This is a genomic window from Janthinobacterium foliorum (assembly GCF_978021625.1).
Window position 1 is genome coordinate 1 of sequence record NZ_CDXDQE010000010.1, and the last position, 55626, is coordinate 55626.

At 62.8% G+C, this 55626-nt stretch carries 57 protein-coding genes and 1 other RNA gene (1 of these 58 only partly in view); 25 read left to right on the plus strand and 33 right to left on the minus strand.

Annotation, left to right across the window (positions count from 1 at the left end):
• From ACZ92H_RS19345 to ACZ92H_RS19395, 11 genes are all read right to left on the minus strand, one after another.
• A partial coding sequence (locus ACZ92H_RS19345; RefSeq protein ID WP_465052365.1) for a phage tail protein occupies positions 1 to 359 on the minus strand: 359 nt, incomplete at its 3' end.
• Entirely contained in the window at positions 356 to 976 is a 621-nt protein-coding gene (locus ACZ92H_RS19350; RefSeq protein WP_465050669.1) for a phage tail protein I, read from the minus strand. The genes ACZ92H_RS19350 and ACZ92H_RS19345, both read right to left, overlap by 4 nt.
• The gene (locus ACZ92H_RS19355) at positions 969 to 1880 is read right to left on the minus strand and encodes a baseplate assembly protein (RefSeq protein WP_465050670.1); all 912 of its coding nucleotides are present in this window, start codon (positions 1878 to 1880) and stop codon (positions 969 to 971) included. The genes ACZ92H_RS19350 and ACZ92H_RS19355 overlap by 8 nt, the downstream gene beginning before the upstream one ends.
• Positions 1877 to 2212 carry a GPW/gp25 family protein gene (locus ACZ92H_RS19360; protein ID WP_465050672.1) on the minus strand — a complete coding sequence of 112 codons (336 nt, stop codon included), beginning with the start codon at positions 2210 to 2212 and terminating at the stop codon, positions 1877 to 1879. Before ACZ92H_RS19360 ends, ACZ92H_RS19355 begins: the two co-directional genes overlap by 4 nt.
• A gap of 5 nt (positions 2213 to 2217) precedes the next feature.
• Positions 2218 to 2880, minus strand: coding sequence for a phage baseplate assembly protein V (locus ACZ92H_RS19365; protein ID WP_465052366.1), 663 nt, complete (start codon positions 2878 to 2880; stop codon positions 2218 to 2220).
• A gap of 204 nt (positions 2881 to 3084) precedes the next feature.
• Complete coding sequence (locus ACZ92H_RS19370) at positions 3085 to 4164, minus strand: DUF4062 domain-containing protein (protein WP_465050674.1); 1080 nt, start codon at positions 4162 to 4164, stop codon at positions 3085 to 3087.
• A gap of 94 nt (positions 4165 to 4258) precedes the next feature.
• Complete coding sequence (locus tag ACZ92H_RS19375; protein WP_465050675.1) at positions 4259 to 4726, minus strand: phage virion morphogenesis protein; 468 nt, start codon at positions 4724 to 4726, stop codon at positions 4259 to 4261.
• Positions 4723 to 5211: a phage tail protein gene (locus ACZ92H_RS19380; RefSeq protein WP_465050676.1), complete on the minus strand. Its 489-nt coding sequence runs from the start codon at positions 5209 to 5211 to the stop codon at positions 4723 to 4725. Before ACZ92H_RS19380 ends, ACZ92H_RS19375 begins: the two co-directional genes overlap by 4 nt.
• A complete protein-coding gene (locus tag ACZ92H_RS19385) occupies positions 5195 to 5707 on the minus strand; it encodes a lysis system i-spanin subunit Rz (protein ID WP_465050677.1) in 513 nt (170 codons plus the stop codon). The genes ACZ92H_RS19380 and ACZ92H_RS19385 overlap by 17 nt, the downstream gene beginning before the upstream one ends.
• Positions 5704 to 6264: a glycoside hydrolase family 108 protein gene (locus tag ACZ92H_RS19390; RefSeq protein WP_465050678.1), complete on the minus strand. Its 561-nt coding sequence runs from the start codon at positions 6262 to 6264 to the stop codon at positions 5704 to 5706. The genes ACZ92H_RS19385 and ACZ92H_RS19390 overlap by 4 nt, the downstream gene beginning before the upstream one ends.
• Positions 6264 to 6398: a hypothetical protein gene (locus ACZ92H_RS19395; RefSeq protein ID WP_465050679.1), complete on the minus strand. Its 135-nt coding sequence runs from the start codon at positions 6396 to 6398 to the stop codon at positions 6264 to 6266. Before ACZ92H_RS19395 ends, ACZ92H_RS19390 begins: the two co-directional genes overlap by 1 nt.
• On the opposite strand from ACZ92H_RS19395, the gene ACZ92H_RS19400 reads away from it, so the two are divergent.
• Positions 6397 to 6666 (plus strand): hypothetical protein, encoded by a 270-nt coding sequence (locus ACZ92H_RS19400; RefSeq protein ID WP_465050680.1) that lies wholly within the window; start codon positions 6397 to 6399, stop codon positions 6664 to 6666. The two genes, ACZ92H_RS19395 and ACZ92H_RS19400, sit on opposite strands and share 2 nt — an antisense overlap.
• A 16-nt stretch (positions 6667 to 6682) precedes the next feature.
• On the opposite strand, the gene ACZ92H_RS19405 is transcribed toward ACZ92H_RS19400, so the two are convergent.
• From ACZ92H_RS19405 to ACZ92H_RS19425, 5 genes are all read right to left on the minus strand, one after another.
• Positions 6683 to 6892, minus strand: a complete 210-nt coding sequence (locus tag ACZ92H_RS19405) for a tail protein X (RefSeq protein WP_465050681.1) — start codon at positions 6890 to 6892, stop codon at positions 6683 to 6685.
• Complete coding sequence (locus ACZ92H_RS19410) at positions 6892 to 7395, minus strand: head completion/stabilization protein (RefSeq protein WP_465050682.1); 504 nt, start codon at positions 7393 to 7395, stop codon at positions 6892 to 6894. Before ACZ92H_RS19410 ends, ACZ92H_RS19405 begins: the two co-directional genes overlap by 1 nt.
• Positions 7396 to 7488: 93 nt before the next feature.
• On the minus strand, positions 7489 to 8205 hold the full coding sequence (gene gpM / locus ACZ92H_RS19415) for a phage terminase small subunit (protein ID WP_465050683.1): 717 nt from the start codon (positions 8203 to 8205) through the stop codon (positions 7489 to 7491).
• Positions 8205 to 9224, minus strand: coding sequence for a phage major capsid protein, P2 family (locus ACZ92H_RS19420; RefSeq protein ID WP_465050684.1), 1020 nt, complete (start codon positions 9222 to 9224; stop codon positions 8205 to 8207). The genes gpM and ACZ92H_RS19420 overlap by 1 nt, the downstream gene beginning before the upstream one ends.
• A gap of 48 nt (positions 9225 to 9272) precedes the next feature.
• On the minus strand, positions 9273 to 10061 hold the full coding sequence (locus ACZ92H_RS19425; protein ID WP_465050685.1) for a GPO family capsid scaffolding protein: 789 nt from the start codon (positions 10059 to 10061) through the stop codon (positions 9273 to 9275).
• Positions 10062 to 10197: 136 nt separating this feature from the next.
• On the opposite strand from ACZ92H_RS19425, the gene ACZ92H_RS19430 reads away from it, so the two are divergent.
• From ACZ92H_RS19430 to ACZ92H_RS19450, 5 genes are all read left to right on the plus strand, one after another.
• Complete coding sequence (locus ACZ92H_RS19430) at positions 10198 to 12009, plus strand: terminase ATPase subunit family protein (RefSeq protein WP_465050686.1); 1812 nt, start codon at positions 10198 to 10200, stop codon at positions 12007 to 12009.
• Positions 12010 to 12021: 12 nt separating this feature from the next.
• The gene (locus tag ACZ92H_RS19435; protein WP_465050846.1) at positions 12022 to 13068 is read left to right on the plus strand and encodes a phage portal protein; all 1047 of its coding nucleotides are present in this window, start codon (positions 12022 to 12024) and stop codon (positions 13066 to 13068) included.
• Positions 13065 to 13280, plus strand: coding sequence for a hypothetical protein (locus ACZ92H_RS19440; RefSeq protein WP_131377910.1), 216 nt, complete (start codon positions 13065 to 13067; stop codon positions 13278 to 13280). Before ACZ92H_RS19435 ends, ACZ92H_RS19440 begins: the two co-directional genes overlap by 4 nt.
• Positions 13281 to 13681: 401 nt before the next feature.
• Complete coding sequence (locus ACZ92H_RS19445) at positions 13682 to 14125, plus strand: hypothetical protein (RefSeq protein WP_465050687.1); 444 nt, start codon at positions 13682 to 13684, stop codon at positions 14123 to 14125.
• A gap of 10 nt (positions 14126 to 14135) precedes the next feature.
• Positions 14136 to 14807: an SOS response-associated peptidase gene (locus ACZ92H_RS19450; protein ID WP_465050688.1), complete on the plus strand. Its 672-nt coding sequence runs from the start codon at positions 14136 to 14138 to the stop codon at positions 14805 to 14807.
• Between the two features lie 167 nt (positions 14808 to 14974).
• Here the strand turns inward: ACZ92H_RS19450 and tmk are convergent, their stop codons facing one another.
• From tmk to ompA, 5 genes are all read right to left on the minus strand, one after another.
• Positions 14975 to 15697, minus strand: a complete 723-nt coding sequence (gene tmk, locus ACZ92H_RS19455; RefSeq protein WP_465050689.1) for a dTMP kinase — start codon at positions 15695 to 15697, stop codon at positions 14975 to 14977.
• A 389-nt stretch (positions 15698 to 16086) separates the two neighbouring features.
• Positions 16087 to 16447: a transfer-messenger RNA gene (gene ssrA, locus ACZ92H_RS19460) on the minus strand.
• Positions 16448 to 16541: 94 nt separating this feature from the next.
• Entirely contained in the window at positions 16542 to 17246 is a 705-nt protein-coding gene (locus tag ACZ92H_RS19465; RefSeq protein ID WP_465050690.1) for an HAD family hydrolase, read from the minus strand.
• A gap of 68 nt (positions 17247 to 17314) precedes the next feature.
• Positions 17315 to 18010, minus strand: coding sequence for a bifunctional 2-polyprenyl-6-hydroxyphenol methylase/3-demethylubiquinol 3-O-methyltransferase UbiG (gene ubiG, locus ACZ92H_RS19470; RefSeq protein ID WP_465050691.1), 696 nt, complete (start codon positions 18008 to 18010; stop codon positions 17315 to 17317).
• 134 nt (positions 18011 to 18144) lie between these two features.
• A complete protein-coding gene (gene ompA / locus ACZ92H_RS19475; RefSeq protein ID WP_131373877.1) occupies positions 18145 to 18858 on the minus strand; it encodes an outer membrane protein OmpA in 714 nt (237 codons plus the stop codon).
• A gap of 611 nt (positions 18859 to 19469) precedes the next feature.
• Here ompA and gyrA point away from each other — a divergent pair.
• The 15 genes from gyrA to ACZ92H_RS19550 all read left to right on the plus strand — a co-directional run bounded on the left by gyrA (position 19470) and on the right by ACZ92H_RS19550 (position 36754).
• On the plus strand, positions 19470 to 22163 hold the full coding sequence (gene gyrA, locus ACZ92H_RS19480) for a DNA gyrase subunit A (protein ID WP_465050692.1): 2694 nt from the start codon (positions 19470 to 19472) through the stop codon (positions 22161 to 22163).
• A 157-nt stretch (positions 22164 to 22320) separates the two neighbouring features.
• Positions 22321 to 22905 (plus strand): DUF2059 domain-containing protein, encoded by a 585-nt coding sequence (locus ACZ92H_RS19485; RefSeq protein ID WP_465050693.1) that lies wholly within the window; start codon positions 22321 to 22323, stop codon positions 22903 to 22905.
• Positions 22906 to 22931: 26 nt separating this feature from the next.
• Entirely contained in the window at positions 22932 to 24023 is a 1092-nt protein-coding gene (gene serC, locus ACZ92H_RS19490; protein WP_131373874.1) for a 3-phosphoserine/phosphohydroxythreonine transaminase, read from the plus strand.
• 180 nt (positions 24024 to 24203) lie between these two features.
• Entirely contained in the window at positions 24204 to 25274 is a 1071-nt protein-coding gene (gene pheA / locus ACZ92H_RS19495) for a prephenate dehydratase (RefSeq protein ID WP_131373873.1), read from the plus strand.
• 128 nt (positions 25275 to 25402) lie between these two features.
• Positions 25403 to 26509, plus strand: coding sequence for a histidinol-phosphate transaminase (gene hisC, locus ACZ92H_RS19500; protein WP_131373872.1), 1107 nt, complete (start codon positions 25403 to 25405; stop codon positions 26507 to 26509).
• Positions 26510 to 26513: 4 nt separating this feature from the next.
• Positions 26514 to 27419, plus strand: coding sequence for a prephenate dehydrogenase (locus tag ACZ92H_RS19505; RefSeq protein ID WP_465050694.1), 906 nt, complete (start codon positions 26514 to 26516; stop codon positions 27417 to 27419).
• 15 nt (positions 27420 to 27434) lie between these two features.
• Positions 27435 to 28790: a 3-phosphoshikimate 1-carboxyvinyltransferase gene (gene aroA, locus ACZ92H_RS19510; protein ID WP_131373871.1), complete on the plus strand. Its 1356-nt coding sequence runs from the start codon at positions 27435 to 27437 to the stop codon at positions 28788 to 28790.
• A gap of 116 nt (positions 28791 to 28906) precedes the next feature.
• Positions 28907 to 29575, plus strand: coding sequence for a (d)CMP kinase (cmk, locus tag ACZ92H_RS19515; protein WP_131373870.1), 669 nt, complete (start codon positions 28907 to 28909; stop codon positions 29573 to 29575).
• A gap of 141 nt (positions 29576 to 29716) precedes the next feature.
• Entirely contained in the window at positions 29717 to 31429 is a 1713-nt protein-coding gene (gene rpsA / locus ACZ92H_RS19520; RefSeq protein WP_071650172.1) for a 30S ribosomal protein S1, read from the plus strand.
• 17 nt (positions 31430 to 31446) lie between these two features.
• Entirely contained in the window at positions 31447 to 31752 is a 306-nt protein-coding gene (locus ACZ92H_RS19525; RefSeq protein ID WP_008446215.1) for an integration host factor subunit beta, read from the plus strand.
• A 235-nt stretch (positions 31753 to 31987) separates the two neighbouring features.
• Entirely contained in the window at positions 31988 to 32290 is a 303-nt protein-coding gene (locus tag ACZ92H_RS19530; protein ID WP_034751796.1) for a LapA family protein, read from the plus strand.
• Positions 32291 to 32335: 45 nt separating this feature from the next.
• Complete coding sequence (lapB, locus tag ACZ92H_RS19535; RefSeq protein ID WP_131373869.1) at positions 32336 to 33511, plus strand: lipopolysaccharide assembly protein LapB; 1176 nt, start codon at positions 32336 to 32338, stop codon at positions 33509 to 33511.
• A gap of 85 nt (positions 33512 to 33596) precedes the next feature.
• Complete coding sequence (locus ACZ92H_RS19540; protein ID WP_465050695.1) at positions 33597 to 34964, plus strand: UDP-glucose dehydrogenase family protein; 1368 nt, start codon at positions 33597 to 33599, stop codon at positions 34962 to 34964.
• Positions 34961 to 35905, plus strand: coding sequence for a D-glycero-beta-D-manno-heptose-7-phosphate kinase (rfaE1, locus tag ACZ92H_RS19545; RefSeq protein ID WP_131373867.1), 945 nt, complete (start codon positions 34961 to 34963; stop codon positions 35903 to 35905). Before ACZ92H_RS19540 ends, rfaE1 begins: the two co-directional genes overlap by 4 nt.
• Positions 35906 to 36070: 165 nt before the next feature.
• Positions 36071 to 36754, plus strand: a complete 684-nt coding sequence (locus tag ACZ92H_RS19550; RefSeq protein ID WP_465050696.1) for a ComEA family DNA-binding protein — start codon at positions 36071 to 36073, stop codon at positions 36752 to 36754.
• A gap of 156 nt (positions 36755 to 36910) precedes the next feature.
• Here the strand turns inward: ACZ92H_RS19550 and ACZ92H_RS19555 are convergent, their stop codons facing one another.
• The 3 genes from ACZ92H_RS19555 to ACZ92H_RS19565 form a co-directional block, all read right to left on the minus strand.
• A complete protein-coding gene (locus tag ACZ92H_RS19555; protein WP_465050697.1) occupies positions 36911 to 37771 on the minus strand; it encodes a sterol desaturase family protein in 861 nt (286 codons plus the stop codon).
• Between the two features lie 175 nt (positions 37772 to 37946).
• Positions 37947 to 38696, minus strand: a complete 750-nt coding sequence (locus tag ACZ92H_RS19560; RefSeq protein WP_131373864.1) for an FxDxF family PEP-CTERM protein — start codon at positions 38694 to 38696, stop codon at positions 37947 to 37949.
• A gap of 240 nt (positions 38697 to 38936) precedes the next feature.
• Positions 38937 to 40502: a phospholipase D family protein gene (locus tag ACZ92H_RS19565; RefSeq protein WP_465050698.1), complete on the minus strand. Its 1566-nt coding sequence runs from the start codon at positions 40500 to 40502 to the stop codon at positions 38937 to 38939.
• A gap of 203 nt (positions 40503 to 40705) precedes the next feature.
• On the opposite strand from ACZ92H_RS19565, the gene ACZ92H_RS19570 reads away from it, so the two are divergent.
• Entirely contained in the window at positions 40706 to 42061 is a 1356-nt protein-coding gene (locus ACZ92H_RS19570) for a M20/M25/M40 family metallo-hydrolase (protein WP_465050699.1), read from the plus strand.
• Between the two features lie 38 nt (positions 42062 to 42099).
• Here ACZ92H_RS19570 and ACZ92H_RS19575 read toward each other — a convergent pair whose 3' ends face one another.
• Positions 42100 to 43869 (minus strand): FAD-dependent oxidoreductase, encoded by a 1770-nt coding sequence (locus ACZ92H_RS19575; protein WP_465050700.1) that lies wholly within the window; start codon positions 43867 to 43869, stop codon positions 42100 to 42102.
• Positions 43870 to 44116: 247 nt separating this feature from the next.
• Between ACZ92H_RS19575 and cysM the strand changes: the two genes are divergently transcribed.
• Positions 44117 to 45019, plus strand: coding sequence for a cysteine synthase CysM (gene cysM / locus ACZ92H_RS19580; RefSeq protein ID WP_131373860.1), 903 nt, complete (start codon positions 44117 to 44119; stop codon positions 45017 to 45019).
• A gap of 253 nt (positions 45020 to 45272) precedes the next feature.
• Here cysM and ACZ92H_RS19585 read toward each other — a convergent pair whose 3' ends face one another.
• The 5 genes from ACZ92H_RS19585 to ACZ92H_RS19605 form a co-directional block, all read right to left on the minus strand.
• Positions 45273 to 45605 (minus strand): hypothetical protein, encoded by a 333-nt coding sequence (locus ACZ92H_RS19585; protein ID WP_034751784.1) that lies wholly within the window; start codon positions 45603 to 45605, stop codon positions 45273 to 45275.
• A gap of 440 nt (positions 45606 to 46045) precedes the next feature.
• Positions 46046 to 47206 carry a lytic murein transglycosylase B gene (gene mltB, locus ACZ92H_RS19590; RefSeq protein ID WP_465050701.1) on the minus strand — a complete coding sequence of 387 codons (1161 nt, stop codon included), beginning with the start codon at positions 47204 to 47206 and terminating at the stop codon, positions 46046 to 46048.
• 8 nt (positions 47207 to 47214) lie between these two features.
• The gene (locus ACZ92H_RS19595) at positions 47215 to 49260 is read right to left on the minus strand and encodes a transglutaminase TgpA family protein (RefSeq protein WP_465050702.1); all 2046 of its coding nucleotides are present in this window, start codon (positions 49258 to 49260) and stop codon (positions 47215 to 47217) included.
• Complete coding sequence (locus ACZ92H_RS19600) at positions 49257 to 50363, minus strand: DUF58 domain-containing protein (protein WP_465050703.1); 1107 nt, start codon at positions 50361 to 50363, stop codon at positions 49257 to 49259. The genes ACZ92H_RS19595 and ACZ92H_RS19600 overlap by 4 nt, the downstream gene beginning before the upstream one ends.
• 5 nt (positions 50364 to 50368) lie before the next feature.
• Positions 50369 to 51277, minus strand: a complete 909-nt coding sequence (locus ACZ92H_RS19605; protein WP_465050704.1) for an AAA family ATPase — start codon at positions 51275 to 51277, stop codon at positions 50369 to 50371.
• Positions 51278 to 51502: 225 nt separating this feature from the next.
• Between ACZ92H_RS19605 and ACZ92H_RS19610 the strand changes: the two genes are divergently transcribed.
• Entirely contained in the window at positions 51503 to 52429 is a 927-nt protein-coding gene (locus ACZ92H_RS19610; protein ID WP_131373856.1) for a histone deacetylase family protein, read from the plus strand.
• 14 nt (positions 52430 to 52443) lie between these two features.
• Here ACZ92H_RS19610 and ACZ92H_RS19615 read toward each other — a convergent pair whose 3' ends face one another.
• The gene (locus ACZ92H_RS19615) at positions 52444 to 52833 is read right to left on the minus strand and encodes a hypothetical protein (RefSeq protein ID WP_131373855.1); all 390 of its coding nucleotides are present in this window, start codon (positions 52831 to 52833) and stop codon (positions 52444 to 52446) included.
• A gap of 175 nt (positions 52834 to 53008) precedes the next feature.
• Positions 53009 to 53872, minus strand: coding sequence for a hypothetical protein (locus tag ACZ92H_RS19620; RefSeq protein WP_131373854.1), 864 nt, complete (start codon positions 53870 to 53872; stop codon positions 53009 to 53011).
• A 159-nt stretch (positions 53873 to 54031) separates the two neighbouring features.
• Between ACZ92H_RS19620 and ylqF the strand changes: the two genes are divergently transcribed.
• Positions 54032 to 54952 (plus strand): ribosome biogenesis GTPase YlqF, encoded by a 921-nt coding sequence (gene ylqF, locus ACZ92H_RS19625; protein WP_465050847.1) that lies wholly within the window; start codon positions 54032 to 54034, stop codon positions 54950 to 54952.
• A gap of 184 nt (positions 54953 to 55136) precedes the next feature.
• Here ylqF and ACZ92H_RS19630 read toward each other — a convergent pair whose 3' ends face one another.
• Positions 55137 to 55626, minus strand: partial view of a DODA-type extradiol aromatic ring-opening family dioxygenase gene (locus ACZ92H_RS19630; protein WP_465050705.1) — the 3' portion only. 314 nt of this gene lie beyond the right edge of the window; only the last 490 of its 804 coding nucleotides appear in the window; its start codon lies beyond the right edge, outside the window; its stop codon occupies positions 55137 to 55139.

A 55626-nucleotide genomic window follows, 5' to 3' on the forward strand; every position in this document is an offset into this window, starting at 1 on the left:
GTGCGGCCGCTGCCCTCGGCCATTAGGGGTTTGTAGCTGGGCGGGCAGTTGGCCACGGCGCACAGGTCGCCCGCCTCGTCGTAGATGCCGATTTCGCGTATCCACCAGCCGCCCACGTCTTCGGGCAAGACTTGCTCGACAATGATCTGGCTGGTGTTGGCCGGGTCGATGGTCAGCTGGTTCAGCCCGGCACGGCGCACTTCGCGCACCAGTGCCTTTTGCGTGCGGCTGGGCATGGGCAGGTTGCCGTTGCCGTCGCCCACGGCCATGGTTTTCAGTTTCAGGGTCTGGCCCAGGGCGATGGCGTTGGCCAGCTTGGCCTCGCCCACTTCGGTCAGGATGGCAAAGTATGTGCTCATGGATAGATGGTCAGGGTGTCGATGGTATGGGATGCGCCGGCCTGCAACAGCGTGCCGCGCACTTCGATGGTTTCCGCGATCCAGGGATACACGGTCATGGCGTCGCCGTGGTAGGCGCAAGCGCCCGCGTAGATGCTGCCGCGACTTTCCAGATAGATGGCCAGGCCCGTCATGTGCCGGCTGACGGGCTTGGCGTCGGCAATCAGGCGCTCCATTTCCTGAAACATGGCGTCGGTGATGCCTGAGTCCAGCACACCGACGTCGAGGCGGAAGGTGCCCGGCACGCCGGCTGGGGTGGTTTGCCACCACTCGGTGATGCGGATCAGATAGCCCAGGGACTCGACCACGCGGCGCACGGCGGCAATCGTGCCCTTGTGCTTGTGGATGAAATAGGACGCCTTGATGGTGCCCCGCTTGGTCGATTCGGGCCAGGCGTCATCCCAGCGGTCGACCGAACAGGCCCACGCCAGAAACGGCAGCAGGGCAACCGGGCAGCGGTCGGCGTTCCACAGGTCGCGCAGCGGCACGGGCACGTTGACCAGCTCGGCGCAGGCCACGGCAATGGCGCGTTCCAGCGCCGTGCTGTTGGGCGGCAGGGGCGAAACAAGCTTATTCATCGAGCACCACGACATTGAGCTTGATGGCCGTGCAGCGCGCGGCCTGAGTGGCGTTCAATTCCATATCCGCCGCCGGTTTGGTCAGCTCGACTTTGCGCACGCCCTCGACATGCACGGCGGCGCTGCAGGCAGAGCGATAAATGCTGTGGCCCAGCGGACGGCGCGGCTGCGACACGCGCACGGCGTTGGCGCGCGCGGCATCCAGCAGAATCGGCACTTCCGGGCCGACGCCGATAAACAAGGTGGCCTCGATCTGGTAGTCGATGACCTGGGCGGCCTGCACGCTCAAGCGGTCGCCCAGGGGGCGTACTTCCTCGGCGTTGAGCGTGCGCGCCACGGTGGCCAGCAATTCGGCGCTGGCGATGCCGGTCGCATCGTTGGCCAGCACCGTGACGGTGACGCTGGCCGGCGCGGGGCTGGTGGCGCTCGCGTCCTTGACGCGGCCGTCGCTGCTGCGGGCGTGGAATTCATAGGAAGCTTTCGGGCCGGCGACGGACAAGCCGTCCGGCGCTTCCTGGATGCGCAGGCGGTAGGCGTCGTTGTCTTCCATGACGGCGGCCACCGGCGGCAGGGCGCTGGGATTGGCCGGCGTGATGACCAGGCGCACCACGTTGACGTTGGCGCCCAGCTGATCCAGGTCGCCGTCTAACGCAAACGCCAGCATGACGGCCTTGCCGGCATCGTTGACGCGGTTGCGCAGGATGGTTTCCTGATACGCGTTTTCTTCCAGCAGCTTGGTGGCCGGCTCCGATTCCAGTTCCAACAGGGCCGTGACGGCCGCGCGCTGGGCGTCCGGCAGCAGGCTGACCAAATGCGCTTTGCGCGTGGCGAGGATGGCCTCAAAGTCCAGCGCTTCCACCACGCTGGGCGCCGGCAACTGGGTCAGGTCGATGGGCGTGCTCATACGGCACCGCCTTGCTTGACGGGCACGGCCAGGGTGATGCCCTGGCCATCCGCCGTGCCGTCGAGCAGCAGGGTGATGGCGCCGTCCGTGTCGCGCGTGAGCTGCACGCTGGCGAGCTGCAAACGCGGCTCCCAGCGGCGGAGGGCAAAGGCGGTGGCGGCATAGATGCGCAATTGCGTGGCGTCGTGCAAGGGCTGGTCGATCAGCTCGGGCACTTCGGAGCCGTAGCGCCGGCGCCGGATACGCGAACCCATGGGCGTGGTGAGAATGTCGGCCACGGACTGGCGCAGGTGATCCAGACCCGTCAGGCTGCGCCCGGTAGCTGCGTGCATGCCCATCATGCTTGTGGTCCGCCGGATTGGTCGCCGCCGGCCTTGACGCCGCTGTGCGCATGCTTGGCCAGGCTGATGGCGCCGGCCAGCACGTCCGCGCTGGCCTTGATCGTCCCTTGCACGGCCATGGCCACGCCGCCAGCGGCGCCGGCCTTGGCATTCACGCCGCCGTTCAGGGCGGTGGCGCCGTTGACGGTGGTCGATTGCTCGACCAGCAGATTGCCCATGATGGTCAGGTCGCCTGTGCAGATAGTGCTCGGTGCGTTCGATGTGACCTTGTTGGCGGTGATGGTGGCGGTGCCGCCGGGGAGAGTCGCTGTCAGGGCATGGGCTGCTTGGTCGTACTGCACCACGGCGCCGTCGGGGTAATGCGTGGTGTGGATGGTATCGCTGGTTTCGGGCGCGTCAAATGCCTGCGAGTACAGCGCCGGCACGATGATGCCGCGCGTCAGGTCGCCGCCAGGGGAAAATACGATGACCTGTTCGCCGACCGTGGGCGCCGACCAGGTGCGCGTGCTGCCGGCGCGTCGGGTGGCCCATTTCAGCCATTCGGTGGTAAGCGTCGGCCCAAGCCGCACGCGCGCCTTGGCCCCTTTGACCTCGGCGATGGTTCCCAGGCGGATCAGGTTTTGCAGCAAGCGGAGGAGGTCGGACAGGTCGGCGTTCATGCAGTGCATGTTGCCGAAGTCCGCGTGCGGATGCACGCGGGGGCGGGTTGATAAGAGGCTTAGTGCCTATGGCAGACACTGAGGAACAAACTTATATTTCAACACTGGGTAGCGAGGCGGTGACGGTCCGCTTTCAGCCAAAGAGGACCGTCAATTTTCATATCTAGCATTAGCCGAAAGCAAGCGATTGAAATGAAGGGCGACTTACTCGGAATCACCAAGAAGAATCTCGTCGCTAGATTGGGCCTCGTCTTCAAAGCGTCGAATTGCACGCAATTGCGTCATAATTTCATCGCCATATGGTGTTAATGTCCAATACGTACCGGAGTCTTTAACGCTTCTAGTTTTTTCGTTTTTCGTGATAAGGCCTAAGGCGCGAAGTTGAACTTTGATGGTCTGAAAGTCGTCTTCGTTTATGTAAAAGTGTTGTAGTGCGTGGTGAGCGAGCCTCTTGTCTGCGCGCAAACGCTCAAGACTCTCTGTTTCGGCAAGATTGTCAAGTGCTTTTTTTAGCTCGGGTTCAGTCGCCTCATGAATCATTAATGGTGCAATGCATGCAAATATTTCATTCCATGTGGGCGAAAAGTTGGAATTCCACTTTTGGTTTTGATATTCGCCTGGCGGTCTTGATGAAAATGAAAATCTTATTGAATGATCTTCATCGCTTTGCGCTAACCCTTCAGAACCCTTGGGCGCAGAAATACGTGCCCGAGATAACTCGGTTTGGAGGTCTTCAACACGGCGACGTAGCTGGAGCAATTCCATCGTTGCTTCGCGATCTGCCAATTCGTTGGCCCGTACCCAACCCACCGCTGGGGTTGACTTAATCAGCTGAATTAAACTCCTACTTACGACAGACCCAAGCTCTTGAGCCGACTCCCAGTGTTTGCAAAGCTTTTGCTCGACAGATTCCCGAAACGCTTGTAACTTTTCTTTGCCTTCAGTTGTCGATTCCGACTTGTCTGCGATAATCTTCCCTGGACTACGGTGCAGGAAGGCAATTGTTGGCTTGCCGGTTGAGAGTGCATATCGATATTCCATCTCCGTATAGCTGATGCCTTCAGTCCCAATCGAGCCGTAGCGACCTCCGAGAATCAAAATGTAGTAATCGCAGTCATCTATCACCTTTTTGATCAAGTTCCACTGAGTCTCATTCGCAGCTGGGAAAAGCTCCATGCCGGAGGGTATACAATCCAGTTCAAGGAGTGCGTGCATGACTTCCTGCCTCTCGTCTTCGAGGTCGCGGAACGTACTGCTTACGAAAACTTGGTATCTCTTCTCCACTTACGCTCCTAGTTCTTGAGTCGACAATTTCGACAACATGCGAATTTAACTCATTTAACAACTAATGTCAGGCGAAGTTTTGTTTTGATATGTCTTAGTTTCTTTCCATATGACGAAGCAACGATTCACGTATTAACGTCCGATCCGGTTCACTCAAGCCCAGCAGCCGGCGCTCCGGGTACTTGTAGACGGGCCCTTTTTTGGTAATGCGGTCTTGCCGGCCAAACTGATGCACATGCGCCACGCGTGCCACCCAGCCAAAGAACCCGACCTCGATCTGATCGCCCGTCGCCTTCACCTTCAGGTGTTTGGTAGTACGAATCTTGGCAAACATCGCCGCTTTCTGCCGCTTGATCCGCCCATTCTTCCCCTTGAATTCCTTGCGCCGCTTGCGCGCCGGGTAGGCCGCGCCATCCGGCCCCTGCTGCGCCTTGATGCGCTGCGCCTGGTTGCGGCGCAGGTCGATGGCGACCTGGTGATTGATGGCGCGGCGCTGGGCCGGCTGCAGCTTGGCCAGCAGGGCGCCGGCCCAGGCTTCCAGTGCATGCAGGTCGTCGCTCATGGCGTGGCCTCGGGCGTGCGCCATTCGGCCAGCAGGGTGTCGCCTGCGTACAGCTTCCAGAACTCGTCCGCATAGGCCGGCATTTGCTGTATCTCTGCCAGGTGCTTGATGTCGAGGCGGCCCGCCTCGCCGGTCTTTACTGCCACGCGCTCGGTCAGGTCCAGCTTGATCGAAATATCGACCGTTTCGTGGTTGTTGAAGTCTACTTCGAAGGCAATGCCGTGCTTGCGGGTTTCCTCGTTGGCCATCAGGTCGAGCTGGTGGACTTTCAGCCAGGCGATCAGGGCCACCATGATGGCGTCGGCGTCGCCCGCGTAGTCGGTGACGATCAGATTGAGCTTGAAGCGGTATTCGAACGAGAGGGAGGCGGTGGCCGATGCCACCACGTTGCCCTCGTCGGCGAAGACCAGCAGGCGGTCGGGGTCGCGCTGCAGGTCGGGGATGGCGGCGGCCAGGTGCTGGCGTAGGCTATTCGGTTTGTACATGGTAGGTGTCTCGCACGGTGTTGTAGGCGTCGATGCAGGCGTTTAGCTGGCGGGTGGCGTCGTCGCCGTCGCCGGCAATGGCGTCAAGAGCTGCCGCAGTCGTTGGGTCAAGTTCGGTGCGCGTTTGGTGCCGATGGCCTGCGGCAGCGGTGGAATCTGTAGTTGCGGCGCACTGGCCGCTGGCAACGGGGATTGACAGGCGCACAGCGCCGCTGCGCACGTCAGCATGGAAACGGTCGCGTTCAGTTTTTGCATGGGTTTGCTCCTGGGTGAGGTGGTTGGCGCGCTGCGCCAGGGCTGTGCCGGTGGTGCGCTCAAGGGTGAGCACGCGGGCGGTGGCCAGGGCCAGTTCGGTGGCGGCATTGGTTTTGCTGGTGGCGGCCGCCCGCTGCAGTTCGGCGATGCTGGCATCCTTGCGCCAGCCCTGCGCCGTCCAGCCCGCCAGGGCGCCGCACAGCAGGCAGGCGGCCAGCGGGCGCCAGGTGGTTGTGGTCACATGGCCACCCGTTCCTTGATCCAGCCGAACAGAAAACGGCGCTGGCTCTTGTTGGCTTCAGTGATTTCCAGGTAACGCGCTGCCTGCAGGCCGTTCAAGGCGCGCAGCAGCACGGTGGCGCCGTCCTGGCCGCGCCATTTCAGGAAGGCGGCCAGCGCGCCCAGCGACTGCGCACCCAGGCGGCCGTCGACGAACAGGGCGGGATAGCGGGTGCCCGTGTCATTGAAACCGTTCAGCCAGCGCTGCAGGAACTCGGCGGCACGGTGCGGCCCCATGTTCACGCCCGTGTCGATCAGTTCGGCGCCAATGCCGGCATGGATGGCCAGCACCTGGTCGAACTTCGGTTCTGTGATGTAGCGCGCCGTGTAGATGGCGCGCGCCACCGATACAGGCAGCTCGCGCATCGGCCCCGTGTAGCCGTTGGCGCGCGCCACGGCGACAGTGATGCCGTAATTGGTTTCGCCGCCTTTGTCGGCCGGGTCGTTCACGTAGCCGCCTTCGGCGCGCAGGATGGCGTCGATGGTGCGCGCGATCAGCGGGTTTTCAGTGGTGGCCATCAGTGTTCCTTCGCGTCTTTGACCAGCTCGGCGATGTCCTTGTCGCTGCGGCGCTGGAACCACAGGGCCACGGCGCGCGATACCCACCAGCCAGGCGCGCCGACGATCAGGTCGATGGCGCTGGCGTTGACCATGGCGCCGATGGCGGGGGAGCTGGGCGCACAGCAGCTGGTAGGCGGTGCCGCCCAGCAGGCACGAGAACACGCCGGCACAGGCCAGGCGGGCGACGAATTCGCCCTTGTTGAAGGTGCCGTCGCTGTTCAAGGGCGGCAGCACGATGTACAGCATGGCCGCGCCGACCATGCCCAGCGCCGCCTTGAAGCCGTACAGTTTGACCAGGGTGGCGAAACCACCAAACGATTCTGCGGACATTGCTTGTTTCTCCATGGTGAATATAAGTAAAAGTGTTGTTAGAAAATTAGTCCCATAGCTGCACAACGTCGGCCACGGTGGCCACGCTGGCAGCAGGTTCCGGCAGGGTGACGATCAGGCCGGCCGGCAGCACGGCGCCGTGGCGCGCCAGCGCGGGATTCATTTCCAGGGTTTGCTCGACGTATCCCGCGCCGTCGCCCAGGTAGCGCCACACCAGGGCGTCCACCGTGTCGTGCTGCTGTGTGCGTACCTGCATCAGATCAGTTCCACGGTCAGGTGCGTGCGCCCGACGATATCGGCGATGGCCCATTGCGCATTGCGCCGCTGCGCGCCGGGGGCCTCGTCGAGCCACTCCATGCTTTTCTTGTCGCTCACGGACGTGGCCGTGCTGTCGTAGTCGCGGTAGCGCTCGATCAAGTCGGCCTTCGCCGTGCTGTAGACGGCGCGCCGGTACTGCGACAGCAAGCGGGACTCGCGGTTGATGCGCGTGGCGGGCACATCGACCAGGGCGGTGATGCCGGCTGCGGCGTGCCTGCCCTGCCAGTCGGCCAGCTCGCGGTTGACCTGCAGGATGGCATCGACCACGGCTTGCACCAGGCGCGCGTCGGTGACGGTGCCATCCAGGCGCATGGCGTCGCGCATATCGGTGAGAAGGATGTCGGGAAACCAGCCGTCGTTTTCGATGATGCCGGGGGCAGGTGCCGGCGACGCCGGGACGGTACCGGGCGGGATCGACGGGGGCAGGGCCATGAAGGACATACGGGCGCTTTCAAAAGGGGGCGGTGGACGGGGTTCATCAGGTCGCTGGTTTGGCCAGAATCCCCCCGTGCCGCCGTGCTGCGGGGGATGCTCTTACGCGGAACCGGCCGCGCGCTTGATGCGCCGTTCCAACCGTTCCATATCTTTCTTGACGCCGCACGACTCGGACAGGGCGCGCGCGCGTTTCAGCTGGGCCATGGCCGTTTCCGCCTGCTGGACCAGCGCCGGGGCGATGTCCGTGTCGTCGGATTGATCGAGCACGGCGACCATGGCCAGGCCGATGGCCTTGTGCAGCTTGGCGCGCGCCTGGTCGGGCGCGTCGCTGGCGGCCGTCAGCTGTTCCACCTGGCCCAGCACCTGGGCCGCGTGCTGCGGATCGCTGGCCAGCTTGCCGTGCAAGTAGCCTTCGGCGAACTCGTCCAGCATCAGGGTGGCGATGTCGCGGCTGTAGGTGTCGGGCAGGGTGAACTTGTGCGCCAGCGCGTATTCGGCCATGACCAGGGCGCGTTCATACTCGCCCGTGTCGATGTGCCACACCAGCAAGGTGGCGAAGACGTCATCCTGCGCGCCCTTGCCGCCGGCCAGCACGCCGTCGATCCACTGTGCATAGTCGGGCAGCAAGGTGGCCTTGACCTCGATCTTGCGTTCGACCGACTGGATGGACTTCAGGCGGCGCCGGTCGTCGGCCAGCTTGTAGAGCATCATTTCGTAAGCCGTGCCGGTGGTGACGCCCTGCGGCGCAGCGGCGCCGGCCGTGCGCTCGGCCAGCATGCGCGCGCGGTGGCGCAGGGCGGGGGATTGGTTCGCCATCACTTGTCTTTCAGCTCGATGTTTTCCACCAGCGCGGCCAGGCCCAGGTCTTCGATCACGTAGGCGTCATTCGACGACTCGTAGTTCTCGATGCGGTCGCGCTTGGGCACGTCCTCGACGCGGCGGCGGCGCGCGCCTTCCTGGAAGTAGATCGACAGATTGTCGAAGCGGGTAATCAGGATGGCGTTGTCCGGGAAGAAGGGCACGCGCGCCGCCGGCAAGCCGCCGATGCGTTTCTGGCTGATGATGATGTCGGCCGCCAGGGTTTCCGTGGGCGCCTGCTTGGTGTTGACCAATGGGAAATATTTGTCGTTCAACAGCTTGCGCCCGACGATGGCCACCAGATTGGTGTCTTCCTGATACCACGGGTCCAGCAAGTTGACGGCATCCGTCACTGCCGCGTCGAGGTTGGCGTAGTCCGCATCGGCCACGTCGCCGATGATGACCTTGCCCGGCATGCCGTTGGCCACCAGGCCCAGCACGCGCTCGGGCGCCAGCTCGCGCAGGTGCTGCAGCCAGCCTTTATTGACGTCCTGCAGCAGCGGATTGGCGTCCAGATCGGTGTCGGCCATGGCTTTCACGCCATTGAAGCCGATGACGATGCGGTCGAGCGCCTGGCGCGTCAGGATGGCATTGGCCACACGCGACTGGAAGTCGGCGAACTTGGCCCAGGCGTCCAGCTTGGCGTAGTTCAGATGCGTGTCGAAGTTGGTTTGCTCGCAGCGGTATTTGGTGCCGTCCAGGGTGGACAGGTCGCGCGTCTTGCGTTCCTTGTCCTTGGTGTTGGTGCGGCCGGCAATCGGGCCGGATACGCCCAGGCCCAGCTTTTCGCCTTCCTGTTCGGTCACGCCGATGATGTTCACTTTCGACAGGAACTCGCTCGATTCCTGCATCTTCGTTTCCAGCTTTTGCTGCACGCTGGGCGTGACGCTGAAGGTCTTGGCCACGTTGTCTGTGTCGTTCAGTTGGCCCAGGCGGGTTTCATATTGGCCAAATACCTGGCGCGTTTGCTTTTTCATGAATCAGTGCTCCGTTGTTGAATGGGGTGTGGTGGATGGCGCGGGCGCTTAAAACTCGGTCTGCACGGCGCCGTCGTTGCCGGTGGCGGCCGGGCGGCGCGGGCCGTTGCCGGGCGCCTCGTCCATCTGCGCCTTGAAGGTGGCCAGCTCGTCCTGCGTCGCTTTCTGCGCCTTTTCCGCGGCATCGAGGCGCTTGAGGGCATCGGCATAGTTGTCGTTGGCGGTGACGACGTGGCCGGCCAGCGCCTCGACTGCTTCGCTGATGTCGGCGAACTGCGCGGCATCGGCGCCGGATTTGTTCGAAAAGCGCGACAACAGGTTTTTCACGGCGTCGGCCAGCCTGGTGCCCTGTGGCTCGTCAAATTCCAGCGTCACCTCGACGGCAGACGTAAACAGGTTGGTGCTTTGCTGCTTGCGGCTGGCGGAGAATTGCAGCGCCTCGGTGCCCAGGCTGGCGGGGCTGTCGGTGACGCCCAGGCCAACCAGGTAGGGCTGCGCCGAGTCGGCAAAGTCGGGCTGAATTTCCAGGCTGGTGTACAGCTTCTGTTTCGCCTTGTTGATGGCCACCAGTTCCGGCGTGGGTTCGATCTGCGCAAACAGGGCCAGTTTCTTGCCGCTTTCGGTGTCCACCTCTTCGGCTTTCACGGCGATCACGTCGCCGTAGGCCTTGAATTGGCTGTCGGGCAGGATGCCGCGAATGTGTTCCAGCCAGATGCGCGCGCCGTAGGTTTTCGGATTGTAGGTGGCGGCGATCTGCTCGATGGTGGCGCGGTCGATGTTGCGGCCGTCCGTGGTGGCGCCTTCGGTGGCGACGCGGAAAAATTTCGATTTGGACATGGTGGGCGTTCTCGGTTGATCGGATAACGCCATGGTCAACGTCTTGGCGCCGCGATTCAATGCGCTGCGGGTTGCTATGGGCCATAGCGACTTTTGCCTTTCCCCGCTCCGCGCGCGCGCGGCCTACGCTGGCGGCATGCTGACAATCGAGAAAACAAGCGAACAAACCCCCGACGAGAAAATCGCCGAACTGGCCGTGCCCGAGTCCGAGCCGCGCCGTGCCGCGCGCGCCCTGTACTGGAAGGGCTGGCGCATTTCGTCCATCGCCCGCCACCTGGGAATCAAGCGCAGCACGATCAATAGCTGGAAAGAGCGCGACGAATGGGACAAGGCCCAGGCCATCGAGCACGTGGAAGCTTCGGCTGAGCTGCGCCTGGTGAAACTGATCGAAAAAGAGGTCAAGAGCGGCAGCGATTACAAGGAAATTGACCTGCTGGCGCGCACCATCGTGCAGATGGCGCGCGTGCGCCGCTACGAGCAGCCGGGTGGCAACGAGGTCGATCTCAATCCCAAGCTGGCGAACCGCAATGCCGGGCCGAAGAAGAAGCCGACGCGCAACGACTTCAGCGAAGAACAGAAAATCCAGCTGCTTGACGCCTTCCAGGATTCGCTGTTCGACTATCAAAAGGTCTGGTATCGCAACGGCGACCAGCGCACGCGCGCCATCCTCAAAAGCCGCCAGATCGGCGCCACGTGGTACTTCGCGCGCGAGGCGCTGGCCGACGCCATGGAAACGGGCCGCAACCAGATTTTCCTGTCCGCGTCGAAGTCGCAAGCCCACGTCTTCAAGCAATACATCGTGCAATTCGCGCGTGAGGCGGCCGGCATCGAGCTTACGGGCGACCCCATCGTCTTGCCGAACGGCGCGCACCTGTACTTCCTGGGCACCAACGCGCGCACGGCGCAGGGCTACCACGGCAATTTCTACTTCGATGAATTCTTTTGGACGCAGAATTTCCAGGAGTTGAACAAGGTGGCCTCGGGCATGGCCATCCATAAAAAATGGCGCAAGACGTATTTCTCCACGCCATCATCGACCACGCACCAAGCCTACCCATTCTGGACGGGCGAGCTGTTCAACAAGCGCCGCGCCAAGGCCGAGCAACTCAACATCGATGTTAGCCACCAGCGCCTGGCGTCCGGCTACACGGGCGAAGACAAGATATGGCGCCAGATCGTCACCATCCTGGACGCCGAGCGCGGCGGCTGCAACCTGTTCGACATCGACGAGCTGCGCAACTTCGAATACAGCCCGGACCAGTTCGACAACCTGCTGATGTGCAATTTTATCGACGACTCGGCCTCGGTCTTCCCGCTGGCCGAGCTGCAGCGCTGCATGGTCGATTCCTGGGTGGAGTGGGACGACTACAAGCCCTTGCTGGGCCTGCGCCCGTTCGGGAACCGGCCCGTGTGGATCGGCTACGACCCGGCCTTGAACGGCGACAGCGCCGGCTGCGTGGTGTTGGCGCCGCCCATGACGGCCGGCGGCAAGTTCCGCATCCTGGAGCGCCACCAGTGGCGCGGGCAAAGCTTCGAGGATCACGCCGACGCCATCCGCCAGATGACCCAGCGCTACAACGTCGAATACATCGGCATCGATACCACGGGCATGGGCATCGGCGTGCTGCCTATCGTGCGCGGTTTTTTCCCGGCTGTCACGGCCCTGAATTACTCGCCCGAAGTCAAGACCCGCATGGTCTTGAAGGCGAAAAACATCATCAGCAAGGGGCGGCTGGAGTTTGACGCCGGCTGGACGGATATCGCGCAATCGTTCATGGCGATCCACAAGACCCTCACCCCCAGCGGGCGGCACGTGACCTATATCGCCGGCCGCAGCGACGAAACCGGCCACGCCGATCTGGCGTGGGCCTGCATGCACGCCCTCGATCACGAGCCATTCGAAGGCACGACCGACAACCACCACTCTTTCATGGAGATTTATTCTTGAGAAAAGCACGACATTTGCGCGCGCGGCCAGCAGGGCCAAGGCGCCCCATCAACAGCGGCTACGGCACCGGCCGCCGCCGGCATCGAGGCGTTTTCCTTCGGCGACCCGACGCCCGTGCTCGAGCACGCCGATATTCTCGACTGCTTCGAATGCTGGAAGAACGGCCACTGGTACGAACCGCCCGTCAACCTGGCCGGCCTGGCCAAGTCCTTCAATGCTGGCGTGCACCACAGCAGCGCCATCCACTTCAAGGCCAACGTGCTGACGTCCACCTTGATGCCGACGAAATACCTGTCGCGCGATGGCTTCAAGCGCATGGCCCTGGACTATCTGACCTTTGGCAATGCCTACCTGGAAGACCGGCCAAGCCGCAGCGGCAAGGCGCTGGCGTACCAGCATGCCCTGGCCAAGTACATGCGGCGCGGCGTCGACCTGGACACATATTTCTTCGTGAATGGCTACCAGGCCGTGCATGAATTCGACAAGGGCCGGGTGTTTCACCTGATGGAACCGGATGTGAATCAGGAGCTGTACGGCGTGCCGCAGTACCTGAGCGCCTTGCAATCGGCCTGGCTCAACGAGGCGGCTACTTTGTTCCGCCGTAAGTACTACAAGAACGGATCGCACGCCGGTTTCGTGTTCTACATGACGGACGCCGCCGCCAACACGCAGGACGTGGACAACCTGCGCCAAGCCATGCGCGACAGCAAAGGGCCGGGAAACTTCCGCAACCTGTTCATGTACGCGCCGAACGGCAAGAAGGACGGCATCCAGATCCTGCCCGTGTCGGACGTGGCCGCCAAGGACGAGTTTTTCAACATCAAGAGCGTCACGCGCGACGACCAGCTGGCCGCGCACCGCGTGCCGCCGCAACTGATGGGCATCCTGCCGAACAATGCCGGCGGCTTCGGCGCCGTCGAGCCGGCCGCGCGCGTGTTCGCGCGTAACGAGCTGGTGCCGCTGCAGGCGCAGTTCATGGCGATCAACGAGTGGGCGGGCGTGGAAGTGGTGCGCTTCGCCCCGTATGACCTGGCCACAGGTGGGGAGGGCGCGCAATGAGCGACCACGTAGACAACACCGACAAGATCATCTTTGCTGAGGTGGCGCGCGGCCTGGCCGCCGTGCGGTGCCGGCCCGCCCTGGTGGCGCATGGCTGCTGCCACTATTGCGACGAGGCGCTGACGCCCTGGCTGCTGTTCTGCAATGTGGACTGCCGCGACGATTACGAGAAGGAGCAGGCAGCCAAGGCCCGCGCGGGCCGCGCAGGATGAGCGCCACGCCGCGATAGCCGGCAGGGCGGGGCCGCGACAGGCCAGCCGCGCCAGTGCGCCCCAGCCACCGTACAAGCCGCCCATGAGGCGGCTTTTTCACGTCCGGGCGGATGGTGTTGCACCAGAAGCAAGAAAAAGGCCTGTTTCGGCCCGGCGCGCGCAGTTGTCCCCCCTCCACACCTGCCCGCTATATAGGGGTCTTTTGACTCAAATTTGCGCCATGGCCGAAGGCGCATGAGGACTGGCGCAGCGGGGTGAAGTGGGGACATGCGATTTGACGCATTTTGACGCACTTTGAGCGGTTTTTTCTGCGGCTGGCGTTGTGCGACGTGGGAACGGTGTTGTTTTCGCGCTGTGCCGCGTCCTGGCGCGGTTTTGGCCCATGTATTGGCGTCTGCATTATGAGCATCATTCATCTTCACGCCCTCGCATCATTGCCGGGTATTGCGGCCTCAAGAACTCTTGATATACTGTATGGATATACAGTATTTTGCTTGGGTGTCACGATGATTGTTAAAATGTTAAAGATGCGCCTTGCTGGGGTGGAGGTGCCCAAGCGACGGCTGCATGATCGCTACAATTCGGCACGGCCCGGAACGTTGGAAGTCGTTGAAACCACAGACCAGGGCTTGCACCGTTTGGTAAGGCTGGCCCGCTTCACTTACGGAGAGAGCGGGAAGTACGTTGACACACTGTTCGATGTGAATTTGCTCTGGTATCGGGAAGGGTGCATGGTGTTGTCAGGGTTTGAGCGCAGCAAAGTGGATATGCAATTTTGCGACTATGCGCAGTCCTGGCTGTGTTTTGTCGGGACGGAGCCGCCGCCAATGCCGGAAGGCAGGTAGAATAATTTGCATGTGCGCCGACTATACCCCCAGCCGCAGCGATCAAATCGAACAGCATTTCGCTGTCCGCTCCCCCCAGTTTGACCTGCCGCCGGAAGCCTGGCCGGGATACATGGCGCCGATCATTCGCGCATCGCACGATGTGCCTGGAGAAATGGAAGTGGCACCGGCATGTTTCGGCATGGTCCCGCATTGGGCCGATATGAAGCTGGCGCGCCAGACCTATAACGCCCGCACCGAAACCGTGGCGCAGAAACCATCCTTCCGCAATGCCTGGAAGCGCAAACAGTTCTGCATTATCCCTGCCGATAACTTCTTTGAACCCTGCTACGAAACAGGAAAGCCGATCCGCTGGCGCATCGAGCGCGCCGATGGCATGCCGGCCGCCATCGCCGGTATATGGGAATTCCGGCCGCAAGACTTGCTGCTGTCGTTCTCGATGCTGACGATAAACGCCGATGGCCACCCGCTCATGCAGCGTTTCCACAAGCCTGATGATGAAAAACGGATGGTGATGATCCTCGACCCGGACCAGTATCATGGCTGGCTCGATGGTTCCCTTGTGACCGATGAGGATTTGTTCCAGCGGTATCCAGCAGAACGCCTCGTCGCTGTAGCTGATCCGCTTCCGCCGCGAACAAAGATAAGAGGTGCGAACGCCTCACTTGCAGTTGACTCCTGATCTCTCAAGAGTCATCTGTGGGGAAGGAAGTATGGGGAATGAATAGGCAGCGTTAATCAAGATCTGTCGATAGTGACTGCGCTACTGCCTAGTTTGCTAGAAATGCGATGAACTAGTTGCTTCCGCATGTCATGAGGCTGACAGGCGGTATATTAAGCAAGCGAGAATTAATAATGCAAAGAGGAAAGTTTTTGCTTTACATTCCACCAATCACAGGAATTTGTAATTCGTGGCATGCAGTAAACTGGATCGTCGCAGCCATACGACTTCTTGCATCTTTTTTCTTTAAATGCACCGGAAAGTAGTTCTTCGATAATTTTTTGGTACAGCAATTGTTCAGACATCGTAGCATCGATCTTGCGAAGTACAGGGTCGGCCAAAGATATCGCACGGAAGATTTCGCCAGCCTTGGCTAAATCTTCTTGGCGCTCAAACAAGTTGGTTTTTCCATCACGTGATGTCACTCGGCTGACAGCTAAGTCGGCTGGCAAATCTAACCAAAACGCGGCATCAGGAACAACTACATCTGCGCGGATGCGCTGCTCTATTGTTTTGTGATCAGCAACCAAAATTCCCTGATACGCAATAGTTGAGTAAAAGTAGCGATCCAAAATTACAACATTCCCTGCCTCTAGAGCGGGAATAATTTTCTTTTTTAGGTGATCTTGCCTATCGCAAATGAACGCGTCTAATTCTTCATCAAATGGCATCCGGCCCGTAAGCGCAGAATCCCGAAGCTTCTGTCCCCACTCGCCATCTGTTGGCTCCTTGGAAACAACGACCGTTTCGCCGACCCCTGCGAAGGCACTTTCAAGCAGGCGCACCTGTGTGGTTTTGCCAGCGCCATCGATGCCATCTAAGGCAATTAAAATTCCAGGATAAGTAGTCATCCGCGCAGTATAGCAAAAATGAACTCTGAATAGAACCAGTTAAATGTGGTCGTGCAAGGCGTTTCCGGGGCGATTTAGGGCACTTGATTGACCAGATTGGCCTGGAATACTTGCAATTTCCTAACGGTCGAATTCGGTGACGTCGGATCGTCAGCAAGACTCGCTGTCCCTTTCCTGTCGAGAGGTCCTGTGGAGGTGGTCGCATATGCGAAGGCACCCACTCAGTCTACTTGGCATATAAGGTGCGGCATTCAGCATACTCAATGGGGTAGGAGGAGGTCAAAAAAAAAGCTGTCATTTTGTTGTCATTTCTAGGCTAAAACAGCCCAAAAACAACCCAAATAATGACAGCCTTCTTCTTGCTAACTACTTGATTCTAAACAATTCAGTGGTGGAGACGGCGGGAATCGAACCCGCGTCCGCAAGCACTCCACAGACAGTTCTACATACTTAGCACTATCATTTAATTTAACTCAGCCAGCACGGATGTGCACGTTATGGGCAAGCGAGTTACCTATTATTTAGTCGGACGCTAAGTAACCCAGCGTACGACGAGTCCCTGTAAATGACTCTAGAGCTTTTGACGGCCCACCCCAGGGACGAGGTGTTCTAGAGCTAACAGCGATTAAGCTGCCAGTGCGTACGAGTTATCGTTTGCAGTTAAGTTTTTTCTGGGTGTATTTACGAGGTAACCAGCCCTCGGTATGCCCTGCGCTGCTTTGCAACCCACGTCGAAACCAGGTCGTCCCCACAGAACCTTCATTGTAGCGCAATCTTCACACTCTTGCATGACGCATTCGCAGTAATGGACATATGGCCAGGCTGATGCGGTTTCAAGCCACTCTCACGCCGCCAGCTGACGCTCCCGCGCCGCTTTTACCACCGTGCTGACCAGCTCCAGCAACGCTTGCGGCGTGTCCAGCAGATGGTCGGCCTTCCAGTGCTGCGGCTCGATGGCGCCGCAATAGCCCCAGGCGCAGGCGACCGTGCGCATGCCGGCGGCGCGGCCGGCCTGGATGTCGCGCAGGTCGTCGCCCACGTACCAGCAGTCTTGCGGCGCCAGGTCCAGGCGGCGGGCCGCTTCCAGCAGGGGGGCGGGGTGGGGTTTCGGGTGCGCCATGGTATCGCCCGAGATCACGCAGCCGGCGCCGCCCAGGCCGATCTGGCCGACCAGCGGGTCGGTGAAGCGGGCCGCCTTGTTGGTGACCACGCCCCAGGCCAGGCCCAGGGCGCTCAAGCCTTCCAGCATGGCGGGGATGCCGTCGAACAAGCGGCTCTCCACGGCCAGGGCCGCTTCGTAGTTGGAAAGAAAAGCGTCTTTCAAGGCTTCATAGCCGCTTTCGCCCGGCTGCACGCCATACGACGCGGCTATCATGCCGCGCGCGCCCGCCGAGGCGGTGGGGCGCAGGATGTCGTACGGGGTCGGTGCCAGGCCGGCGCGCGCGCGCAGCAGGTTGATGGCCGCCGCCAGGTCGGGCGCGGTGTCGGCCAGGGTGCCGTCGAGGTCGAACAGGATGGCGCGCGGGGCTGGCAGATGGTCAGTGATCATGGCGGGCGAAATGTGTCAAGTAGGAATGAAAAATGGCGGCCGCAGCCGCCTTGTTTTGTGCGTGATGGTTACAGGGGCCGGGTGCAGGCCACCAAATAATTGACGCTGGTATCGCTGTTAAGTGAGTAAATCTTGGTCAAGGGATTGTAGCCCATGCCGCGCATGCTGTTGACGTCCAGGCCGGCGCTGCGCACGTATTGCGACAGTTCGGCCGGGGTGATGAATTTGTCGTAGTCGTGCGTGCCTTTCGGCAGCAGGCGCAAAAGGTATTCGGCGCCCAGGATGGCGAACAGGTAGGCTTTCGGGTTGCGGTTCAAGGTCGACAGGAAAACATGGCCGCCCGGCTTCACCAGGGCGGCGCAGGCCTTGACGATGGCGGCCGGGTCCGGCACGTGCTCGAGCATTTCCATGCAGGTCACGACGTCGAACTGGCCAGCCTCTTCCTCGGCCATGGCTTCGGCGGCGATCAGCTTGTAGCGCACCTTGGCGCCCGATTCCAGGCTGTGCAGGTCGGCCACCTTCAGCGCCTTGTCGGACAGGTCGATGCCCGTCACGTCGGCACCCTTGCGGGCCATCGATTCGGCCAGGATGCCGCCGCCGCAGCCGATGTCGATCACGCGCTTGCCGGCCAGCGGCACTTTCGCGTTGATCCATTCCAGGCGCAGGGGGTTAATTTCGTGCAGGGGACGAAACTCGGAAGTGGGGTCCCACCAGCGGTGGGCCAGCTCACTGAATTTTTGGATTTCAAGAGGGTCGGCGTTCATAGGTCGAATAATAGCGGCAATTTTACAATTGGGCAGCCACGGACGAAAAAAAACCCCGCCGTAGCGGGGTTTTTTCATGCAGTCCTTGACTTGCGCGCCAACTTGCGGCAAGCGCCAGGTTTGCGGTTCAGCTATTACTTGTTGCGGGTACCGACAACTTCGATTTCCACGCGACGGTTTTTAGCACGGCCTTCAGCGGTAGCGTTGCTAGCCACTGGTTGTTTTTCGCCTTTGCCTTCGGTGTACACGCGGTTGCTTTCAACGCCTTTGGAAACCAGGTAGGCTTTGACAGCATCAGCACGACGTACCGACAGTTTTTGGTTGTAAGCATCGGTGCCGACGGAGTCGGTGTGACCCACAGCGATGATGACTTCCAGGTTGATGCCGCCCAGTTGTGCGGTCAGCTCGTCCAGCTTGGCTTTGCCGTCTGGCTTCAGCGTAGCTTTGTCGAAATCGAAGAATGCATCAGCAGCGAAGCTGACTTTTTCCGAGGTAGGAGCAACGACGACTGGTACTGGTACCACGACGACTGGTGCTGGAGCAACTACGACTGGTGGCGGAGGTGGAGCCACGCATTTGCCGTCTTGCAGAGTTTCTGGCTCTACGCACAGGGGGACGTCGCAACCTGGCACCGCGTCAGCAGGTGTCCAGTAACCGGTACGCCAGCACAGGCCGAATGGGTCACGCACGATAACGCCGCGAGCATCTTGCACGTAAGCGCTTTTTGGGCTAGGTGCTTTGATGTCAGTAGTAACTGGCGCGAACGGTGGGGAGGTTGGGGTTTGGGCCGAAGCCGAGCCAGCAATCACTGCGGATGCAGCGAAAAACAGCGTTACAAATTTATTCATTCTTTTTTCCTTTCGGGGGGTGATATCCGCAGAACAACACTGCGCTACTGGTGCTACGTGCCAAGATTTTATCATGTAGACCATATGCGCTCGTTTCAGATTGCGAAACTAGCAATTAACTTCCCAGTCATTTTGCCACACGCATCAGGGGCACACGACCGTGGTTAAATCAAAGCTTGCCCGATTTTAGACCGCACGTTGTTTTCGCGCAACGTAAATGCCCATTTGTAACGCATCTGTAACAATTGATCGCTTTTTTTGCCTCTTTTTAGGGCAGAGGCCTTGAACTGGTATTGCCATTGTGCATTATCGAATGAGGGGGTGCATGCACCCGGTGCAAACTGTCAATATTGCCGGCCTGGCCAATTTGTACAGGTAGCTGGGCGCGCATGCTAAAATCGTGCGCTTGGCTGTTAAGAGTGCTAAACAAAAAGCGCACGGCGGCGCGGCATGGCCCGGACGTACCAGCGGTACGCCTGGCGGCATTGCCGCTGCCCTGTCCATTTTTTTGCCTGGCAGTCCGCCATAACAGCCACCCAGGATATGCAGTATTGCGTCATACATTGCGTAGCAGATAAGTTAACCACAGCCTGAGAGCAGTCGAACCGCCAATGGATCAATTCGCAAAAGAAACAATTCCAATTTCCCTCGAAGAAGAGATGCGCAAGAGCTACCTCGATTACGCCATGAGCGTGATCGTCGGCCGCGCTTTGCCGGATGCGCGCGATGGCTTGAAGCCAGTGCACCGCCGGGTCTTGTTCGCGATGCATGAAATGAACAACGTGTGGAACCGCCCTTACGTCAAGTGCGCCCGCGTGGTCGGCGAAACCATGGGTAAATACCATCCCCACGGCGACGCCTCGATCTACGACACCTTGGTGCGCATGGCGCAAGATTTTTCGCTGCGTTACATGCTCATCGATGGCCAGGGCAACTTCGGCTCCGTCGACGGCGACGGCGCCGCGGCGATGCGTTACACCGAGTGCCGCCTGGACAAGATCGCCAGCGAACTGCTGGCCGACATCGACAAGGACACCGTCGACTTCCAGCCCAACTATGACGGCAAGGAAAAGGAACCGACGGTCTTGCCGACGCGTATCCCGAACCTGCTGATCAACGGCTCCTCCGGCATCGCCGTGGGCATGGCGACGAATATTCCGCCACACAACATCACGGAAGTCATCAACGGCGCCCTGCACGTGCTGCGCAATCCGGACTGCACGATCGATGAATTGATCGAGCTGATCCCGGCGCCCGATTTCCCGACCGCCGGCATCATCTACGGCGTGTCCGGCGTGCGCGACGGCTACCGCACGGGCCGTGGCCGCGTGGTCATGCGCGCCAAGACGCACTTCGAGGAATACGGCAAGGACGGCGGCCGCATCGCCATCATCGTCGACGAGCTGCCATTCCAGGTCAACAAGAAGTCCTTGCTGGAACGCATCGCCGAAAACGTGCGCGACAAGAAGCTGGACGGCATTTCCGACATCCGCGACGAATCCGACAAGTCGGGCATGCGCGTGGTGATCGAGCTGAAACGCGGCGAAGTGCCGGAAGTGGTGCTGAACAACCTGTACAAGCAGACGCAGCTGCAAGACACCTTCGGCATGAACATGGTGGCCCTGGTCGACGGCCAGCCGAAACTGCTGAACCTCAAGCAGATGCTGCAATGCTTCCTGTCGCACCGCCGCGAAGTGGTTACGCGCCGCACCGTGTTCGAACTGCGCAAGGCGCGCGACCGGGGCCACGTGCTCGAAGGCCTGGCCGTCGCGCTGGCCAACATCGATGACTTCATCGCCATCATCAAGGCCGCGCCGACGCCGCCGATCGCCAAGGTCGAACTGATGGCCAAGGCATGGGATTCGTCCGTCGTGCGCGAAATGCTGGCCCGCACGGGCGACGGCACGACGCCAGGCGGCGTGGATGCCTACCGTCCGGAAAACCTGCCGAAGCACTACGGCATGCAGACGGATGGCCTGTACAAGCTGTCGGACGACCAGGCGCAGGAAATTTTGCAGATGCGCCTGCAGCGCCTGACCGGCCTGGAGCAGGACAAGATCGTCAACGAGTACCGCGACATCATGGCGCACATCGCCGACTTGCTCGACATCCTGGCCAAGCCGGAGCGCGTCACCGTCATCATCACCGACGAAATGACCGTGGCGATGAACGAATACGGCGCCGGCAACAAGGACGCGCGCCGCTCGCAGATCGAGTTGAATGCGACCGACCTGGAAACGGAAGACCTGATCACGCCGCAGGACATGGTCGTGACCCTGTCGCACACGGGCTACATGAAGGCGCAGCCGATCACCGAATACCGCGCGCAAAAACGCGGTGGCCGCGGCAAGCAGGCGATGGCGACGAAAGAGGAAGACTGGATCGACCAGCTGTTCATCGCCAACACGCACGACTACATCCTGTGCTTCTCGGATCGTGGCCGCATGTACTGGCTGAAGGTATGGGAAGTGCCGCAAGGCTCGCGCAACTCGCGCGGCAAGCCGATCGTCAACATGTTCCCGCTGCAGGACAACGAAAAGATCACCGTGATCCTGCCGCTGTCGGGCGAGAACCGCACCTTCCCGGAAGACCATTACGTCTTCATGTCGACCAGCCTGGGCACCGTGAAAAAGACGCCGCTGAAGGACTTCAGCAATCCACGCAAGGCCGGCATCATCGCGGTCGACCTGGACGACGGCGACTTCCTGATCGGCGCCGCGCTGACCGATGGCCAGCACGACGTGATGCTGTTCTCCGATTCGGGCAAGGCGGTGCGCTTCGACGAAAACGACGTGCGTCCGATGGGCCGCACGGCGCGCGGCGTGCGCGGCATGAACCTGGAAGAAGGCCAGCACGTGATCGCCCTGCTGGTGGCCGAGAACGAGCAGCAATCGGTGCTGACGGCCACGGAAAACGGCTACGGCAAGCGTACGCCGATCACCGAGTACACGCGCCATGGCCGTGGCACGAAAGGCATGATCGCCATCCAGACCAGCGAGCGCAATGGCAGAGTGGTAGCCGCGACCCTGGTCGATACCACCGATGAGATCATGCTGATCACCACCGGCGGCGTGCTGATCCGCACCCGCGTGTCGGAAATCCGCGAGATGGGCCGCGCGACGCAGGGCGTGACCCTGATCGCCGTGGAAGACGGCACCAAGCTGTCGGGCCTGCAGCGCGTGGTGGAAACGGACATCGACGAAGTCGAGCTGACGACGGAAGCGGGCACCGATGCCGCGCCGGCGGCGGCCGAACCAGCCGATCCGGCTGCAGCCGACCGGATCGATCCGGCCCAGCCGGAGTAAGATGATTGGGGCTCTTTCGGGAGCCCCAATTGCTATTGGCGCGCCATCGCGTGGCGCCGCCAGCATATTTTCGCATGTCGGCTCGGTCCGTCGGGCGTAAGCCGACATGCACCACCGGCAATGTCCTTTTTACCAGTCATTCAACATCCCGCATGCCATGAGAAAAATCGTCGCCACCTTCTTCGCCGCGTTTTCGCTGGCCTTCCTTGCGACCCTGCCAGCCCTGGCGCAGAGCGCGCAGGCGACGCCGGCGCGCCAGGCCGCGCCCAGCCCCGCCATGAACGTGGCCGTGCGGCGCATGCTCGACGCGATGCAGTTCCCGCAGCTGACGCGCAGTATCTTCGACCAGATGCTGCAATCGGTGCCGGCCATGATCCGCCAGTCGGCGCAGCAGCAAATCAATACCGACCCGCGGCTCGACGAGCAGCGCAAGGCGCGCGCGCTGGCCAGCGCCGAGGAAGAGATTCCCCTGGCCGTCGGCACCTTGACGCAGGTGCTGGCCGACCCCACCCTGATCGACGAACTGGCCGCCGAGATGGTGCCACTGTACGCGCGCTATTACACGGTGCAGGAAGTCGAGCAGCTGACGGCGTTTTACCAGACGCCGCTGGGGCGCAAGATGCTGTCGACCATGCCGCAGCTGTCGGCCGAATCGATGGCCATCAGCCAGCGCGTGCTGATCCCGCGCGTGAACGCCGTGCTGGAGCAAGTCATGCGGGCGGCCACGCAGCCGTCCCACTAATTTCCAATTTCGCCAAGGACTGTATCGTGACTCATATCTACAATTTTTCCGCCGGCCCGGCCGTCCTGCCCAAGGAAGTGCTGGCGCAAGCCGCTCTTGAAATGCAGGACTGGCATGGCAGCGGCATGTCGGTGATGGAAATGAGCCACCGTGGTCCCGAGTTCATCTCCATCTACCAGCAGGCCGTGGCCGACCTGCGCGAACTGCTGGCCGTGCCCGAGAACTACAAGATCCTGTTCCTGCAGGGCGGCGGCCTGGGCGAGAACGCCATCATCCCCATGAACCTGGTGGGCCATGGCGCCACGCAGCCGGCCACCGTCGACTTCGTGCACACGGGTTCGTGGTCCGGCAAGTCGATCAGGGAAGCGGCCAAGTACGCCGCCGTCAACGTGGCGGCATCGTCGCAGGCGGGCGGTTTCACGCACGTGCCGGCCGTCTCGGACTGGCAGCTGACGCCGGGCGCCGCCTACCTGCACATCTGCACCAATGAAACCATCGATGGCGTGGAATTCCAGCAGGCGCCGAATGTCCCTGCCGGCACCACCATCGTGGCCGACATGTCCTCGCACATCCTGTCGCGCGTGATCGACGTGTCGCAGTACGGCGTGATCTTCGGCGGCGCGCAAAAGAATATCGGCCCGGCCGGCCTGACGGTGGTCATCGTGCGCGAAGACCTGCTGGGCAAGGCGCTGGCCATCTGCCCGTCGGCGTTCGACTGGTCCATCGTGGCCGAACATGAGTCGATGTACAACACGCCGCCCACCTACGGCATCTACATCGCCGGCCTGGTTTTCCAGTGGCTCAAACGCCAGGGTGGCGTGGCAGCCATGGAACAGCGTAATATTGAGAAAGCGGCGCTGCTGTATGCGGCGCTGGATGCGGACGATTTCTACCAGAACCGGGTCGCCCCGGAATACCGCTCGCGCATGACCATCCCGTTCTACCTGCGCGACGAGAGTCTGAACGACGCATTCCTGGCCGGCGCCAAGCAGCGCGGCCTGCTGCAGCTGAAGGGCCACAAGTCCGTCGGCGGCATGCGTGCATCGATCTATAACGCGATGCCGATCGAGGGCGTGCAAGCCCTGGTCAACTATTTGAACGAGTTTGCCGGACGCTAGAATGCCTGCCAAAAAGTCCACGGCGTTGTTGCATTGCCTTGTCGTACATTCGTACTGTCAGCGGCAACGCGCCTAGCCCTGATCATTTTGTCCGGCATTCTCATGAATAAGCGCGCCGGCCCGCCGCCGGCGCAGGCCGCGCGGCAATGATTGAAGTACAGCTGACGAAACAAACCAACCATGACCGATAAATTGAAACCGCTGCGCGAACAGATCGATGCGATCGACGCGCAAATTCTCGACCTCCTGAACCGCCGCGCGCAGATCGCCCAGCAAGTGGGCCACGTGAAGGCGGAAACGCAGGCGCCCGTGTTCCGCCCCGAGCGCGAAGCGCAAGTGCTGCGCGGCGTCGCCGAACGCAACCCCGGCCCCATGGGCGACCGCGAAGTGCAGACCATCTTCCGCGAAATCATGTCGTCCTGCCGCTCGCTGGAAAAGCGCGTCACCGTGGCCTATCTTGGCCCGGCCGGCACCTTCAGCGAACAGGCCGTCTATCAGCAGTTCGGCAGCGCCGTCGAAGGCTTGCCGTGCGCTTCCATCGACGAAGTGTTCCGTTCCGCCGAGGCGGGAACGGCGGACTTCGGCGTCGTGCCCATCGAAAATTCCTCGGAAGGCGCCGTCAACCGCACCCTGGACATGATGCTGCAGACTAGCCTCATCATCAGCGGCGAGGTGGCGATCGCCGTGCACCACAGCCTGATGAGCAAGAGCGGCAACATGGATGGCGTCACCTCCATCTGCGCCCATTCGCAGGCGCTGGCCCAATGCCAGGTATGGCTGAACCAGAACTACCCGCACATCGCCCGCCACGCCGTGGCCTCGAACGCGGAAGCGGCGCGCATGGCCGGCGAAGACCCGACTGTGGCGGCCATCGCCAGCGAACTGGCGGGCGCGCAGTACAAGCTGGGCGTGGTGAAAGGCCATATCCAGGACGACCCGCACAACCGCACGCGCTTTGCCGTCGTCGGCACCTTGCAGACGGCGCCGTCGGGCAAGGACCAGACCTCGCTGGTGCTGGCCGTGCCGAACAAGGCGGGCGCCGTCTACCAGCTGCTGGCGCCACTGGCCAGGCACGGCGTGTCGATGACGCGCTTCGAGTCGCGCCCGGCGCGCATGGGCAGCTGGGAGTATTATTTCTATGTCGACGTGGAAGGCCACGTGCATGACGCGGCCGTCGCCCAGGCGCTGGCCGAGCTGCAGAGCAATGCGGCGTTTTTCAAGGTGCTGGGGTCGTATCCGGTCAGCCTGTGACGTCGACGGTGGTGTCGGATTACGGCCTGCGGCCTGATCCGACCTACAATAAGCCGTAGGTCGGGTTAGCGCAGCGTAACCCGACAACATCCACCAGTCCGATCAATTACCAACTTTTAAAGCACACCATGTCTAAAAATATCGGTCCAGAATACGTCCGCGCCATCGCCCCTTACCAGAGCGGCAAGCCGATCGCGGAAGTCGCGCGCGAATTCGGCCTCGACGAGGCAGCCATCGTCAAGCTGGCGTCGAATGAAAACCCGTATGGCATGCCGGAATCGGCCAAGCAGGCGATGATTGCCGCCATCGATGACCTGGGGCGCTACCCGGACGCCAACGGCTTCGACCTGAAAGCCGTGCTGTCGAAGCGCTATGACGTGCCGGCCGACTGGATCACGCTGGGCAACGGCAGTAACGACATCCTGGAAATCGCCGCGCACGCCTTCGTGCAGCATGGCCAGTCCGTCGTGTACTCGCAGTACTCGTTCGCCGTCTACGCGCTGGCCACGCAAGGCCTGGGCGCGCGCCACATCGTCGTGCCGGCGCAAGCCTATGGCCATGACCTGGACGCCATGGCGGCGGCCATCGCCGACGACACGCGCCTGGTCTTCATCGCCAATCCGAACAACCCGACCGGCACCTTCCTGACGGCCGCGCAGCTCGAAGCGTTCCTGCAGAAAGTGCCGCAGCACGTGGTGGTGGTGCTGGACGAAGCCTACAACGAGTTCCTGTCGGCCGATGACCAGTACGAGTCGACCGCGTGGGTGCGCCAGTATCCGAACCTGGTGGTTTCGCGCACCCTGTCGAAGGCCTACGGCCTGGCCGGCCTGCGCATCGGTTTCGCCATCGCCCAGCCGGCGCTGACGGACTTGATGAACCGCATCCGCCAGCCGTTCAACGTCAATTCGCTGGCGCAGGCGGCCGCGATCGCGGCCCTGAACGACAAGGCATTCCTCGAACAAAGCGCGCGCAACAACGCCGCCGGCTATCAGCAGTTCACGGAAGCGTTCACCCAATTAGGCCTGGAATTCGTGCCATCGCACGGCAATTTCGTGCTGGTGAAAGTGGGCGCCGACGACGAGGCGGGCGCGCGCGTGAACCTGGCGCTGCTCAAGCAGGGCGTCATCGTGCGTCCCGTCGGCAGCTACGGCTTGCCGCAATGGCTGCGCATTTCCATCGGCCTGCCGCAGGAAAACGCCATCTTCATCGCCGCGCTGACGAAAGCGCTGGCCTGACGCCATGACGACGCCTGCACTGAAAAAAATCGTCATCTTCGGCGTAGGCCTGATCGGCGGCTCGTTTGCGCGCGCGCTGAAACACGCGGGCGCGGTGACCACGGTGGTCGGCATGGGCCGCTCGCCGGCGTCGATGGCGCGGGCCCTGGAACTGGGCATCATCGACGAGATCGGCGCCGATATGGCCACTGCCATGGCGGGCGCCGACCTGGTGCTGCTGGCCGCGCCCGTGGCGCAGACGGGCGCCATCCTGGCGTCCATCGCGCCGCACCTGCAGCCCGGCACCGTCGTCACCGACGCGGGCAGCACGAAAAGCGACGTGGTGGCGGCGGCGCGCGCGGCCTTGAAAGACAAGGCGGCGCAGTTCGTGCCCGGCCACCCGATCGCGGGACGCGAGACGAATGGCCCCGATGCGGCCATCATCGATCTGTATCAAGGCAAGAAAGTGGTGCTCACGCCGCTGGCGGAAAACGCCGCGGCCGACGTGGAGCGGGTGGCGGGCGCCTGGCGCGCCTGCGGCGCCATCCTGCACACCTTGACGCCCGAAGAGCATGACAAGGTATTTGCCGCCGTCAGCCATCTGCCGCATCTGCTGGCCTTTGCGCTGGTCGACGACATCGCCAGGAAGCCGCACGCGGGCCTGCTGTTCCAGTATGCGGCCAGCGGCTTTCGCGACTTTACGCGCATCGCCGGCTCATCGCCGGAAATGTGGCGCGACATCAGCCTGGCCAACCAGCCGGCGCTGCTGCACGAACTGGACGCCTACCTGGCGCAGCTGACGGCCCTGCGCGCGCACCTGGCCGCCCAGGACGGCGCGGCCATCGAAGGCGTGTACGCGAACGCCCAGCACGCCCGGCAGCAATGGATCGAGGCGATCGAAACGGCGGAAGCGCCCGCGCCCACACAATAATTGAAGGATTCCAGCATGACCCAGACCAAGCACTACCCCCACCATATCGATCTCAAGCCGGTGATGCACGTCGAAGGCACGGTGCGCCTGCCCGGCTCGAAAAGCATTTCCAACCGCGTGCTGCTGCTGGCCGCGCTGGCCAGGGGCACGACGAAGATCGTCGACCTGCTCGCCTCCGACGACACTTTCGTCATGCTCACGGCATTGACCTCGCTGGGCGTGAAATGGACGCAGGACGAGCTGCAGGGCGACCCGGCCACGGCGCACCAGATCCACCACGTGGAAGGCTGCGGCGGCGTCTTCCCGCACCACGAAGCGGACCTCTTCATGGGCAATGCCGGCACGGCGATCCGCCCGCTGACGGCGGCGCTGGCCGTGATCGGCGGCGATTACACCCTGCATGGCGTGTCGCGCATGCACGAGCGCCCCATCGGCGACCTGGTCGACGCGCTGAACGCCGTTGGCACGCAGATCGAGTACACGGGCGAGCAGGGCTTCCCGCCGCTGCGTATCCGCCGCGGCCACATCCATGCGCAGCGCATCGCCGTGCGCGGCAATGTGTCGAGCCAGTTCCTGACGGCCCTCCTGATGGTGGCGCCGCTGATGGCGCGCGACCATGCGGTGAGCATCGACGTCACGGGCGAGCTGATCTCGAAGCCGTACATTGAAATCACCTTGAACCTGATGCGCCGCTTCGGCGTGACGGTCGAGCATGACGGCTGGCAGTCGTTCACCGTGCAGCCGGGCCAGCAGTACCAGAGCCCGGGCACGATCCACGTGGAAGGCGACGCTTCGTCGGCGTCGTATTTCCTGGCGGCCGGCGCCATCGGCGGCGGTCCCGTGCGCGTGGAAGGCGTGGGACGCGACAGCATCCAGGGCGACGTGCGCTTCGTCGAAGCCTTGCAGCAGATGGGCGCGACCATCACCATGGGCGAAAACTGGATCGAGGCCCGCTCGAACGGCCCCTTGAAAGCCGTCGACATGGATTTCAACCACATTCCCGACGCGGCCATGACGATCGCCGTGGCCGCCCTGTACGCGGACGGCACCTCCACCTTGCGCAATATCGCCAGCTGGCGCGTCAAAGAGACGGACCGCCTGGCGGCCATGGCCACGGAGTTGCGCAAGCTGGGCGCGGAAGTGGAAGAGGGCGCCGACTACCTGCGCGTGACGCCGCCGGCCGAAATCGCCGCCGCCACCATCGACACGTATGACGACCACCGCATGGCCATGTGCTTCTCGCTGGCCTCGCTGGACGGCGCCGCCCGCCGCGGCAACGAAATGCGCATCAACGACCCGAAATGCGTGGCCAAGACCTTCCCCGAGTATTTCGCCGCGTTCGCGGGGATTGCCAAAGAGACTCTTATTTAACCGAAATCCAGGGTCAGACCCTCTCCACCCGCAACGCCAGCCCAGGCGTTGACGCAAGCGGGGGCCTGACCCCAGCCCTTGCCTTGGGGTTTAGTTCTTTTTAAAGTGACAAAATAATGCCGAACTCCCACATCCCAGTCATCGCCATCGACGGCCCCACCGCTTCCGGCAAGGGCACGGTGGCGCACCGCGTGGCCGACAAGCTCGGCTTCCATTACCTCGATTCCGGCGCGCTGTACCGCCTGACGGCCCTGTCGGCCCTGCGCCGGGGCACGGACTTGCGCGACGAACATGCTCTGGCCAAGCTGGCCGAGCACCTGCCGTGCCACTTCGCCGGCGGCGAAATCCTGCTGGCGCAGGAAAACGTCACCGAGCAGATCCGTGCCGAGGAAGTGGGCAATACGGCATCGAAGATTGCCGTGCTGCCCACCGTGCGCCATGCCCTGGTCGGTTTGCAGCTGGGCTTTCGCAAGACGCCGGGCCTGGTGGCCGACGGGCGCGACATGGGCACGGTGATCTTCCCGCACGCCGCGCTGAAGGTGTTTCTCACGGCCAGCGTCGAGGCGCGCGCGCAACGGCGCTACAAGCAATTGATAGACAAGGGTTTTTCTGCTAATATGGAAGACCTTCTGATGGATTTGCAGGCGCGGGACGAACGTGATACTCACCGTGCGATTGCGCCGCTGGTCCCCGCGGAAGGGGCGCATGTCCTCGATACCTCGGCCATGACGGCGGATGAAGCCGTTGAAACCGTGTTGAAATGGTATGCCGCTGTTGCAAAATAAGCAGCAAAACGGCGCGTATGGATGTGTAGTGCGTGCCGTGTGGTGCCCGTTGACGGCTCCTGGCCTGTCCGGGTGTGTCAAAAACCTAACCCAGTTTAAGTCGCATCGTGCGATCTCTGCTGGATAACCTGTGTGAACCCTATGTCTACTGTTACAACTAACGAATCTACCGGTATGGAAAGTTTTGCTGCGCTCTTCGAGGAATCGTTGTCGCGTCAAGATATGCGCTCCGGCGAAGTTATTTCCGCTGAAGTCGTGCGCCTCGACCACAATTTCGTGATCGTGAACGCCGGCCTCAAATCCGAAGCATTCATCCCTGTCGAAGAATTCAAGAACGACCACGGCGAACTGGAAGTCAAAGTTGGTGACTTCGTTTCCGTGGCGATCGAATCGCTGGAAAACGGTTTCGGCGATACCATCCTGTCGCGCGATAAAGCCAAGCGTCTGGCTTCGTGGCTGGCTCTGGAAAAAGCGATGGAATCGGGCGAAATCGTCGTCGGTACCGTCAATGGTAAAGTCAAAGGCGGTCTGACCGTGTTGACCAACGGCATCCGCGCATTCCTGCCGGGCTCGCTGGTTGATACCCGTCCTGTCAAAGACACCACCCCATTCGAAGGCAAAACCCTCGAATTCAAAGTGATCAAGCTGGATCGCAAGCGTAACAACGTGGTTCTGTCCCGCCGCGCCGTCATCGAAGCTTCGATGGGCGAAGAGCGTCAGAAACTGATGGAAACGCTGAAAGAAGGCACGGTCGTGACCGGCGTCGTCAAAAATATCACCGACTACGGCGCGTTCGTGGATCTGGGCGGTATCGATGGCCTGCTGCACATCACCGACCTGGCATGGCGCCGTGTACGTCACCCGTCGGAAGTGCTGACGGTTGGCCAGGAAATCACCGCCAAAGTCCTGAAATACGATCAAGAGAAAAACCGTGTTTCGCTGGGCGTGAAACAACTGGGCGACGATCCTTGGACCGGTCTGTCCCGTCGTTACCCACAAAGCACCCGTCTGTTCGGTAAAGTAACGAACCTGACCGACTACGGCGCGTTCGTTGAAGTGGAACAGGGTATCGAAGGTCTGGTACACGTTTCCGAAATGGACTGGACGAACAAAAACGTTGCTCCTAACAAAGTTGTCCAACTGGGCGACGAAGTGGAAGTCATGGTTCTGGAAATCGACGAAGAGCGTCGTCGTATTTCGCTGGGCATGAAACAGTGCAAAGCCAACCCATGGGACGACTTCGGTGTTACCCATAAGAAAGGTGACAAAGTCCGCGGCGCGATCAAATCGATCACCGACTTCGGCGTGTTCATCGGCCTGGCCGGCAACATCGACGGTCTGGTGCACCTGTCCGACCTGTCCTGGACCGAAACCGGCGAAGAAGCCGTGCGTCGCTTCAAGAAAGGTGACGAACTGGAAGCCATCGTTCTGGCCATCGACGTTGAGCGCGAGCGCGTTTCCCTGGGCGTCAAGCAACTGGAAGGTGACCCATTCAACAACTTCGCAGCCATGAACGACAAAGGCTCGCTGGTAACCGGTACCGTTAAATCGGTTGAGCCTAAAGGCGCCGTGATCCAACTGTCCGAAGAAGTCGAAGGCTACCTGCGCGCTTCCGAAATCTCGCGCGACCGCGTTGAAGATGCTGGCACGCACCTGAAAGTCGGCGATACCGTCGAAGCAATGGTGTTGAACATCGACCGCAAAGCCCGCGGTATCCAACTGTCGATCAAAGCGAAAGACAACGTGGAAACCCAGGAAGCCATGCAGAAGATGGCAGCTACCGACAACAACGCAGCTTCGGGCACCACCAGCCTGGGCGCCTTGTTGAAAGCTAAGTTCGATAACAAGAACTAAGACTGCGGATACGGCAGATGACAAAGTCCGAGCTGATCAACCGCCTCGCTGAGCGTTATTCTCAGCTGGTGGCGAAAGATGCGGAGTATGCCGTCAAGACCATTCTCGATGCGATGACCAACGCCCTGGCGACGGGCCAGCGCATCGAGATCCGCGGTTTTGGCAGTTTTGCCCTGAACAGCAGGCCCCCGCGCATCGGCCGCAACCCGAAATCCGGCGACAAGGTGATGGTTCCTGAAAAACGGGTACCTCACTTCAAGCCGGGCAAACAGTTGCGCGAGCGGGTGGACGCGATGGTCGGACAACCGATCATCGAGGATTAATCGTCTGCTGGAAGGCGACATAGAAAGCGGCGTCCTTGGATGCCGCTTTTTTTTGTTAATATGCTGAGAATACCTGACATAAGCTACTGCGCGTCGCGCTTTGCGGCCTGCGATGCTCACCGTACTTCAGTACGGTTGCGCTTCTCGGCCACAAATCACTGACGCTCGCTACGCTTCTGTCAGGCATTCCAAGGTTGTGCCATACAGGCACTTTTTGTACTTTCTGGGCGTATCGATGAAAATCATCTCCACCATCGTTGGCTGTGTTCTTTTCGTCCTGTTCTTCAGTTTTGCGCTGAAGAATGCGCAGGTTGTCGACCTGCATGTATTTCTCAATTATGAAATTCGCGGCCCCCTGGTCCTGATGCTGCTGGGCTTTTTTGTCGCCGGCGCCAGCCTGGGCGTATTGGCCCTGACGCCCACCGTGTTCCGTCACCGCCGCGAAGCGACCAAGCAAAAAACCACGATCGCCGCGCTGCAGACCGTTGGCGTGGCCAGCAATGTCCAGCCACAACCGGACAGCGTGAGCGCGCAGTAAGCGGCGCCGCCGCTCCTATCTTTTTACTCGAATAAAAATAAACGCATGGATATTGAACTCTGGTGGCTCTTGGGTATTCCCGTGTTTTTCGCACTGGGCTGGATTGCCGCGCGCGTCGACATCCATCAACTGGTGTCGGAATCGCGCAGCCTGCCGCGCAATTACTTCAAGGGCTTGAACTTCCTGCTCAATGAACAGCACGACAAGGCCATCGATGCCTTCATCGAAGTGGTCAAGCTGGACCCGGAATCGGCCGACATGCACTTCGCGCTGGGCAACCTGTTCCGCCGCCGCGGCGAGACGGAGCGCGCCATCCGCGTGCACCAGAACTTGCTGGCGCGTCCGGACCTGCCGCTGGAACAGCAGGGCCACGCCGCTTATGAGCTGGGCATGGATTACCTGAAGGCGGGCCTGCTGGACCGCGCCGAAGAAACCTTCAACGGCCTGGTCGATACGCAATATGCGGCCCAGGCGCGCCGCGCGCTGCTGGAAATCTACCAGCGCGAAAAGGAATGGCCGCGCGCCATCGAAGCGGCCATGGGCTTGCAGGAGTCGGGCGCCGGCGCGCGCCAGAAGGAAATCGCCCAGTTCTATTGCGAACTGGCGCATGACGCGCTGGTGCATCTGAAGCCGGACGAAGCCATGCCGCTGCTGGAAAAAGCCTTGCAGACGGACCGCAAGAGCGTGCGCGCCACCATCCTGACGGGCGACGTGCTGCTGGCGCGCGGCGACGTGGAAGGCGCGCTGACCACCTGGCGCCGCGTGGAGCAGCAAAGCGTGCCGCACGTGGCCCTGGTGGCGCAGCGCCTGATGGATGGCTACACGAAAGTGGGCCGTCCGCAGGAGGGTGTCAACCTGCTGCGCTCCTACCTGGAAGAGGCGTCGTCGATCGACCTGATCGAAGTGGTCTTCAAGGCCGTCATCGAGCTCGACGGCGTGGAAGCGGCAAAGCAGCTGGTCAGCGCGGAACTGCGCCGCACGCCTACCTTGCTGGGCCTGGACAAGCTACTGGAAGCACGCATGATGGATGCCCCGGCCGCCATCTGGTCCGAGCTGTCGATGGTGAAAAACCTGGTGCACGGCTACACGCAAAAGCTGGCCCGCTACCAGTGCAGCCACTGCGGCTTCAAGGCACGCCAGTTTTACTGGCACTGCCCAGGCTGCAACAAGTGGGAAACCTACCCGCCGCGCCGTACCGAAGAACTCAACGTCATGAACTAACCCTACACGCCACCTTGCCCCGCGCAACGTGGCGTGTACTTGTATGTAGCACCTGAAATTCACCAATAAGAAATACGGCACAACCATGAAAATCACCATTATCGGCACCGGCTATGTTGGCCTCGTGACCGGCGCCTGCCTGGCGGAACTGGGCAATGACGTCTTCTGCCTCGACCTTGACGCACAAAAGGTGGCCCTGCTCAACAGCGGCGGCATCCCCATCCATGAACCGGGCCTGGAAGAAGTCGTGGCGCGCAACCGCGCCGCCGGCCGCATGACCTTTTCCACCGACGTGGAAGCGGCCGCTGCGCATGGCGTGCTGCAATTCATCGCCGTCGGCACGCCGCCCGATGAAGACGGCTCGGCCGACCTGCAATACGTGCTGGCGGCCGCGCGCGGCATCGGCAAGTACATGACGGAATTCAAGGTCATCGTCGACAAGTCGACCGTGCCCGTCGGTACGGCGGAAAAAGTGCGCGCCGCCATCCAGGGCGAACTGGATGCGCGCGGCGTGGCCACCACCTTCTCGGTGGCGTCGAACCCGGAATTTCTCAAGGAAGGCGCGGCCGTCGAAGATTTCATGCGTCCGGACCGCATCGTCATTGGCGTCGATGCCACGCCGGACGGCGAGCGCGCGCGCGACTTGCTCAAAAGCCTGTACGCGCCGTTCAACCGCAACCACGAACGCACGTACTGGATGGACGTGCGCTCGGCCGAATTCACGAAGTATGCGGCCAACGCCATGCTGGCCACGCGCATCTCGTTCATGAATGAATTGGCGAACCTGGCCGACAAGGTGGGCGTCGATATCGAAGCCGTGCGCCACGGCATCGGCTCGGACCCGCGCATCGGCCACAGCTTCCTGTACGCCGGCTGCGGCTACGGCGGTTCGTGCTTCCCGAAAGACGTGCAGGCGCTGGAGCGCACGGCACGCAGCCATGGCCAGGAATTGCTGATCCTGCGCGCCGTGGAAGCGGTCAATGACAAGCAGAAACATATCCTCGGCGGTAAAGTGGTCAAGCGTTTCGGCGCGGACCTGACGGGCCGGAATTTCGCCGTATGGGGCCTGGCCTTCAAGCCGAATACGGACGACATGCGCGAGGCGTCGGCCCGCGTGCTGCTGGCCGACCTGTTGCAGCGCGGCGCCACGGTGGCCGTCTACGATCCCGTCGCCATGGCCGAGGCGCGCCGCGTGCTGCAGCTGGACCTGACGCCGGAGCAACTGGCCAAGGTGCGCTTCGCCGACAGCCCGCAGGATGCGCTGACGCAGGCTGATGCGCTGGCCATCGTGACGGAATGGAAAGCCTTCCGCAGTCCTGATTTCGACCAGATCAAGGCGCGCCTGAAGGAAGCCGTGATCTTTGACGGCCGCAACCTGTTCGAGCCGGCCGTCATGGCCGAGCATGGCATCGAATACCACGGGATCGGTCGCTCGATCCTGACGCGCGCATGAGCGCCCGCGACTTGACGGCGGTTGCCGCGCTGGCCCAGGTACGCCTGCTGGTGGTGGGCGACGTGATGCTGGACCGTTACTGGTTTGGCGATGTCAGCCGTATTTCGCCGGAAGCCCCCGTGCCCATCGTGCGCATCGAGAAGCGCGAAGAGCGCCTCGGCGGCGCGGCCAACGTGGCGCGCAATGCGGCCGCGCTGGGCGCGAAGACGAGCTTGCTGGGCGTGGTGGGCGACGACGAGGCCGGCAGCCAGGTCGAGCGCCTGCTCGAAGGCGGCGGCATCCACAGCTACCTGCAGCGCGATGCGGCCATCTCCACCATCATCAAGCTGCGCGTGATTGGCCGCCAGCAGCAGATGCTGCGCATCGATTTCGAGGATGCGCCCAGCGACACGGTGCTGCGCGACAAGCTCAAGCAATTTAATGCCCTGCTGCCCAGCTATGACGTGGTGATCCTGTCCGACTACGCCAAGGGCAGCCTGGTGAACGTGGCCGAGATGATCAAGGCGGCCCGCGCCGCCGGCAAGATCGTCATGGTCGACCCGAAAGGCGATGATTTCAGCCGTTATACGGGAGCGTCAGTGCTTACTCCGAATAAATCGGAATTGCGCCGCGTGATCGGCAACTGGAACACGGAAGAGCAGCTCACGGAGCGCGCGCAGCAGATGCGCGCGCAGCTGGGCCTGGAAGCCTTGCTGCTGACCCGCTCGGAAGAGGGCATGAGCCTGTACACGGCCGATGACGTACTGCACATGCCTACCGACGCGCGCGAAGTGTTCGACGTCTCGGGCGCCGGCGATACGGTGATCGCCACCATGGCGGCCATGCTGGGCGCCGGCATGAGCCTGAGCGACGCCGTGCGCACGGCCAACCGCGCCGGCGGCATCGTCGTTGGCAAGCTGGGCACGGCCACCGTCACCCGCGACGAGCTGTTTCCGCAATAATCTGCCGTCCTGCCTGCGCCAGTTCGTTTGATCTGGCGCAGGCTTTGCCTTCCTGCCGTGTCCCTGTCTTGTCAACCGTATCACGTCCCAGCCGTTAAAGCCGTTAAGGCGCCGTTCCTCCCTTGCGTTCGAGTCATCTTGAAACCACATCACGGAGAGATACCCATGTTTAAAAAAATACTGCTGGCCATCGCCACCCTGATCGCGACGATGGGCTTTGCCTTTGCCCAGGTTGATGTCAACAAGGCGGACCAGGCGGCACTCGACAGCGTCAAGGGCATCGGCCCTGTCACCTCGAAAGCCATTGTCGATGAGCGTGCCAAGGGCGGCGCCTTCAAGGACTGGGCCGATTTCGAAAGCCGCGTGAAGGGCATCGGACCGAAAAGCTCCGTGAAACTGTCGGAAGCGGGTCTGCAGGTGAACGGCCAGGCCAAGTCCGGCGCGCCGGCGGCGCCGGCTCCGGCGGTGAAAGCCGCCCCGGCAAAAAAGGAAACTGCTGTGAAGGAAGTTGCAGCGAAAGAAGCCGCACCGAAGCCAGCTGCTGTGACCGACACCGCTGCGGCGCCAGCCAAGACGGCCGCTGAAACGAAGAAAGAGGCTGCTGCCGCCAAGAAAGAAGCCAAGGCTGCCGCTGCCGCCGCCAAGAAAGAAGCGGCTGCCGCCAAGGCCGCTGCCGCTCCTGCCGCCGCTGCCGCTACCGATGGCGCCGCCACCGTGAAAACGGCCGCCGAGACGAAGAAGGAAGCTGCCGCCGCCAAGAAAGAAGCGAAGGCTGCCGCTGCTGCCGCGAAGAAGGAAGCGAAATTGGCCGCTGCCGATGCGAAGAAAGCGGAAGCGGAGAAAAAGTAAGCGTTTTACTGTAGAGCGTGCTGCGTGGTGGTGCCGCGCAGCATTGCAAGAAAACCCCGCGTGGTACCGGCCGCGCGGGGTTTTTTTATGCCGGTCCGGCAGGCGCTGGCGGCGTCATGGCTGGCTTCCAGGCAGCGCTGTAGCTGCCGCTGGCGTTCAGTCGGCTGACGTTGGCTGTGCTGCTGGCGGCACGCTGGCAGGCGCGCGGCGCCAGGGCGCCAGCAGCTGGCCAGGCAGGCTGACGGGCATGGGCGCCTCGATGCCGCAGCTGGCCGGCCACTCGGCGGGCAGGTGGTGGGTGCCGAAGATGCGGTCCAGCACGGGCAAGGTCGAGGCGTAATTGCGGTTGATATGCTCGACCTTGCTGTGATGCCAGTGGTGGAAGGCGGGCGTGGCCACCAGCCATTCGAGCGGGCCGAAGCGCCAGCGCAGGTTGGCGTGGATGAAGAAGCCCCAGACGGTGCCGATCAACAACAGCAGCACGGGCGCGGCGCTGCCGGCCGCGCCGGGGCCGGCCAGGCCCAGCAAATAGAGCGGCGTCAGGCCGAACAGGCGCGTGACGACCATGTCGACGGGATGGGTGCGAGTATTGGCGAGGAAATACAGGTGCTCCGTGCTGTGATGCACGGCATGGTAGCGCCACAGCCATGCAATTTCATGGCTCAGGCGATGGCCCCAGTAAGTGCCGACTTCGCCGATCAGCAGGCCCAGCAGTAGTTTTGCCCACAGGGGCAATGAAGCCATGGCGGCAGGCACGGCATCGGGCAGCAGGCGCTGGCCGGCGACGGCGACCAGGGCCAGGGGCACGGCCAGCAGCGCGGCCGGCAGCAGGCTGCTGATGAAATAGAAGCCCAGGTCGCTGAGCAGTTCCGCGCGCGAGCGTCCCCCGTGGCGTTCGCCAAAGAAGCGTTCGAGCGGCACGAAGATGACGGCCAGCAGCACCAGCCACAGGCTCAGGCGCAGGACATCGATGACGATGCCGGGAAGTTGCGTTTGCAGGGTGTGCAGCAGGCTCATGGCAGGGATGTGATTGGCCAGTGAAAACCCCGGCCCAGGAAATGCCGGTGCGGATGTGCCCGCGCGCCAGGGCGTAACAAATTCGCAGCGAGCGGATGCGCGGCTGAGATGCCCAGCTGTACTACAAGTACAGCGAGCATCGCCGGGCGCGCCCGGCGCCGCGCCGTCGGTTTTGTCAGCCTTTGCGGCGGCGCGCCATGAAGCCGATCAAGCCCAGGCCGCCGATCAGCATGCCCCAGGTCGACGGTTCCGGCACGGCCGACACCAGCGACACGCCGTCGAGCAGCATGAACGGTGGCGCGCCCGTCGGGCTGCCCTTGGCCATGAACGACAGCAGTTCGCTGCTATTCGTGGCCGTGAAGGTCATGCTGGTCTGGTGCCAGCCCGTGAAACCCTGGCTGACGTTGGCCAAGGAGGCCGTCTGCTGCTTGCTGTTGCCCAGCGAAACGTCCCAGTAATTGATCGGATTGTCACCGCGGAAACCCACTTGCTGGGCCGCGCCATACGAGAAGCTCAGGGTGTAAGCCTGGCCGGCCACCAGGCCGCTCACCAGTTGCGTGACGGGACCAGGAAAGTAATCCCAGTCGGCGGCCAGCACGTTGCCGCCCGTGGGGCTCACGCCCAGGCCGTTTTGCGGGCCGCGGCCGCTGTAGGAATTCGGACCCCACAAGGCCAGCGCCGTCTTGGCGTTGGTGTCGTCGATGTTGTTGCCGTTCAAGACGAAGTTATAGCCCTTGCTGGACCAGTCGGTCAGGTAGGTGCGGTCGTCGCGGGCGTAGTTGCCTTCGTTCAGCTGTTTCGAGGTGCCATTGCTGGTCAGTTCGAAGTCGCCGTTCTTGACGAGGTTGGCAGAGGCAGCCTGGGCGCCGGTAGCGCACAGGGTGGCAGCGGCGGCCAGCGCCAGCAGATTCAATGTATTACGCATGAGAGTAGCTCCAAAAGTGACAGGTGGGTATTGCAGTCTGTCGGCGAGCTTTTGGCCAACGATAGGTTTATCGCGGAAGGGGCGAGTGGGTGATGCAAAAATATTTCTGTGACAACTATTGTGTCTTGTTGGCTAGATTATAGCAGCGTTTGGCAAAAACACACGGCACATGTCTTGAAAACAACATATATTTTTATTTGGTAACTTCGTCAAGCTTGGGTTTTTTGCATGCGCGTGCCGCTACAGCTGCGACTCGATCGGCAGCCAGCGCATCACGGACACCAGGGTGCGGCGCCAGAAACCCGCTTCCGGGTCGTGCATCCACACCTTGGCCGGCTCTTCGGTGGCGTCGGACCAGCGCAGCGCGCCGCCGTCGAGGAACAGGCGGTAGCTGGTGTCGCTCGATGTCGAGCGCAGGAACAGCTCGCGCATGTCGGCCGCCAGCGCGGCATCGGTGAACAGGACGCCCATTTCCGTATTCAGCTGGGCCGAGCGGGGATCGAGGTTGAAGGAGCCCACGAAGCCCCGCTCGCCATCGACCACCACGGCCTTGGTATGCAGGCTGGCACGGCTGGAACCCATCAGGCTGATGCGCTTGCGGTGCAGGGTCTTCAATTCAAACAGGTCGACACCGCCGTCCAGCAGCAGCTGGCGGTAGCGCGCATAGCCGGCGTGCACGAGGGCCACGTCGGTGGCGGCCAGCGAGTTGGTCAGCACGCTGACGCGGACGCCGGCGGCAACCTTGTCGCCCAGCATGGCGCTGAGCGCCTCGCCGGGCACGAAGTAGGGCGAAGTCAGCAGCGCTTCCTTGCGCGCCTGGCTCAGCAGTGGCAGCAAGCTGTGCATGAGCCAGTGCTCGCTGCGCTGCAGGCTGGCCACGGGCGCGGCTTTTTCCGGCGGGTCCGACACCACCTGCACCTGTTCGCTCCAGTGCAGACGCAAGCGGCCATCCAGGTGGGCCTGCAGCTGGCCCGCATCGGTCAGTTGCTGCAGGTATGGCGATGCCCCCACTTCGCCAGTGAGCGCATCGAGCCTGGCGCGCACAGCCTGCAGTTCCGGCGCGCCTGCGTTCTTGCCTTCATGCAGGGCGCGGATGGGGATGACGGCGCGGCTGTTCCAGAAGCGGTCGAAGATATCGCTGGCTTGCTGCACGGCAGGGCCCACCAGCAGCAGATCCGCGTCCTGAAAATTGACTTGCTCGGCTGCATCGAAGTATTCATCGCCGATATTGCGCCCGCCGACGATGGCGACCCGGCCATCGACGATCCAGGCCTTGTTATGCATGCGCCGGTTCAAGCTCAGCACGCGCAAGGCCATTTCCACGGCGCGCAACCAGACGCCATCGCGGTTGCGGCCCGGATTGAAGATGCGCACCTCGATCAGCGGATGGCTGTCGAGCGCCAGGATGGCGGCGTCCTGGCCCCGCGCGTTGATATCGTCGAGCATCACGCGCACGCGCACGCCGCGGTCGGCCGCGCGCAGCAGTTCGCGCACCAGCAGGCGTCCCGTCACGTCGTTGTGCCAGATGTAGTACTGCAAGTCGATGCTGCGGCCCGCTTCGCGCGCGCTCAGGGCGCGCAGGGCAAACGCTTCCAGGTTCTCGTCGATCAGCGCCGTGCCGCTTTGCTGCGGACGCTGCGCCAGCTGCGGCGCCAGCACGCGGTCGAGCATGGTAGCGTCGGCCGCCACGGGCAGGGCAGTGCCCGGCGCGCCCAGCGAACGTTCGGCGAAGCGGCCATAGCTGTACAGGGCGGCCATGCTGAGTACGGCGAACAGCGCGGCGAACAGCAGCAGTTTGACGAGCATGCGGCGCACCGTCAGCGGACCGCCCACGCGCGGCGGCGGGCGGGAAGGGAGGAAGTGTGGCGCATGCGGAAGTCTTTCGTGATCGGTGCCGGGAGTGGCCGATTGTAGCAGTTTCTATAATGCACGATTTTCATCCTGGAACATCCTTGCCTATCGTCAAAAATGCGAGAATGGCCGTCTAACAATTCTCAGGAGACAGTGGCATGGTACGGATATTGACGGGAATGACGGCAGCGCTGCTGTCGGCGGGCGTGCTGGCGGCGCCGGCCAGCGACAGGACACAGCCGCAGATCGAGCGCGTCGTGGCAGAGATCTCGCCGCAGCGCATCGAAGCCCATGTGCGCAAGCTGGTCAGCTTCCAGACGCGCCACACCATGTCCGATACGGTTTCCGATACGCAAGGCATCGGCGCGGCGCGGCGCTGGATCAAGGCTGAACTCGAGCGCTGCGGCGCGCAGGCAGGCGGGCGCCTGCAGGTGGCGTTCGACAGCCATGTCGCGCCCGTGTCGAAACGCATTTCGCGGCCGACGGAAATCGTCAACGTGGTGGCGACCTTGCCGGGCAGCCAGCCGCAATCGGCCGAGCGCATCTATGTCGTCAGCGGCCATTACGACTCGCGCGCCACCGACGTGATGGATGCCAAGGGCGACGCGCCCGGCGCCAACGACGATGCCTCGGGCACGGCGGCCGTGATCGAGACGGCCTGCGTGATGGCGCGCCACCGGTTCGATGCCACCCTGGTCTTCATGGCGGTGGCGGCCGAGGAGCAGGGTTTGCTGGGTTCCGGCCACTGGGCAGAACAGGCGAAGCTGAAAAAGCTCAATATCGCCGGCATGCTCAATAACGACATTATCGGCAGTTCGCGCGCCGACGATGGCACCGTCGATGGCGGCCAGGTGCGCCTGTTTGCCGAAGGCATTCCTGCCGTCAAGGAAATGAGCGACGGCGTGCGCGGCCTGGTGGCGACGGGCGGGGAAAACGACTCGATCTCGCGCCAGCTGGCGCGTCATGTGAAACAGGTGGGCGAGCGCTATGTGCCCGGCTTCAAGGTCAATGTCATCCAGCGTGCCGACCGCTACCTGCGCGGCGGCGACCACATGCCGTTCCTGGCGCAAGGCTACGCGGCCCTGCGCTTCACGGAACCGAACGAGGATTTTGCCCACCAGCACCAGGATGTGCGCGTGGAAAACGGCGTGCAGTACGGCGATCTGCCGCAATTCGTCGATTATGACTACGTGGCGAAAGTGGCGCGCGTGAATGCGGCGGCGCTGGCCTCGCTGGCCCTGGCGCCGGCTGCCCCCGCGCAGGTGCAGGTGCGCACGGCGCAGCTGGAAAACGCCACCACCTTGCAGTGGCAGCCGAACACGGAACCGGACCTGGCCGGCTACCGCGTCGTCTGGCGCGCCACCACGGCCGATCAATGGCAGGGCGCGCAGGACGTGGGCAATGTCACGGAAGCCAGGCTGAAACTGTCGAAGGATAATTACTTCTTCGGCGTCCAGGCCATCGACAAGGATGGCAACGCCAGCGTGGCGACGTATCCCACGCCCTTGCGCTAGCAGCAAGGCCTGACAAAGCCGGCGCGTCCTGGCCTGGCTCAGGCGCTGCCGGCGGGCAATCTGGCCAGAAAGCCGTGGATCTGCGATACGACGGCCGCGCCTTCGCCCACGGCGGCGGCCACGCGCTTGGTCGAACCGGCGCGCACGTCGCCGATGGCGAAGACGCCGGGCACGCTCGTTTCCAGCGCAGCCCGCTCCGGCAAGTCGGGGGGCGGGTTGAATGACTGCGCGGCATGGCCGTGGGCGCGGCACTCGGCGCGCGTGACGTCGAAGCCCGTGCGAATGAATCCCTGCTCGTCGACGGCGACGGCGCAGTCGTGCAGCCAGTCCGTGTTCGGGTCGGCGCCGACGAAGAGGAAGACGCGGCGCACGCTGCAATCGCATTCTTCGCCCGTCTGCTTGTTGCGCCAGCGGACACCCTGCAAGCCATCCTCGTCGCCTTCGAGGGCGATGATTTCCGTGTGCGTGTGCAGGGTGATGTTCGGCGTGGCGGCGATGCGTTCGATCAGGTAGCTCGACATGCTGGCCGCCAAGCCCTCGCCGCGGATCACCATGTGGACCCTGGCCGCGTGGCCGGAGAGAAACACGGCCGCCTGGCCGGCCGAGTTGCCGCCGCCCACCAGGATGATGTCTTCTTCCTTGCACAGTTTGGCTTCGATGGGCGAAGCCCAGTAGTACACGCCCCGTCCTTCATAGGTCTTCAGGTTGGCCAGCGAGGGGCGGCGGTAGCGCGCGCCGCACGACAGCACCACCGTGCGCGCGCGCACCTGCGTGCCGTCGCACAGCTTGACGCGCAGGGGCCAGCTGTCGCACAGCAAGTTGGCGGCGCTGGCAGGCGTGGCGATCTCGACGCCGAATTTCTGCGCCTGCACATAGGCGCGTCCGGCCAGCGCGCGGCCGGAAATTCCGGTGGGAAAGCCCAGGTAGTTTTCGATGCGCGCACTTGCGCCCGCCTGGCCGCCATACGCGCGCTGCTCCAGGGCCAGGACCGATAGCCCTTCCGATGCTGCATACACGGCCGTGGCCAGGCCGGCCGGACCCGCGCCCACCACCAGCACGTCGAAAAGCTTGTCGCCGGACAAATCGGGCAGCATGCCCAGGCAGCGCCCCAGTTCCGCATTGCCGGGGTTCCTCATGACCTTGCCATCGGGGCAGACCACCAGCGGCCATTCCTGCGGCGCGGGCTGGTAGCGCTCGGCCAGCGCGGCGGCGGCCGCATCCGTGGCCGGGTCGAGCACGGTGTGCGGGTGGCCGTTGCTGGCCAAGAAACTTTGCAGCTGGAATAAATTGCCATTGCCGCGCGGCCCTACCAGCACGGGGCCGCCCGAGTTGACATTGATCAGCCCGACTCTGCGCAGGATCAGCGCGCGCACGATGCGTTCGCCCATTTCCGCTTCGGCCACGATCAGCGCGCGCAGCGATTCAGGGCTGATCACCAGCACTTCCACGTCGCCCACGGCCTGGCCATTGACGAGGGCAGGGCGGCCTGACAGCTGCGCCACCTCGGCGATGAACTGGCCGGCCACCAGTTCGCTCAACGGCGAGGTCTTGCCCAGGCCTTCGTGGCGACTGATGGCGACCTTGCCCGACAGGATCACCAGCATGCCGAAATCGCTGCTGCCGGCCTGGAACATCGTGGCCCCGTCCGCGTGCCGGGCGTGGTGGCCGAAGCGCTCCATGCGGCGCAGTTCGGCTACGCTGAAGACGGGCCAGATCTGGTGGCGCCGGCTGGCCAGGTCCATGGCCGGCGTTTGCACGGCGTCGTCGGTGGTACTTTCGGGAATGAATTCGGGTGTGGAACTGGGCATGGCTAATCCGTTGATTGAATAAGCAAATTACTAAAATAACTAACTGTCACGAGTCTAGCGCATGCGCGCGCGGGGCGTTGGAAAACCGCGCGCGCAGGCCTTGAAAGGAGTCAAAGCAAGGCGCCATGCGGTGTGGCGGCCGGGTGGCAGCGCCCCCGGGACGCCGCAAGGCGGCAGTTTTTAGCCATACGCCATCGAGCATCTCATATTAGAATGGGCCTTTGTTGAAATTACTCAAACAGACACGATGGCTTACAAGACACTGGAAGATACGATAGGCAATACCCCGCTGGTGCAGCTGACGCGCTTGCCGGGTGCCGATGCGATTGCGCGCAACAACGTCATCCTCGGCAAGCTGGAAGGCAACAATCCGGCCGGCTCCGTGAAGGACCGCGCCGCCATGTCCATGCTCAAGCGCGCGGAAGAGCGCGGCGTCATCAAGCCGGGCGACACCCTGATCGAAGCGACCAGCGGCAACACGGGTATTGCATTGGCCATGGCCGCCGCCTTGCGCGGCTACAAGATGCTGTTGCTGATGCCCGATAACCTCAGCGTGGAGCGCCGCCAGAGCATGGCGGCCTACGGCGCCGATATTTTGCTCACGCCGAAGACGGGCGGCATGGAATATGCGCGCGACCTGGCCGAGCAGATGCAGAAGGATGGTCGCGGCGTTATCCTGGACCAGTTCGCCAATGAAGACAATTCGCGCGCCCACTATGAAAGCACGGGACCGGAAATCTGGCGCGATACGAATGGACGCGTGACGCACTTCGTCAGCGCCATGGGCACGACGGGCACCATCATGGGCGTGTCGCGCTATCTGAAAGAACAGAATCCCGCCATCCAGATCATCGGCGCGCAGCCCGAGGAAGGTTCGCAGATTCCCGGCATCCGCAAATGGCCGGAAGCGTATCTGCCGAAAATCTACGACAAGAGCCGCGTCGACCAGGTGGAATACGTGAGCCAGGGCGTGGCCGAACGCATGGCGCGCAGCCTGGCGGCGGAAGAGGGCTTGTTCTGCGGCATCTCGGCAGCCGGCGCCTGCGAAATCGCGCTGCGCATCTCGCAGACGGTGGAAAACGCGACCATCGTGTTTGTCGTCTGCGACCGTGGCGACCGCTACTTGTCGACGGGCGTGTTTCCTGCCTGATAGAGGACGCCCAAGCGAACCTGCTGCGCGGCGCGCTTTGCGGCCTGCGATGCTTGCCGGCTCGGCACTCCGCGCAGAGCATGGTTGCGCTTCTTAGGCACCAGTCAGTGCCGAGCGCAACAGTTTTGCCGGGCATCGATACGGCTTGGAAAATACGGTGGTAAGGCGGAAATATCGCGGCCAGAACGGCCTGAGGACTGCTGCAACACCCCCTCCCCACGGCGGGGAGGGAAAACCTGCATAACTGGCAGGATCAGCCTTGTGGCGTTTCGCCTTCTTTTGGCTTGAATTGCTTGTCGCTGATGCGGAATTTGTTGCGACGGTCACCCATCAGGTAACGCAGGTCACGGATGCTCAGATCGCTGACTTCGTGCATGCGGATCAACAGCGATGCGCCGACCGGCAGGCGGTGATGGCGGATTTTGCTGATGACTGGCGGCGCCACTTCCAGCGCGCGGGACAATGCTGCGTCGTTTTTCAGGCGCAGGTTTTCGATCAGGGTATCGAGCAATCTGTTTGGGTTGTATTGAAGCAGATCGTCGGAGTCCGAATCGCTGTTCATATCAATGCCGACTTGGTTTGTCATGATGTTATTGTTCCTTCTGTAGTTGCACTGCAAAGTAAAAAACACTCGGAGCTCGCTCTTGCTGCGTTCATGTTCATTCTTTACTAAAAGGAACGAATTCACACACGGTACGATCCGGGATACAGTTTTTCATAATATATACACAATTGTACAGCACGATTCAATTTCAGGCTGGAAAGCACTGCAATCTTGCTTTGTACAGAATGGGCGTTGTCTTGCTGCAACACCTATTTATTCTTTATTATGCTCTATGATAGAACAAAAATTGTACTTTGACAAAAGTTAAGTATAAAACCATTTCTGTGTCCCGTGCCGCACAACTGGCTGGCGAGCAAGGCTGGCACGATGTTATCGACTCCACCATAGCCCTGTTTCCAGGGCGCTTCAACATCGCTTACGCTTTCTTACAAGTAATATTATAACTTTACACTGACTTTCGGTTAGCGTGCGCGCACTTGGCTGATGGCCTTGCCCAAGTCGATGACTGACATGGCATAAAAATAACTTCTGTTGTATTGAGTTATAGCAAAGAAGTTATTGGTTGCCAAGCTATACTCTGTTGCTTCGGAGCCATTTTGTAAATCGATGAGGCCAAACAGCATGTTTGGTGGCGGCGTTGCAACGACACTGACGCCAGCCGCCTGCAACTCGTCGAGCCGGTACTTCGCCTGCAAGCCCTGGCCGATGAATTTTTCCCACGCATGGCTGGACGACACCGTTACGGGATACACGCTGATGGCCGGATCGTCGCGCCGCCAGCCGTGCTCGACGAGGAAATGCGCCACGCTGCCGATGGCGTCCGCCGTCGAATTGCGCAGGTCGATGTGACTATCGCCATCGAAGTCCACGGCGTATTTCATGATGCTGCTCGGCATGAACTGGGGCAGGCCGATGGCGCCCGCATACGAGCCGAGCAAGGTCAGCGGATCGATGCCGTCCTTGCGCGCGAACAGCAGCGCATTTTCCAGCTCGCCCTTGAAAAATTCCATGCGCGCGGCGCGGGTCGGGCTTTCCGGGTAGGAAAACGCCAGGGTGGTCAGCGCATCGAGCACGCGGAAGCGTCCCGTATTGCGTCCGTACACGGTTTCCACGCCGATGATGCCGACGATGATCTCGGCCGGCACGCCATATTCGCGCTCGGCGCGCGCCAGCGCTTCCGCATTCTCGTCCCAGAATTTCACGCCGGCATTGATGCGCACGGGCTCGATGAAGCGGGCGCTGTACGCCTGCCAGTTCTTCGGCTTGCCCGGCGGCGCCGGTTTCATCAGCTGCACCGTCGAATCCACGTAGCGCACCTTGCCGATCAGGGTATCGAGTTCGGCGCGGTCGAAGCCATGCTTGGCGGACATCTCGTCGAGGAAGGCGCGTACCTCTTTCCAGTTGGCATAGTCGACAAATTCGCCTTCGAAGTCGAACTTGGCGGGCGCCTTCTTGGCGGCGGGCTTGGCGGCGGTCTTTTTTGCGGGCTGGGCCTTGGCGGCGCGCACGGCGCGGGCGCGGTCGGCGGCCGAAATATTGCTGTTTTCGCCGGCATGCACGTTGGCCAGGCACAGGGGAAGGGAGAGCAGCAGGGACAGGGCGGGGTATTTGATCGGTAGCAAGGAGCGTCTCATCGGCATTGGGTTAACAGGCGGCGCAAGCTGCGCCGCGCGCGGAGTTGTTCGTCTGGGCTGGCATTACCATACTTCATCGCGGCATAGATTGCCAGAAAGCCCGCGATGGCGGCGTGCGCCTCGGGCGTGGCCGTGCCGGCCGCCAGCCGCGCAGCATAACCGTGCGGGCCCTCGTGCGGCGCACGGCTGTAGCCGCGCCGCGCCTGCAGGCGGCAAAACTGCGCATAGAGACTGTCGAGCGGATCGCCTGGCCGGTGCTGCCGCCAGTACACCAGGCCGCCGGCCAGCGCCGCCAGCAGGGCCAACACGGCGCAAGCCAGCGCCAGCTTGTTTGGCGGCAGGTTTTTCACGCCGTCCAGCATGGCGCGCTGGCGTTGCGGCGTTGTGTCGAGCACCCAGCTGCTCCAGGCGTGCTCGGCTTGCTGCCACTGCTGGCGCCAGGCCACGACGGCAGCGCCGGCGCCGCCATCGAGCCCCACCAGCGAGCGCCAGGCTTGCAAGGGCGATGATGCCGGGGCAGGCGGCAGGGCGGCGTCGAGGTTGCGCTCGGTGCGCAAGGGCGCCACGACAGTGGTGGGATCGACTCTTGCCCAGCCTTGGCCAGCCAGCCACACTTCGCTCCAGGCATGCGCATCGGACTGGCGCACCGTCAGGCTGGCGCCGGCGCCGGTTCCTGGGGCATCGCGCGCGCCGCCCTGGTAGCCGGTGACGACGCGCGCGGGAATGCCCATGGCGCGCATCAGCACGACAAAGCTGCCCGCGTAATGTTCGCAAAAGCCCGCCTGCGTGCCAAACAGGAAATCATCGACGCCATCCTTGCCCAGCAGCGGCGGCTGCAGGGTGTAGCGGAATGGCGCGCGGCGGAAGTGGTCGAGCACGGCGGCGATGGCCGCTTCCGGTGCCAGCGCCTGCGTGCCGCTGCCGCGCAGGGCACGGGCCCAGGCCACGCTGCGCGGATTGCGGCCAGGAGGCAAGGATAGCCATCGCTGTTGTTGTTCTGGCGACAGGCTTGCCTGCAATCGGTAGCGCGGCATGGAACTGGCCCGGTATCGCACGGTCGAAGTAATAGGCTGTACCGTCAGCACTTCCAGTGCGGGCGAGACAACGTAGGGATTGCCGGGCAGGCGCTCGATGCTGCGCGGCACGTCGAGCGCGAAGATGCGCCGCTGGCCGCTGGGCTGCAAGGTGACTGCATAGTTGACCGGCCTGCCTTCGAGCGCGATGTCGATTCTGCCGTCGATGGCTTGCTGGCGCAGCTTGCCGTGGGCGCCGCTGCGCGTCCAGGTGCTGCCGTCGTAGTCGCCCAGCACCACGCCGCGCCAGTACAGCTGGTCTTGCGGCGGAATCGGCGTGCTGAAGCGGGCGGTGAAGACGGGTTCGCCCGACAGGGCCAGCGAGGCGATGGCGCCCGGCTGCATGCTGTCCGACAAGCCCGAGCGCGCCTGCGCGCCCTCGTCCGGCGCGCCCCACAGGGGGCCGTCGACGCGGGGCACGAGGAAGAACAGCACGGCGGCCAGGGGCGCGGCCAGGGCCAGCATGCGGCCCAGCAGGCGCAGCCTTTGTGGCAGGCGCGGCTGCACGGCGCCGTACTGCACGGACAGCAGGGCGGCCAGCAGGACGATGACGGTGGCCAGCATCCAGGCGGCGCTGAGGATGCCTTGCGCATGGAAAAAGTTCGCCAGCAGGAGGAAAAAACTCAGGAAAACAAACACGAAGACGTCGCGCCGGCCATGCATTTCCAGCGATTTCAAGGCCAGCAGCAAGACCAGCATGGCGACGCCGGGATCGCGTCCCAGCACCGTGCCATAGCTGGCGTGCACGCCGGCGATGCCCAGCAGGGCCAGCGGCAGCAGCACGGCCAGCCGCGGCTGGCGCTGGCCGCGCACGGTAATGATGGCGCGCCACAGCAAGGGCGCGGCAGTGGCCAGCGACAGCCATGCAGGCAAGTGCAGCGCGTGCGGCGCCAGCACCATGGCGGCGGCCAGCAGCAACAGCAGGATGTCGGCCTTCTCGCGTGGCACGTCGTGCAGCCAGCGCATCATGGCGCTGCCCGCGTGGCGTGCGGATTTGACGTCTGGTCCGCCTGCTTATCGCACTGCTGATTTGTCCGCTGATGTGCGGGGGGAGGTGCCGGCACGTCCGGCGGCTCGTCTGCCCGCTTGCTTGCCTGATCCCGTGGCACATCATGCAGGGCCAGCGCGCGCAGGCAGGCGTCGCGGTGGCTGGCGCCCAGGCCTGGCGCGATGGACAGGCGGTCCAGGCGCAAGCCGTACGCCACGCCGCGCCGTTCCGCTTCCAGTATCCAGGCGGCCAGGCGCGACAGGCGCGCTTCCGGTGCCAGGGCGTGCAGGGCGGCTTGGTCGAGCAGGAGCTGGCCGCGCGGCGCGCCTGCGGGCGTATCGGCGGCGGCCTGGAATTGCTTGCTGAACAGGTGTTCGCCATCGTGACGGGCGATGTGGCGCCACGCCAGGCGCTGCAGGGGATCGCCTGGCTGGTAGGCGCGCACGCCGGCCAGTTCCAGGGTGCCCTCGGGCGTGCGTTGACCTTGTTGGGCATGTTGTGCTTGCTGCGCCATGCCAGAGGACAAGGGCAGTGGCGGCGCGCCCGGTTCGGGACGGGGGTAGACCAGCACGCGCGCTTCGGGCTGCCAATGGCACCAGGCGTGGAACAGGCCCAGCGGGAAGTTGCCTGACAGGCGCACGGGCGGGGCGTCCAGCCAGCCCCGTTGCGGCGCGGCCACGACGATGCTGACGGTCGTTTCCCCGTGGGCGCCGATATCGGCCAGGCCGGGCGCGGCCGTGGAACCGCGCACGGCCAGCCGGATCGCATGGCGCGAGCGGGCGCTGCGGTTGATCAGGCGCAAGGTAAACAAGGCGTGGCTGCCGGCGAATACGGGGTGGCCCGGCGCGGCCGCCAGCGCCAGGCCGGCCAGGTTGCGGCTGGCAAACAGCATGTCGGCGATGGCGCAGGCGGCGGCAAAGTACGTCAGCGCATGGCCCAGGCCCAGGCGGTAATTGACGGCGGCGATCCACAGCGCCAGCAGCAGGGCCGCAAACGCCAGGCCCGCGCGCGATGGACGGATGTGCACGCGCTGCGCGCCCAGCCAGGGGCGCGCCGGCAGCCAGCGGGCAGGGCGCGAGCGCATGCCGCTCAGACGGGGATGGTCAACTGCAATTGGCGCAGCAGGGCGCGGCTGTCATTCGCCCCTTGCGCCGCATGCAGGCGGTGGGCGCAGACGGGCAGCAGCACGGCTTGCACGTCGTCGGGCGTGACATGGTCGCGTCCCTCCAGCGCGGCCCAGGCGCGCGCCGCCTGCAGCAACGCCAGCGCGGCGCGCGGGCTGAGGCCGTCGGCAAACACGCCGGGCGCGCGCGTGGCGTGCACGAGGGCCAATATGTAGTCGACCACGGCTGCCGATGCATGGGTGGCGCGCAAGCCCGCTTGCGCCAGCAGCAATTCTTCCGCGCTCATCACGGCCGGCAAGGCGTGCAGCATGGCGCGGCGGTCGGCGCCCAGCAGCAGGGCCCGCTCCGCGGCCGGGTCGGGATAGCCGAGGGTGACGCACATGAGAAAACGGTCGAGCTGCGATTCGGGCAGGGGGAAGGTGCCCAGCTGGTGCGCGCAGTTTTGCGTGGCGATGACGAAGAACGGCTGCGGCAGCGCATGCGTTACCCCATCGAGCGTCACTTGCCGTTCTTCCATCGCTTCGAGCAAGCCCGATTGCGTCTTCGGCGTGGCGCGGTTGATCTCGTCGGCCAGCAACACTTGCGTAAACAGGGGGCCAGGGTGGAAGATAAAGCTGGCGCTGCCCCGGTCATACACGCTCATGCCGGCCACGTCGGCGGGCAGCAGGTCGCTGGTGAATTGCTGGCGCTTCCATTGCAAACCCAGCGAGATGGCCAGCGCGTGCGCCAGGGTGGTCTTGCCCACCCCGGGCACATCCTCGATCAGCAGGTGGCCGCCGGCCAGCACGCAGGCGAGGGTCTGGCGGATCTGCAAGTCTTTGCCGACGAGAACTTCGCCGATCTGGCGCGCGGCCTGGTGTATTTTCGAAAACATGCTATTTCTATCACAGTACACGGGATTATTTAATTTACAATCGCTTTGGCCAGATCAAACCGCGCCGCCCGCGCGTATCGCGCACGTGGTAGATTAGTGAGAGGCAAGGGCGGCACAGACCAGCCAATGATTTTATGCGAGAACGCGCCGGGCCGGCAGGAATGCCATGCAGTATTCCCCGCGTGGAAAAAGAATGGACAGAGACAGAGGTAACCAGTACAGCGCATGAGCACAGCCATTTATACCCATCCCGATTGCCAGCGCCATGAAATGGGCGACTGGCATCCCGAATCGCCGGCCCGCTTGCAGGCCATCAATGATCAACTGATCCTCGCGCACATCAGCGACCTGGTCGAGCACCGCGACGGTGTGCGCGCGCAATTGTCCGATATCGAACGCAACCATAGTGCCACGGCCATCGGCCTGGTGCGCGACAATGTGCCGCCCGTAGGCGATTATTACCCGCTCGATGGCGATACCTTGCTCAATGCGCACAGCTACAATGCGGCGCTGGCCGCCGCCGGTTCGGCCGTGGCCGCCACGGATGCCGTCATCGATGGCGAGATCAGCAACGCCTTTTGCTCCATCCGCCCGCCCGGGCACCATGCGCGGCCCAGCGAGCCGATGGGTTTCTGCCTGTTCAATAATGTCGCCATCGCTGCCAAGCATGCGCTCGACGTGCGGGGACTCGAACGCGTGGCCATCGTCGATTTCGATGTGCATCACGGCAATGGCACGGCAGAATCCGTGGCGCACGACCCGCGCATCCTGATGGTCAGCTTCTTCCAGCACCCGTTCTATCCCTACAGCGACGTGGAATCGTATACGGACACGCGCGTCAACGTGCCCGTGCCGGCCCGTTCGAAGGGCGATGCCGTGCGCCAGCTGGTGCTCGACCACTGGCTGCCCGCGCTGCACCGCCAGCAGCCGCAGATGATTTTCATCTCGGCCGGTTTCGATGCCCACCGTGAAGACGACGTGGGCGGCATGGGCCTGGTGGAAGCCGATTACACGTGGATGACGCAGCAAATGATGGCGGTCGCCAATCAGTATGGCAAGGGCCGCATCGTCAGTTGCCTGGAGGGGGGCTACAACCTGTCCTCGCTGGGCCGCAGCGTGGCGGCGCACGTGAAGGCGCTGGCGGAACTGTAGCCGTCAAGCGCTCACTACAAAAGGGTCGGGCGGCTGCGGGAATTCGTGTGGCGGTGGGTCTGGTAGTCGAGCGCGTTGCCAGCCATGAAGCTGCGCCACGCCTGCGTGTAGACGGTGGCGGATTTTTCCGCATCGAAGCTGTCGAGCTGCAGCATGTCGCGGTGGTGCTTGATTTCATTGACCAGCTGGTCGTACAGCATTTGCAGGCCATAGCTGTCGGCGCTCTGGCGTTTCAAGCGTTCTTCCAGTTGCGTGATGTGCAACTGCAATTGCCGGCATTCTTTCTTCAGGCGCAATACGCTGCCACTGCGCGGCGCGCGCTTGGCTGCCGCATTCTTGCGCGGGCGCCAGCCCGTGCACTCAAGCTCGGCGTGCGGCACGGCCGCCGCGCCTGTCTGTTCCATCGTCATATCACCCAATCCCCGTAGCCTGACTCCCCGCGCATGGCGGATGCCAGCCTGGAAATAATTGCTTTTCATTTAAGAGGCGATATTAGAGCACACTTTTTTATTGCTCGCAGTAAATATAAAAAACCTTGTGGAAATATTTGACATGGTTTCCACCGGCGTCAACCCGCCCTCATTGCGCGCTGGCTGGCGCGGCGGGAGCCGCCGTGGCCAGCGTGCTCTCGTCCGCGTATGTCAAGGTCAGCAGGGTATCGTCGTCCCAGGTCTGGTCATGCAGCGGCGGTACGTAGCGCTGCTGGTCGTCCGTCACGCGGACGGCCGCCGTGCGCTCGCCCGAGCGCGCCTGCACGGCCAGCAGCGTGCGGAAGACGGGAAATGGCACATGGATCAGCGCGGAGTGGCAAGGGCCGCCCGCCAGGCGGAACAGGCTGCGCCGCACAAACGATAGCTGGTCCTGCTCCACGGCCCAGCGGATTTCGCATTCCATGCGCAGGTCGCCCAGGCGGCGCACGTTGCCTGGCAGGCCGGGCGTATGGATGTCGGCGCGCCAGCGCACGGTGTCGCGCTTCTTGTTGCTGACCAGGTCGGCATTCGCATCATACGCGGCCTTGTCGCGCGCCAGGGTAAAGCTGCCGTTGGCGGCCAGCGGGATGGGAATCGACAGATTGTCGGCCGACAGGTGCAGGGTCACGCCATCGAGCCTGCCGCTGGCGCTGGCAGGGATGAGCATGAAACGCAGCGGCGCGTTGGGCGCCAGGCGCAGGTGGTCGGCATAGGCGTCGACACCCCTGAGCATGGTCCGGTACGGGCGCAGGTCGGGATCGCGGGTACTCTGCACATCGACGATCTGCTGCATTTCCCGGCTTGCCGTGGCGGCAGGCGCCGGCGGCTGATCCTGGGCCATGGCCGGCAGCAGGCAGGCGCAAAAGGCGGCGAAGAGGGACAGGCGGGAAACGGACATGGAAACGGAGGCCAGGTTAAGGGTATGGGGGCGCAAGCCGGCCAGGATGGACGCAGCGATGGAGAATATTATCATTCATGTAACTGCAAAAATATCACCAATTGTCTCGTTCGTGTCGCACGCCAGCCTTTGCCATGAGTAAACGGGACGCTGTCGCGGCAACCACGTAAAATAGCGGATTGACTGAACGATTTTGAAAGCAAGAGCATGGCGATACAATGGTACCCAGGACACATGAACGCGGCCCGCAAGAAAGCGGCCGAGACCATGGAGAACACCGATCTGGTGATTGAAGTGGTGGACGCGCGCCTGCCGGCAGCCAGCTGCAATCCCATGGTGGACGAGTTGCGCCTGTTCCGCCAGCGCCCTTGCCTGAAAATCCTCAACAAGACCGACCTGGCCGATCCGGCCGCCACTGCCGCCTGGGTGGCGTATTTCAACGCCCAGGAAGGCGTCACCGCGTATGCGATGACGACCAAGAAGCCGGGCGACGTGGCGCGCATCCCGGAACTGGCGAAATCGCTGGCGCCGCACCGCGGCGTGCCGACCAAGCCGCTGCGCATCATGATCATGGGCATCCCCAACGTGGGCAAGTCGACCCTGATGAACGCGCTGCTGAAAAAACGCGTGGCCAAGGTGGGCGACGAGCCGGCAGTGACGAAGATGCAGCAAAAGCTGTATCTGGACAAGAACACCATCCTCGTCGACACGCCGGGCATGCTGTGGCCGAAGATCGCCATCCCCAGCGACGGCCTGATGCTGGCGGCCAGCCACGCCATCGGCTCGAACGCGCTGATCGAGGAAGAAGTGGCCGTGTTCCTGGCCGAGGAATTGCTCAAGCGTTACCCGGACCTGCTGGCGGCCCGCTACGGCACCAAGGTCGGTGAAGTCGACGCCATCGGCGTGGTCGAAGGCATCGCCGCCAAGCGCGGCTTCCGCATCAAGGGCGGCGACTACGACTTCGAGAAGGCGTCGCACACCCTGCTGCTCGACTACCGCAGCGGCATCCTGGGACGCATCTCGCTGGAAACGCCGGACACGCGCGCGGCCCTGCTGGCCCAGCACGCGGCCGAGATGGCGGAAAAAGCGGCGAAGGCGGCGGAACTCGCGGCCGAGAAGGCGAAGAATGCGGCGCGCGGCAAGCGCGGCACGTAATTCACGGCCGCCAATTTACCCCAAAGCAAATTCCGGGGTCAGACCCCCGGTGACGTGGACGCTGAACCAGCCGTTTGCGGTGTGGAGGGTCTGACCCCGGCTTCCGGCGTCTCCGTCTGACCCCAGCTCTTACAAAAAGCGCCGCGACATTGCTGTCGCGGCGCTTTTTGCATGGGCGATCCAATTAGCCGAACTTGAAGCTGGTGACGGCCAGCGCACCAAAAAAATCCTCCTCGTGGTACACGACCTGCGCCGCTTCCTGCTCCGCCGCGCCCAGCGCCACCATCAGCGGCAGCAGATGGTCTTCCTGCGGGTGGGCCTGGCGCGCGCCCGGCGCGCGGTCCCAGGCCAGCAATTGCTCCAGCCTTTGCGCAGGCGGCAGGGCCATCGTTTCGCGCAGCCAGGCATCGAACTGGTGCGAGGCGACGGCACCCGCCTGGCCGAACTGGCGCAGGTTGTGATACGACAGTCCGCTGCCGACGATCAGCACGCCCTGGCGGCGCAGGCCGGCCAGCGCGCGGCCCACCTCCACGTGCGTGAGCGGATCGTAGCCGTGCTTCAGCGACAGCTGCACCAGCGGCACGTCCGCCTGCGGGTAGATGGGGTACAGGGCGCTGAAGGTGCCGTGGTCGAAACCCCGCTCATGGTCCAGGCGGGCCGGATGGCCTGCCGCA

Coding starts and splice junctions, on each gene's coding strand:
- cysM (WP_131373860.1), top strand. CDS start 44,117: ATGGCTTACAAGACACTGGAAGATACGATAGGCAATACCCCGCTGGTG.
- ACZ92H_RS19575 (WP_465050700.1), bottom strand. CDS start 43,869: ATGCCCAGTTCCACACCCGAATTCATTCCCGAAAGTACCACCGACGAC.
- rfaE1 (WP_131373867.1), top strand. CDS start 34,961: ATGAGCGCCCGCGACTTGACGGCGGTTGCCGCGCTGGCCCAGGTACGC.
- ACZ92H_RS19570 (WP_465050699.1), top strand. CDS start 40,706: ATGGTACGGATATTGACGGGAATGACGGCAGCGCTGCTGTCGGCGGGC.
- ACZ92H_RS19605 (WP_465050704.1), bottom strand. CDS start 51,277: ATGTTTTCGAAAATACACCAGGCCGCGCGCCAGATCGGCGAAGTTCTC.
- ACZ92H_RS19365 (WP_465052366.1), bottom strand. CDS start 2,880: ATGAACGCCGACCTGTCCGACCTCCTCCGCTTGCTGCAAAACCTGATC.
- ACZ92H_RS19400 (WP_465050680.1), top strand. CDS start 6,397: ATGGCGCCGATGGCGGGGGAGCTGGGCGCACAGCAGCTGGTAGGCGGT.
- ACZ92H_RS19615 (WP_131373855.1), bottom strand. CDS start 52,833: ATGGAACAGACAGGCGCGGCGGCCGTGCCGCACGCCGAGCTTGAGTGC.
- ACZ92H_RS19355 (WP_465050670.1), bottom strand. CDS start 1,880: ATGAGCACGCCCATCGACCTGACCCAGTTGCCGGCGCCCAGCGTGGTG.
- ACZ92H_RS19425 (WP_465050685.1), bottom strand. CDS start 10,061: ATGTCCAAATCGAAATTTTTCCGCGTCGCCACCGAAGGCGCCACCACG.
- ACZ92H_RS19550 (WP_465050696.1), top strand. CDS start 36,071: ATGTTTAAAAAAATACTGCTGGCCATCGCCACCCTGATCGCGACGATG.
- ACZ92H_RS19465 (WP_465050690.1), bottom strand. CDS start 17,246: ATGATCACTGACCATCTGCCAGCCCCGCGCGCCATCCTGTTCGACCTC.
- ACZ92H_RS19390 (WP_465050678.1), bottom strand. CDS start 6,264: ATGGCCACCACTGAAAACCCGCTGATCGCGCGCACCATCGACGCCATC.
- ylqF (WP_465050847.1), top strand. CDS start 54,032: ATGAACGCGGCCCGCAAGAAAGCGGCCGAGACCATGGAGAACACCGAT.
- ACZ92H_RS19350 (WP_465050669.1), bottom strand. CDS start 976: ATGAATAAGCTTGTTTCGCCCCTGCCGCCCAACAGCACGGCGCTGGAA.
- ACZ92H_RS19620 (WP_131373854.1), bottom strand. CDS start 53,872: ATGATAATATTCTCCATCGCTGCGTCCATCCTGGCCGGCTTGCGCCCC.
- ACZ92H_RS19595 (WP_465050702.1), bottom strand. CDS start 49,260: ATGATGCGCTGGCTGCACGACGTGCCACGCGAGAAGGCCGACATCCTG.
- gyrA (WP_465050692.1), top strand. CDS start 19,470: ATGGATCAATTCGCAAAAGAAACAATTCCAATTTCCCTCGAAGAAGAG.
- ACZ92H_RS19530 (WP_034751796.1), top strand. CDS start 31,988: ATGAAAATCATCTCCACCATCGTTGGCTGTGTTCTTTTCGTCCTGTTC.
- ACZ92H_RS19525 (WP_008446215.1), top strand. CDS start 31,447: ATGACAAAGTCCGAGCTGATCAACCGCCTCGCTGAGCGTTATTCTCAG.
- ACZ92H_RS19505 (WP_465050694.1), top strand. CDS start 26,514: ATGACGACGCCTGCACTGAAAAAAATCGTCATCTTCGGCGTAGGCCTG.
- ACZ92H_RS19375 (WP_465050675.1), bottom strand. CDS start 4,726: ATGAGCGACGACCTGCATGCACTGGAAGCCTGGGCCGGCGCCCTGCTG.
- gpM (WP_465050683.1), bottom strand. CDS start 8,205: ATGGCGAACCAATCCCCCGCCCTGCGCCACCGCGCGCGCATGCTGGCC.
- ACZ92H_RS19610 (WP_131373856.1), top strand. CDS start 51,503: ATGAGCACAGCCATTTATACCCATCCCGATTGCCAGCGCCATGAAATG.
- ACZ92H_RS19410 (WP_465050682.1), bottom strand. CDS start 7,395: ATGTCCTTCATGGCCCTGCCCCCGTCGATCCCGCCCGGTACCGTCCCG.
- ACZ92H_RS19440 (WP_131377910.1), top strand. CDS start 13,065: ATGAGCGACCACGTAGACAACACCGACAAGATCATCTTTGCTGAGGTG.
- ACZ92H_RS19565 (WP_465050698.1), bottom strand. CDS start 40,502: ATGCTCGTCAAACTGCTGCTGTTCGCCGCGCTGTTCGCCGTACTCAGC.
- ubiG (WP_465050691.1), bottom strand. CDS start 18,010: ATGAACGCCGACCCTCTTGAAATCCAAAAATTCAGTGAGCTGGCCCAC.
- rpsA (WP_071650172.1), top strand. CDS start 29,717: ATGTCTACTGTTACAACTAACGAATCTACCGGTATGGAAAGTTTTGCT.
- ACZ92H_RS19560 (WP_131373864.1), bottom strand. CDS start 38,696: ATGCGTAATACATTGAATCTGCTGGCGCTGGCCGCCGCTGCCACCCTG.
- lapB (WP_131373869.1), top strand. CDS start 32,336: ATGGATATTGAACTCTGGTGGCTCTTGGGTATTCCCGTGTTTTTCGCA.
- ACZ92H_RS19555 (WP_465050697.1), bottom strand. CDS start 37,771: ATGAGCCTGCTGCACACCCTGCAAACGCAACTTCCCGGCATCGTCATC.
- ACZ92H_RS19395 (WP_465050679.1), bottom strand. CDS start 6,398: ATGGTCAACGCCAGCGCCATCGACCTGATCGTCGGCGCGCCTGGCTGG.
- ACZ92H_RS19445 (WP_465050687.1), top strand. CDS start 13,682: ATGAGCATCATTCATCTTCACGCCCTCGCATCATTGCCGGGTATTGCG.
- cmk (WP_131373870.1), top strand. CDS start 28,907: ATGCCGAACTCCCACATCCCAGTCATCGCCATCGACGGCCCCACCGCT.
- aroA (WP_131373871.1), top strand. CDS start 27,435: ATGACCCAGACCAAGCACTACCCCCACCATATCGATCTCAAGCCGGTG.
- ACZ92H_RS19540 (WP_465050695.1), top strand. CDS start 33,597: ATGAAAATCACCATTATCGGCACCGGCTATGTTGGCCTCGTGACCGGC.
- ACZ92H_RS19485 (WP_465050693.1), top strand. CDS start 22,321: ATGAGAAAAATCGTCGCCACCTTCTTCGCCGCGTTTTCGCTGGCCTTC.
- ACZ92H_RS19405 (WP_465050681.1), bottom strand. CDS start 6,892: ATGCAGGTACGCACACAGCAGCACGACACGGTGGACGCCCTGGTGTGG.
- ACZ92H_RS19585 (WP_034751784.1), bottom strand. CDS start 45,605: ATGACAAACCAAGTCGGCATTGATATGAACAGCGATTCGGACTCCGAC.
- hisC (WP_131373872.1), top strand. CDS start 25,403: ATGTCTAAAAATATCGGTCCAGAATACGTCCGCGCCATCGCCCCTTAC.
- ACZ92H_RS19450 (WP_465050688.1), top strand. CDS start 14,136: ATGTGCGCCGACTATACCCCCAGCCGCAGCGATCAAATCGAACAGCAT.
- ACZ92H_RS19380 (WP_465050676.1), bottom strand. CDS start 5,211: ATGTACAAACCGAATAGCCTACGCCAGCACCTGGCCGCCGCCATCCCC.
- ACZ92H_RS19600 (WP_465050703.1), bottom strand. CDS start 50,363: ATGCGCTCGCGCCCTGCCCGCTGGCTGCCGGCGCGCCCCTGGCTGGGC.
- tmk (WP_465050689.1), bottom strand. CDS start 15,697: ATGACTACTTATCCTGGAATTTTAATTGCCTTAGATGGCATCGATGGC.
- ACZ92H_RS19420 (WP_465050684.1), bottom strand. CDS start 9,224: ATGAAAAAGCAAACGCGCCAGGTATTTGGCCAATATGAAACCCGCCTG.
- pheA (WP_131373873.1), top strand. CDS start 24,204: ATGACCGATAAATTGAAACCGCTGCGCGAACAGATCGATGCGATCGAC.
- ACZ92H_RS19430 (WP_465050686.1), top strand. CDS start 10,198: ATGCTGACAATCGAGAAAACAAGCGAACAAACCCCCGACGAGAAAATC.
- ompA (WP_131373877.1), bottom strand. CDS start 18,858: ATGAATAAATTTGTAACGCTGTTTTTCGCTGCATCCGCAGTGATTGCT.
- ACZ92H_RS19360 (WP_465050672.1), bottom strand. CDS start 2,212: ATGCACGCAGCTACCGGGCGCAGCCTGACGGGTCTGGATCACCTGCGC.